The sequence below is a fragment of the Caloranaerobacter sp. TR13 genome, assembly GCF_001316435.1.
GTDB lineage: Bacteria > Bacillota > Clostridia > Tissierellales > Thermohalobacteraceae > Caloranaerobacter.
In genome coordinates, this window is record NZ_JXLL01000013.1 from 1 (window position 1) to 51,182 (window position 51,182).

Annotated in this window: 45 protein-coding genes and 2 riboswitches; of the genes, 43 read left to right on the forward strand and 2 right to left on the reverse strand. The window is 31.5% G+C overall.

Translation table 11 applies throughout. The features are described 5' to 3' along the window. The 20 genes from TR13x_RS08525 to TR13x_RS08625 all read left to right on the forward strand — a co-directional run. A partial coding sequence (locus tag TR13x_RS08525; protein ID WP_152912137.1) for a DUF362 domain-containing protein occupies positions 1–444 on the forward strand: 444 nt, incomplete at its 5' end. A 19-nt stretch (positions 445–463) separates the two neighbouring features. Beyond that, entirely contained in the window at positions 464–1,384 is a 921-nt protein-coding gene (locus TR13x_RS08530) for a 2Fe-2S iron-sulfur cluster-binding protein (protein WP_054871504.1), read from the forward strand. Positions 1,385–1,402: 18 nt separating this feature from the next. Then, positions 1,403–4,075, forward strand: coding sequence for a formate dehydrogenase subunit alpha (gene fdhF, locus TR13x_RS10970; RefSeq protein WP_082394842.1), 2,673 nt, complete (start codon positions 1,403–1,405; stop codon positions 4,073–4,075). 11 nt (positions 4,076–4,086) lie between these two features. After that, entirely contained in the window at positions 4,087–4,584 is a 498-nt protein-coding gene (locus tag TR13x_RS08545; protein WP_054871507.1) for a ferritin family protein, read from the forward strand. Position 4,585: 1 nt separating this feature from the next. Then, positions 4,586–5,074: a molybdenum cofactor biosynthesis protein B gene (locus TR13x_RS08550; RefSeq protein WP_054871508.1), complete on the forward strand. Its 489-nt coding sequence runs from the start codon at positions 4,586–4,588 to the stop codon at positions 5,072–5,074. Positions 5,075–5,084: 10 nt separating this feature from the next. After that, positions 5,085–5,705, forward strand: a complete 621-nt coding sequence (locus TR13x_RS08555) for a molybdenum cofactor guanylyltransferase (protein ID WP_054871509.1) — start codon at positions 5,085–5,087, stop codon at positions 5,703–5,705. After that, positions 5,698–6,510, forward strand: coding sequence for a formate dehydrogenase accessory sulfurtransferase FdhD (gene fdhD / locus TR13x_RS08560; RefSeq protein ID WP_242851751.1), 813 nt, complete (start codon positions 5,698–5,700; stop codon positions 6,508–6,510). The genes TR13x_RS08555 and fdhD overlap by 8 nt, the downstream gene beginning before the upstream one ends. Next, positions 6,479–6,596, forward strand: a riboswitch (molybdenum cofactor riboswitch). It overlaps the preceding gene by 32 nt. Before the next feature lie 173 nt (positions 6,597–6,769). Then, on the forward strand, positions 6,770–7,621 hold the full coding sequence (locus TR13x_RS08565; RefSeq protein ID WP_054871510.1) for an extracellular solute-binding protein: 852 nt from the start codon (positions 6,770–6,772) through the stop codon (positions 7,619–7,621). A gap of 166 nt (positions 7,622–7,787) precedes the next feature. Continuing rightward, positions 7,788–8,477 (forward strand): ABC transporter permease, encoded by a 690-nt coding sequence (locus TR13x_RS08570; protein WP_054871511.1) that lies wholly within the window; start codon positions 7,788–7,790, stop codon positions 8,475–8,477. A 1-nt stretch (position 8,478) separates the two neighbouring features. Beyond that, positions 8,479–9,111, forward strand: a complete 633-nt coding sequence (locus TR13x_RS08575) for an ABC transporter ATP-binding protein (protein WP_054871512.1) — start codon at positions 8,479–8,481, stop codon at positions 9,109–9,111. After that, positions 9,111–10,337, forward strand: coding sequence for a gephyrin-like molybdotransferase Glp (gene glp, locus TR13x_RS08580; RefSeq protein WP_054871513.1), 1,227 nt, complete (start codon positions 9,111–9,113; stop codon positions 10,335–10,337). Before TR13x_RS08575 ends, glp begins: the two co-directional genes overlap by 1 nt. A gap of 51 nt (positions 10,338–10,388) precedes the next feature. Continuing rightward, a complete protein-coding gene (locus TR13x_RS08585; protein ID WP_255351330.1) occupies positions 10,389–12,281 on the forward strand; it encodes a molybdopterin biosynthesis protein in 1,893 nt (630 codons plus the stop codon). Between the two features lie 22 nt (positions 12,282–12,303). Then, the gene (gene moaA / locus TR13x_RS08590; protein WP_054871515.1) at positions 12,304–13,260 is read left to right on the forward strand and encodes a GTP 3',8-cyclase MoaA; all 957 of its coding nucleotides are present in this window, start codon (positions 12,304–12,306) and stop codon (positions 13,258–13,260) included. A 1-nt stretch (position 13,261) separates the two neighbouring features. Beyond that, positions 13,262–13,729, forward strand: a complete 468-nt coding sequence (moaC, locus tag TR13x_RS08595; protein WP_054871516.1) for a cyclic pyranopterin monophosphate synthase MoaC — start codon at positions 13,262–13,264, stop codon at positions 13,727–13,729. A gap of 18 nt (positions 13,730–13,747) precedes the next feature. After that, positions 13,748–14,191 (forward strand): MOSC domain-containing protein, encoded by a 444-nt coding sequence (locus TR13x_RS08600; protein WP_255351331.1) that lies wholly within the window; start codon positions 13,748–13,750, stop codon positions 14,189–14,191. Between the two features lie 102 nt (positions 14,192–14,293). Beyond that, positions 14,294–14,845, forward strand: a complete 552-nt coding sequence (locus TR13x_RS08605) for a carbonic anhydrase (protein ID WP_054871517.1) — start codon at positions 14,294–14,296, stop codon at positions 14,843–14,845. A 14-nt stretch (positions 14,846–14,859) separates the two neighbouring features. Continuing rightward, complete coding sequence (locus tag TR13x_RS08610; RefSeq protein ID WP_054871518.1) at positions 14,860–15,669, forward strand: formate/nitrite transporter family protein; 810 nt, start codon at positions 14,860–14,862, stop codon at positions 15,667–15,669. 119 nt (positions 15,670–15,788) lie between these two features. Then, positions 15,789–15,875, forward strand: a riboswitch (cyclic di-GMP riboswitch). Positions 15,876–15,982: 107 nt separating this feature from the next. Beyond that, on the forward strand, positions 15,983–22,564 hold the full coding sequence (locus TR13x_RS08615) for a hypothetical protein (RefSeq protein WP_054871519.1): 6,582 nt from the start codon (positions 15,983–15,985) through the stop codon (positions 22,562–22,564). A 68-nt stretch (positions 22,565–22,632) separates the two neighbouring features. Beyond that, positions 22,633–26,412, forward strand: a complete 3,780-nt coding sequence (locus TR13x_RS08620) for an S-layer homology domain-containing protein (protein WP_054871520.1) — start codon at positions 22,633–22,635, stop codon at positions 26,410–26,412. Positions 26,413–26,533: 121 nt separating this feature from the next. Beyond that, positions 26,534–28,222, forward strand: a complete 1,689-nt coding sequence (locus TR13x_RS08625; RefSeq protein ID WP_054871521.1) for a PucR family transcriptional regulator — start codon at positions 26,534–26,536, stop codon at positions 28,220–28,222. Between the two features lie 26 nt (positions 28,223–28,248). On the opposite strand, the gene TR13x_RS08630 is transcribed toward TR13x_RS08625, so the two are convergent. After that, entirely contained in the window at positions 28,249–28,941 is a 693-nt protein-coding gene (locus TR13x_RS08630) for a cyclase family protein (protein ID WP_054871522.1), read from the reverse strand. A gap of 396 nt (positions 28,942–29,337) precedes the next feature. Between TR13x_RS08630 and ftcD the strand changes: the two genes are divergently transcribed. The 23 genes from ftcD (at position 29,338) to TR13x_RS08745 (ending at position 50,404) form a co-directional block, all read left to right on the forward strand. Further along, the gene (ftcD, locus tag TR13x_RS08635; RefSeq protein ID WP_054871523.1) at positions 29,338–30,246 is read left to right on the forward strand and encodes a glutamate formimidoyltransferase; all 909 of its coding nucleotides are present in this window, start codon (positions 29,338–29,340) and stop codon (positions 30,244–30,246) included. Between the two features lie 98 nt (positions 30,247–30,344). Beyond that, positions 30,345–31,757 (forward strand): allantoinase AllB, encoded by a 1,413-nt coding sequence (allB, locus tag TR13x_RS08640; RefSeq protein ID WP_054871524.1) that lies wholly within the window; start codon positions 30,345–30,347, stop codon positions 31,755–31,757. A 14-nt stretch (positions 31,758–31,771) separates the two neighbouring features. Continuing rightward, on the forward strand, positions 31,772–32,374 hold the full coding sequence (locus TR13x_RS08645; RefSeq protein WP_054871525.1) for a cysteine hydrolase family protein: 603 nt from the start codon (positions 31,772–31,774) through the stop codon (positions 32,372–32,374). Between the two features lie 74 nt (positions 32,375–32,448). Continuing rightward, entirely contained in the window at positions 32,449–33,003 is a 555-nt protein-coding gene (locus TR13x_RS08650; RefSeq protein WP_054871526.1) for a UbiX family flavin prenyltransferase, read from the forward strand. A 19-nt stretch (positions 33,004–33,022) separates the two neighbouring features. Beyond that, positions 33,023–34,375 (forward strand): UbiD family decarboxylase, encoded by a 1,353-nt coding sequence (locus TR13x_RS08655; protein ID WP_054871527.1) that lies wholly within the window; start codon positions 33,023–33,025, stop codon positions 34,373–34,375. A gap of 16 nt (positions 34,376–34,391) precedes the next feature. After that, positions 34,392–34,661: a BMC domain-containing protein gene (locus TR13x_RS08660; RefSeq protein WP_082394843.1), complete on the forward strand. Its 270-nt coding sequence runs from the start codon at positions 34,392–34,394 to the stop codon at positions 34,659–34,661. 13 nt (positions 34,662–34,674) lie between these two features. Next, positions 34,675–34,974 carry a hypothetical protein gene (locus TR13x_RS08665; RefSeq protein WP_054871529.1) on the forward strand — a complete coding sequence of 100 codons (300 nt, stop codon included), beginning with the start codon at positions 34,675–34,677 and terminating at the stop codon, positions 34,972–34,974. Positions 34,975–35,031: 57 nt separating this feature from the next. Further along, positions 35,032–35,397, forward strand: coding sequence for a BMC domain-containing protein (locus tag TR13x_RS08670; protein ID WP_054871530.1), 366 nt, complete (start codon positions 35,032–35,034; stop codon positions 35,395–35,397). A 13-nt stretch (positions 35,398–35,410) separates the two neighbouring features. Next, positions 35,411–35,686, forward strand: a complete 276-nt coding sequence (gene pduA, locus TR13x_RS08675; RefSeq protein WP_054871531.1) for a propanediol utilization microcompartment protein PduA — start codon at positions 35,411–35,413, stop codon at positions 35,684–35,686. 133 nt (positions 35,687–35,819) lie between these two features. Then, the gene (locus TR13x_RS08680) at positions 35,820–36,623 is read left to right on the forward strand and encodes a flavoprotein (protein ID WP_054871532.1); all 804 of its coding nucleotides are present in this window, start codon (positions 35,820–35,822) and stop codon (positions 36,621–36,623) included. A gap of 16 nt (positions 36,624–36,639) precedes the next feature. Next, on the forward strand, positions 36,640–36,924 hold the full coding sequence (locus tag TR13x_RS08685; RefSeq protein WP_054871533.1) for a EutN/CcmL family microcompartment protein: 285 nt from the start codon (positions 36,640–36,642) through the stop codon (positions 36,922–36,924). Positions 36,925–36,942: 18 nt separating this feature from the next. Continuing rightward, a complete protein-coding gene (gene ade / locus TR13x_RS08690) occupies positions 36,943–38,754 on the forward strand; it encodes an adenine deaminase (protein WP_054871534.1) in 1,812 nt (603 codons plus the stop codon). 82 nt (positions 38,755–38,836) lie between these two features. Continuing rightward, positions 38,837–40,156, forward strand: coding sequence for an NCS2 family permease (locus TR13x_RS08695; RefSeq protein ID WP_054871535.1), 1,320 nt, complete (start codon positions 38,837–38,839; stop codon positions 40,154–40,156). A 66-nt stretch (positions 40,157–40,222) separates the two neighbouring features. Next, the gene (locus TR13x_RS08700) at positions 40,223–41,560 is read left to right on the forward strand and encodes a 5'-deoxyadenosine deaminase (RefSeq protein ID WP_054871536.1); all 1,338 of its coding nucleotides are present in this window, start codon (positions 40,223–40,225) and stop codon (positions 41,558–41,560) included. 44 nt (positions 41,561–41,604) lie between these two features. After that, complete coding sequence (locus TR13x_RS08705) at positions 41,605–42,486, forward strand: xanthine dehydrogenase family protein subunit M (RefSeq protein ID WP_054871537.1); 882 nt, start codon at positions 41,605–41,607, stop codon at positions 42,484–42,486. 63 nt (positions 42,487–42,549) lie between these two features. Then, entirely contained in the window at positions 42,550–43,026 is a 477-nt protein-coding gene (locus tag TR13x_RS08710; protein WP_054871538.1) for a (2Fe-2S)-binding protein, read from the forward strand. Then, complete coding sequence (locus tag TR13x_RS11370) at positions 43,027–44,283, forward strand: xanthine dehydrogenase family protein molybdopterin-binding subunit (RefSeq protein ID WP_054871539.1); 1,257 nt, start codon at positions 43,027–43,029, stop codon at positions 44,281–44,283. Between the two features lie 13 nt (positions 44,284–44,296). Then, a complete protein-coding gene (locus tag TR13x_RS11375; protein WP_054871540.1) occupies positions 44,297–45,298 on the forward strand; it encodes a xanthine dehydrogenase family protein molybdopterin-binding subunit in 1,002 nt (333 codons plus the stop codon). After that, positions 45,291–47,015 (forward strand): adenine deaminase, encoded by a 1,725-nt coding sequence (gene ade / locus TR13x_RS08725; RefSeq protein ID WP_054871541.1) that lies wholly within the window; start codon positions 45,291–45,293, stop codon positions 47,013–47,015. The genes TR13x_RS11375 and ade (TR13x_RS08725) overlap by 8 nt, the downstream gene beginning before the upstream one ends. Before the next feature lie 413 nt (positions 47,016–47,428). Then, the gene (locus tag TR13x_RS08730) at positions 47,429–48,571 is read left to right on the forward strand and encodes an aminotransferase class V-fold PLP-dependent enzyme (protein ID WP_054871542.1); all 1,143 of its coding nucleotides are present in this window, start codon (positions 47,429–47,431) and stop codon (positions 48,569–48,571) included. A gap of 69 nt (positions 48,572–48,640) precedes the next feature. Continuing rightward, the gene (locus TR13x_RS08735) at positions 48,641–49,156 is read left to right on the forward strand and encodes a DUF4446 family protein (protein WP_054871543.1); all 516 of its coding nucleotides are present in this window, start codon (positions 48,641–48,643) and stop codon (positions 49,154–49,156) included. A 24-nt stretch (positions 49,157–49,180) separates the two neighbouring features. Further along, positions 49,181–50,056, forward strand: coding sequence for a diacylglycerol kinase family protein (locus TR13x_RS08740; protein ID WP_242851753.1), 876 nt, complete (start codon positions 49,181–49,183; stop codon positions 50,054–50,056). A 63-nt stretch (positions 50,057–50,119) separates the two neighbouring features. Next, positions 50,120–50,404, forward strand: coding sequence for a YkuS family protein (locus TR13x_RS08745; RefSeq protein WP_054871545.1), 285 nt, complete (start codon positions 50,120–50,122; stop codon positions 50,402–50,404). A gap of 7 nt (positions 50,405–50,411) precedes the next feature. On the opposite strand, the gene yyaC is transcribed toward TR13x_RS08745, so the two are convergent. Then, positions 50,412–51,008, reverse strand: a complete 597-nt coding sequence (gene yyaC / locus TR13x_RS08750; protein ID WP_054871546.1) for a spore protease YyaC — start codon at positions 51,006–51,008, stop codon at positions 50,412–50,414. Positions 51,009–51,182: the final 174 nt, after the last annotated feature.

The following is a 51,182-nucleotide window of genomic DNA, read 5'->3' on the forward strand; positions in this document are numbered from 1 at the left end:
ACTGTAGAAGAGTCATGTGGTAAATGTACTCCATGTCGTGAAGGTACAAAGAGGATGTTAGAGATATTAGAGAGAATAACTAATGGTAAAGGTAAGCCTGGAGATATAGAGAAGTTAGAGAGCTTAGCTGAAACTATAAAATCAGCGTCATTATGTGGATTAGGGCAGACAGCGCCTAACCCAGTATTATCAACATTAAAGTATTTCAGACATGAATATGAAGCACACGTAAATGAAAAGAGATGTCCATCTGGTTCATGTAAGGCATTATTACAATACTATATAACAGAAAAATGTGTTGGATGCACTAAATGTGCTAAACAATGTCCAGTATCATGCATAAGTGGTAAAGTTAAAGAAAGACATATTATAGATCAAGATAAATGTATTAAGTGCGGTGCTTGTCAAGCTGCATGTCCATTTGATGCAATAATTATGAAGTAACCTTTAGGGGGAATAGATTATGAAGAATATAACTTTAACAATAGATGGACGTAAAGTAACTGTACCAGAAAATTATACTATAATTCAAGCTGCTGAGAAATTAGGAATTGAAATACCTGCATTGTGCTATGATCCAGATTTAGAGATAGTATCTTCTTGTAGGTTATGTGTAGTTGAGATAGAAGGGAATCCAAAACTAATGACAGCTTGTTCAACACAAGTAGTTGAGGGAATGGTAGTTTATACTGAAAGTGATAAAGCAGTAAAGACAAGAAAAGAAATATTACAATTACTACTGGATAATCATCCAAATGACTGTTTAACTTGTGAAAAGGCTGGAGAGTGTTTGCTTCAGAAATATGCTTATAGATATGATGTTAAATTTAGAGAACATGATGGAGATAGAAGAAAAGCTCTAGTAGACACATCAAGTCCTTATATATTGAGAGATGAAAGCAAATGTGTTCTTTGTGGCAAATGTGTGAGGACATGTGCACAAATTAATGAAAGAGCAGTACTATCTTTTGCTAATAGAGGGTTTGAAACAAGAATAGTTGCAGATGCAAATAACTCACTAGAAGAATCAAGATGCGTATCTTGTAATAGATGTGTTGTAGTATGTCCAACGGGTGCATTAATAGATAAAAGAAACATGAATAAGATAAGGTCTTGGGAGGCTGAAAAAGAAGTAGTAAAATGTAAGGTCTGTGAATACGGTTGTGATTTTGAAGTTCTCAAGAGAAATGGTAAAGCTGTTGCAGTGAAGGCAAAAACTCCAGGCGAGGGAAGACCACTTTGTTTAAAAGGAAGACTATGGACAGAATTAGTAAATGTTGAAGAAGTTGACAAGCCATATATAAAGGAAAATGGTAAGTTTATCGAGACAAATTGGCAGAAAGCACTAGGGCTAGAAGAAATAACAGAAAAAATAAAAGACTAAGTAAGGAGGGTAGATTTTATGGTTAATATTACTATAAACGATAAGAAAGTTGAAGTATCCGAAAATTTAACGATACTTCAAGCGTGTAGAGAAATAGGAATTGAAATTCCTACCCTCTGTTATGATGAAAGGCTAAAGCCACATGCTGCTTGTAGACTTTGTGTTGTAGAAGTAGTTGGAAGGAGAAATCTTCCTACAGCTTGTTCAACTAAAGTAGAAGAGGGTATGGAGATTTATACTCATAGTGATAAAGTTATTAAAGCAAGAAAAGATATACTAGAACTTCTTATTGCAAACCATCCACTAGACTGTCTAACTTGTGAAAAATCAGGAGATTGTAGACTTCAGGATTATTGCTATGAGTATGATATCAAAGAATCTAGTTTTGAAGGGGACAGAAAGAAGTTCCCTACTGATAAAACAAATCCATTTTATTATAATGACCAAGATAAATGTATTATGTGTGGTAAATGTGTTAGAGTTTGTTCAGAATTGCAATGTACTAATGCAATAGGATTTAGTGAACGTGGATTTAAGGTACATGTAACTACTCCGTTTGAACAAGGTATTGAAAATTCTATATGTGTATCTTGTGGTAATTGTGTATCAGTATGTCCAGTAGGTGCTTTGATGCCTAAATCTAAGGAGAAATTTAGATTATGGGAGACTAAAAAAGTAAGAACTACTTGTTCATATTGTGGTGTTGGCTGCCAAATGGATTTACTTGTAAAAGATAACAAGGTAGTTGGTGTACAACCTGCAGATGGTCCATCTAACAATGGGTTATTATGTGTTAAGGGTAAATTTGGATATAATTTTATTAATCATCCTGACCGATTAACAAAGCCATTAATTAAAAAGGATGGTAAATTTGTTGAATCAACATGGGATGAAGCATACAGACTTATTACTAATAAAATAAAAGAAATTAAAGATAAATATGGTTCAGAAGTTTTTGCTGGGCTTACTTCTGCTAGGTGTACGAACGAAGAAAATTATCTTTTCCAAAAATTATTCAGAGCACTAATTAGAACAAATAATGTTGATCACTGCGCACGACTCTGACACTCCTCTACAGTTGCAGGTCTTGCAACTACACTAGGTAGCGGTGCTATGACAAATAGTATTGAGGAAATATTAAATGCTGATGTAATTTTTGTTACAGGTTCTAATACAACAGAAAATCATCCAGTAATTGGAGCAAAAATGAGGCAAGCTAAATTAAGAGGAGCTAAGATTATTGTAGCAGATCCAAGAAGAATAGATTTAGCTAAGGATGCAGATGTATTTTTACAAATCAGACCAGGTACAAATATAGCTCTATTTAATGGTATGATGAATGTAATTATAGAAGAGAAATTGCAAGATAAAGAATATATTAAACAAAGAACAGAAAACTATGAAGAATTAGAAAAACTAGTTAAAGATTATACACCTGAAAAAGTAGGAGAGATTTGTGGTATAGATCCTGAAGATATTAGAAAGGCTGCAAGGTTATATGCTAAGGCTGACAAGGCTGGAATTTATTATGCTATGGGTATAACTCAACATAGAACTGGCACACATGGTGTTATGGCTGTTTCTAACTTAGCATTATTATGTGGTAATGTAGGTAAGGAATCAGCAGGAGTAAATCCATTACGTGGACAAAATAATGTTCAAGGAGCTTGTGATATGGGTGGACTACCAGCTGACTTACCAGGATATCAAAAAGTATTTAAACCAGAGGTAATAGAAAAATTTGAGAAGGCATGGGGAGTTAAATTATCATCAAAAGTAGGCTTAACAATACCAGAAATGATACATGAAGCAGAAGAAGGTAATATTAAATTCATGTATATTATGGGTGAAAACCCAATGTTATCTGACCCAGATTTAAATCATGTTAAGAAGGCATTAGAAAATTTAGATTTTCTAGTTGTTCAAGATATTTTCTTAACAGAAACAGCAGAGCTTGCTGATGTAGTTTTACCAGCAGCATCTTTTGCTGAAAAAGATGGTACTTTTACTAATACAGAAAGAAGGGTGCAGAGAGTTAGAAAGGCTATTGAACCAGTTGGAGAATCAAAACCTGATTGGGAAATATTGATGGATATAATGAATATGCTAGGATATGATAAAAAGTATTCACATCCATCTGAAATAATGGATGAAATAGCATCTGTAACACCTCAATATGGTGGTATAAGTTACGATAGAATTGAAGAGGTAGGATTACAATGGCCATGTCCAACAAAAGACCACCCAGGAACTAAATATTTACACAAAGATTCCTGTGCTAGGGGTAAAGGTTTATTTATGCCAACTGATTATATAGAAAGTGCAGAAATACCTGATTCAGAGTATCCGTTTATCTTAACTACAGGTAGGATATTGTATCATTATCACACAAGAACAATGACAGGCAGAGTGGAAGGATTGAACAAATTATCACCAGAGTCATACATTGAAATAAATCCAGCTACTGCTAATAAACTTGGCCTTAATGATGGTGTTAAGGTAAAGGTTACATCAAGACGTGGTGAAATAACAACTAAAGTTAAAATTACCGATATTATAGATGAAGATGTGGTATTTATGCCTTTCCACTTTGCAGACGGTGCAGCTAACTTCCTAACTAATACAGAACTAGACTCAATTGCTAAAATACCAGAGCTTAAGGTGTGTGCAGTTAAAATAGAAAGGTTATAGGAGGTAGCGCAATGGACTATAGTTCGATATTGAAATATGCTATGCAAATGGAGTTAGAAGGATATAATTTTTTTAAGGAAAAGGCAGAGAAATTCTCAAATCCAACAAGCAAAGCTTTATTTGAACAATTAGCAGAAGTTGAAATGGAGCATTATGAATTTCTTAAAGAACAATTAGATAGCTATGAGAAGACTAAGGGATTTAAAGATATTTCAAAGGAACTTGATATTAATAGTAGAGAAATATTTAAAAAACGTGAAAAAACAGAACATTTAAATACAACTTTACAGGAATCAGATATTCCAGATTTAACAATATTGAGAATGGCATATCTGATTGAAAAAGATTATGCAGAATTCTATAGGAAAGCAGCTGAAAGAGCTGATGATGAAGGAGCCAAAAAGATTTTTGAAATATTGGCTCAATGGGAAGATAGTCACGAAAAACTATTTAAAGAAGAATATGAAAGAAGAATGCAAGAATATATGAATTTACCTTGGGGTGGATAGAATGTTTAAAGTAGGTATTATTACTGCTAGTGATAAAGGGTATAAGAAAGAAAGAGAAGATTTAAGTGGTAAAGTTATAAACGATATGATCACACAAAAAGGTTATAAAGTAGAAAAATATGTCGTACTTCCAGATGAAGAGGATATAATATACAAAGAAATAGTTTATATGGCAGATGAATTAGGTGTTGATTTAATTTTAACAACAGGAGGTACTGGATTCAGCCCTAGAGATGTTACACCAGAAGCTACGAGGAAAGCTATTGACAGATTTGCACCAGGGGTATCTGAGGCTATAAGGTATTATAGCCTTCAGATAACTCCTAGAGCTATGTTATCTCGTGGAATTTCAGGTATAAGGAATAAGACATTGATAATAAACTTACCAGGAAGTCCTAAGGCAGTAAGAGAATCTTTAGAATATATTATTGATTCTGTACATCATGGGCTAGAGATTATGACCGGCAAAACACGTGAATGTGCTAGATAGAGGGATTAATATGAAAAAGTTCGGAAGTGCTGTAGTACTGGCTGGCGGTAAAAGTACTAGAATGGGATTTGATAAACAGTTATTAAATATAAATGGGAAAAGGCTTATTTCATGGATTATAGAAAAACTTAAAGATGAGTTTAATGACATAATTATTGTATCTAATAAGCCTCAGTATTATAGTGAAGTTGATTGTAGAATTGTGTCTGATATTATAAAAGGTATGGGCCCTTTAAGTGGAATACATTCAGGTCTTATGAATGCAAAAAGTCAATATGTGTATTTTATAGCATGTGACATGCCTGTTATTAACATAAACTATATCAAGCATATGAAAAAATGTTTAGATAACGGTAATTATCATGGTTGTATCACACAAGTTAACGACTGGATAGAGCCATTAAATGCTTTTTATTCTAAAAGTATAATTAGTGCTATTGAATGCCAGCTTAATAGGGGGAGAAGGTCGGTTTTTTCATTAGTTAAAAGTCTAGATTTTTATATAGTAAATGAGGTAATTGCTCGCAAATTTAGTCCTGATTGGGATATGTTTATAAATTTAAATACAATAGAAGAGTTTAATGAATTTAAGGTGTTGCAAGAGAAAAAGGGAATAGGGGTAAATGTTTAGTATAATTAGAAGGATTGATAGAATGGATGATATAAAAGAATATAAAATACTTAGATTGAACGGTCAAAAAAATAGAGGTGATACAGACATAATAGTTGTTGAGTATCCTTTTACTATTTTTATAAATGATGAAGAATTTGTTACGCTTTTATGCAGTCCAAAATCTCTTAAATATCTAGCTATAGGTTTTTTACATTCAGAAGGGGTTATAAATAAAAAGGAAGATATAGCTAGTATTTCAATAGATAAATATAATGGACATGCATATGTTTATACAAAAGACAAAGGTATTTTAGCCAGAAAGCTATATGGTAAGAGAACTATAACTACCGGGTGTGGGAAAGGAACTATATTCTATAATGTTATGGATTCATTTAAAAGTAAAAGTATAGAGGGGAATATATCAGTAAAGAAAGAAAATATTATAAAGTTAGTTAGCATATTTAACAAAAAGTCGGAGCTTTTCGCAAATACTGGTGGAGTTCATAGCTGTGCATTATGTCAAGAAGATAAAATAATATTATTTGAAGAGGATATTGGAAGACATAATGCTTTAGATAAAATTTTAGGTAGAGCTTTATTAGATGATATAGATTTGAAAGATAAAATGATTTTGACTAGCGGTAGAATTTCTTCGGAAATATTGATTAAGGTTGCTAAAAGGCAGATACCGGTACTAATTTCAAGATCAGCTCCAACTAGTTTAGCTATAGATATAGCAAGAGAGCTTAATATTACATTGATCGGTTTTGCGCGAGGTAAAAAAATGAATATCTATTCAAATTTTCCGAGCTTAATATCCTAAGGCTATGCTATGGATATTAAGCCGATGGGTATAGAGAGAAATCTTTATGCCTCCCGTGTTTGGAAAGGAAAATTTGGGTCAGTTGACAAAACAAATCATATATGAAAATAGTGCTTATGTGAAAGAAAAAACTAAATTCTTTCAAACAAAGGCTTTTGTTTTCATGTATTAAAAAATTAAGCTTGTCAACAGCCTAACAGTCCTTTCTAGGACTGCTTTTTTTAATCTATAGAAATATAAAATTCGGAGGAGATTACAGATGATTAAGAATAGAAAAATCACTATATTGTTAAGTATAGTATTGATTTTAGTTTTATTGGCAGGGTGTAATACACAAGAAAATCAAAAGAATACAGCATATTCAGATACAATTATATTAGCTACTACAACTAGTACTAGAGATAGTGGGTTATTAGATTACTTATTACCTAAATTTGAAGATGAAACAGGTATTAAAGTAAAAGTAATTGCAGTAGGTACAGGAAAGGCGTTACAAATGGGAAGAGATGGTGAAGCGGATGTATTATTAGTACACGCTAAACCAGATGAGGAACAATTTGTGAAAGAAGGACATGGGCTTGAAAGACATGACGTTATGTATAATGATTTTATTTTAGTAGGACCCAAAGGTCTAAAAGTAGAGTTTATGGATAAATCTAATGATATAGTTGCAGCTTTTAAAGCTATAGCAGAAAACAAGTATAAATTTATTTCAAGAGGAGATAATTCTGGAACACATAAAAAAGAATTAAAAATATGGAAGGAGACAGGTATCCAACCAGGTGGTGCTTGGTATATATCAGCCGGTAGTGGGATGGGTTATGTACTAAAGATGGCTGATGAAATGCGAGGTATTACATTGACAGATAGAGCTACTTATTTAAATCTAAGAGATAAAATAGATCTAAGTATATTAGTAGAGAAAGATAGTAAGCTTTTTAATCAGTATGGTATAATTTTAGTTAATCCAAATAAGAAAGATAATATTAATTTAGAAGGAGCACAAAAGTTTATGAATTGGCTGCTTTCAGATAAAGCACAGAAGTTAATTGGAGAGTACGGTAAAGACAAATTTGGAATGCCTCTATTTGTACCAAATGGCAGAAAATAGGTACTTGGTGCTAGGTACTAGAAACAGAGAATAGAGAACAGAGAACAGGGGACAGGGAACAGGGATAGGGAATGTAAAATTAGATTATTGACTATTGGCTTTTCGACATATCGAATATCAAATAGCGAGTGACGAATAGCGAACTACTAACAAGGAGGTAGAAGTTATGGATTATATTTTGGATGGAGTAAAGGAAGCTATAAAACTTTTATTAAGCTTTGACAGAGAAGTATATCAAATAATATTTCTAACAATATTTGTTTCTTCTACCTCTACTATTCTATCTTCATTAATTACTGTTCCAATAGGGGTCTTTTTAGGAATAAAAAATTTTAAGGGTAAAAAATTATTTACAAGAATTCTTTTCACATTAATGAGTATTCCATCAGTTATAGTTGGTCTAGTTGTAGCAATCATTTTATCTAGGAAAGGTCCATTGGGTTTTTTAAAGTTATTATATACTCCTACAGCTATGATAATAGCTCAAACACTATTGGTTACACCACTAATTTTAGGATTAACATATAATTTATCAAAATTAAGAGGTAAGGAAATTGAGAAATTAGGAATTACATTAGGTGCAAATAGAATAGATATATTAGTTCTGATAATAAGGGAGCTAAAAGTAGATATATTACTAAATGTAATTACTGGGTTTTCAAGAGCTATTTCTGAGATTGGTACAGTTATGATAGTTGGAGGTAATATAAAGGGACATACCAGGGTTATTACAACATCTATAGCTATGTTTAATTCCATGGGAGATTACTCGAAAGCTATAGCTTTAGGAATTGTATTATTAATAATTTCATTTTTAGCTAATAATATAATCTACACTTATACTCAGGAGGAGTGATATGGAAGTTTCCTTATATAATATTAAAAAAAGCTATGGTGACAAAAATATTTTAAATATAAGTGAATTAAAAATAAAAAAGGGTAAAGTTACAGGTTTGATTGGACAGAATGGTGTAGGTAAGACTACTTTGCTAAATATAGTAGCTGGTTTAGATAGTGATTTTAATGGTGTAGTGAAATATGATGGTAAACAACTAAGTAAAAGTATTTTGAAAGAAATGACAATAGTTTTTCAAAGACCTAAACTATTAGCTAGAAGTGTATACGAAAACATAGAGTACCCTTTAAAACTTAGAAAAATACCTAAACATAAAAGAAAAAAAATGGTTAATGAAATTATGAATCGGTTTGAAATTAATTATTTAAAAGATGCAATGGCAACTAATTTGTCTGGTGGTGAATCACAAAAAGTATCAATTGCAAGAGGGATGGTATTTAATCCAAAGCTGTTAATACTAGATGAACCAACATCAAATTTAGATAGTAAATCTGTTTCTATTATTGAAAAAGAGATTGTAAACATGAAAAGAGAAAAAGGTACGACAGTGATAATAGTAACTCATGATCCAAAACAAATTGAAAAAATTTGTGATGAAGTAATTTGCTTGCAGGATGGGAAGGTGTTCTTCTAATGGAGTTTTTTAAAGTAGTTTCTGTAGAAAATGCAAAAAAAATGATTGTAGAAAAATTTAAAGATTTTAAGCTAGATATTCAGGAAATTGAAATAACAAAAGTTTTAGGAAGAGTTCTAGCTGAAGATGTTATGTCTTATGTAAATGTTCCAGAATTTAACCGTTCTACAGTAGATGGCTATGCAATCATAAGTAGCGATAGCCATGGAGCAACTGATACTATACCGAGTTTTTTGAACCTAATAGGCGAAGTCGAAATGGGAAGTAAAACTGAATTAAAAATAACATATGGAGAAGCAGTTTACGTACCAACTGGTGGTATGGTTCCTGAAGGAGCAGACGGAGTGATAATGATAGAAAATGTAGAGATAATTGATGACAATACAATAGCAGTCTTAAAACCAATTACTGCAGGTGAGAATATAATTAGAGTTGGTGATGATATAAAGAAAGGTAGTGTTATTTTAAAACGTGGAAAGAGATTAAAACCACAAGATATAGGTGTTCTTGCAGCTGTAGGGTTAAATAATGTTAAAGTATATAAAAAGCCTAGATTTTACATTATTTCAACTGGAGATGAATTGATAGACTTAGATGAAAGATTAGACTTTGGAAAAATAAGAGATATCAACGGATATAGCCTTAGTGCTTTAGTTCAACAAATAGGAGGAGAAGTTGTAAAAAGAGTAATTGTAAAAGATGATTTTAACTTATTAAGAAAAGAATTGGAAAAAGCTATAGAATTATCAGATATTGTGCTTATCTCTGGAGGTAGTTCTGTTGGTAATAGGGATTATACTTATCAATTAATTAATTCTTTTCAAGGTGAAGGTGTTTTTATACATGGCATATCAATAAAACCAGGAAAACCTACTATGGTAGGTGAAGTTTGTGGGAAAATAGTGTTTGGATTACCAGGGCATCCTGTGTCTTCTATTATAATTTTTAAAGTTTTAGTTGAATATTTTATAAGAAAAATTATGGACATGCCGTATGAAATTAATAAAACAAATGCAGTTATAGATTCCAATATACATTCATTTCCTGGTAGGGAAACATATCAAATGGTAACTTTAGAGGAAAGGCAAGGTAAAATATTTGCTAAACCTAATTATGGGAAATCAGGGATGATTACATTATTATCTAATTCAAATGGATATGTGATAATTAAATCTAATGAAGAAGGTTTATATAGAGGAGAAGAAAGGGAAGTATATTTTCTTTAGGGGACAGGGAACAGGGGACAGATATAAATATTTATGGAAAGGGGATTTCCATTGAGTATTGATAGAAAAATTTATATAGGAAATTTGGATGTAGACGAAGCTAGAAAATTATATTTTGAGAAGATTATTAAAAAGCCAGATTATGAAGAAGTGAATGTGCTAGATTCTCTAGGAAGATTAACATTTGAAGCGATATATGCTAAAACTTCAGCTCCTCATTATAATGCAGCAGCAATGGATGGTATATTAGTTAAAGCAGAAAAAACATATACTGCAAGCGAAGTAAACCCTGTTATTTTGATTGAAGGAAAAGATTTTGAATATATTAATACAGGAAATTTAGTTAAAGAACCTTATGATGCAGTAATTATGATAGAGGATGTAATTGAAATAGATAAAGGCAAGGTAAAAATTATAAAGCCAGCATATCCTTGGCAGCATATTAGACCTGTTGGAGAAGATATTATTGTTACAGAAATGATTATTCCATCAAAGCACAAAATTCGACCTGTGGATTTAGGGGCATTAATTTCAGGAGGAATTAAAACTGTTAAGGTTTACAAAAAGCCTATGGTAGGTATTATACCAACAGGTTCAGAATTAGTTGAAGAATTATCAGAATTAAAAGAAGGTAAAATTTTAGAATCAAATTCAAGAGTTTTTGAAGGATTAATCGTAGAGTATGGAGGTATTCCTAATAGATATAAACCAGTAAAAGATGATTATGATTTACTTAAGGAAGCTATAGTGAAAGGTATAAAAGATAATGATATTTTATTAGTTAATGCTGGGTCATCAGCAGGTTCTAAAGACTATACAGTTAAAGTTATTAAAGAGCTTGGAGAAGTTGTTGTTCATGGAGTTGCTTTAAAGCCAGGAAAACCAACAATATTAGGTTTAATAAATAATAAACCAGTTATTGGAATACCAGGGTATCCTGTGTCAGCATATCTTGCATTTGAAACATTTGTAAAACCTTTGATTTTTGAATTCCAGGGAACAGATGTTGATGAACCTAACAATGTTAACGCAATTTTATCAAAAAGAATAGTTTCATCTCTAAAACATAAAGAATTAGTCAGAGTAACTTTAGGATATATAAATGGTAAATATATAGCTACACCTTTAGTTAGAGGTGCAGGAGTTACTATGAGTTTAGTTAGAGCAGATGGTATATTGGAAATACCTAAAAACATAGAAGGGATAGAGTCAGGTAAAGAAGTACCAATAAAGCTATTAAAATCAGAAAAAGAGATAAAGAATAGATTGGTTTCAATAGGAAGCCATGATTTAATTATGGATGTTATATCTGATATGATGAAAATTTCATCGGGACATGTAGGAAGCATGGGTGGTATTATGGCTATGAGAAGAGGGGAATGTCATATATCACCAATACATTTATTAGATCCAAATACAGGGGAGTATAATATTTCATACGTTAAAAAATATTTCCCGGGAAATAAAATGGCTATAATTAAAGGAGTTAAAAGACTTCAAGGATTTATTGTTGCTAAAGGCAATCCGTATAATATTAAATCATTTAACGATTTAACTAGAGACGGTGTAACTTTTATAAATAGACAGAAAGGTTCTGGTACTAGATTGTTATTAGATTATAATCTTAGAAAGCTCGAAATAGATCCTAATAATATTAGAGGTTACCATAAAGAAACGAGTACGCATATGTCAGTTGCTATGACAGTAAAGACAGGAATAGCAACTACTGGAATGGGAGTTTTATCAGCAGCTAGGGCCGTCGATTTAGATTTTATACCTGTAGGCTATGAGGATTATGATTTTTTAATACCATTTGAGTATTTAGAAAATATAGAAATTCAAAGATTTATTTCTATATTAAAATCACATAAATTTAAAAAAAGAGTAGAAAAACTAGGTGGATATAAATTTGAAAATACTGGAGAAATTATTATAATTAATTGACTTAATTAAAGTAGGTGGATTTATGAAAGACTCTTTTGATAGAGAAATAAACTATTTAAGGTTATCTGTTACAGATTTATGCAATTTAAGGTGTAGATACTGTATGCCTAAAAATGGTATATGTAAATTATCACATGAAGATGTATTAAGAATCGAAGAATTGCTAGAAATAGTTAAAGTTTTTGAATCTTTAGGTATACAAAAAGTTAGGTTAACTGGAGGAGAGCCATTAATAAGAAGAGGGATAATAGAGCTAGTTGAAAGTATAGCAAAATTAGAAGGCATTAAAGATTTAGCTATTACTACTAATGGTATTTTACTCAAAAAATACGCAAAGTCTTTAAAAGATGCAGGATTAAATAGAGTAAATATAAGCATAGATACTTTAAGAGAAAATAAATTTTCGTATATAACTCGTGGAGGCAAACTAAAAGATGTACTAGAGGGGATTGAAGCAGCAAAAAAAGTAGGATTATCACCTATTAAATTAAATATTGTCTTAATAGACGGATTTAATGAAGATGAAATAGAAGATTTTGCAAAAATAACTTTAACTGAACGTATAGATGTAAGATTTATTGAATTAATGCCGATAGGACAAGTGAGAGATTTTGCTATTGAAAAGTTTATAAATAACAAAATAGTACTTGAAAAAATCCCTGATTTAATAAGGATTCCTAATTCAGAGCTGCATTCACCAGCAGTTTATTATAAAATACCAAATTCTAAAGGTAGAATTGGTTTTATTAATCCGATTTCTTGTAAATTTTGTGATTCATGCAATAAAGTAAGAGTTACATCTCAGGGCAAATTAAAGCTTTGTTTACATTCAAATGAAGAAATTGATCTAAAAACTCCTTTAAGGCAAGGTAAGAACTTAAGAGACATAATATGTGAAAAAGTAAAAAATAAACCCCTATCACATAATTTAGAAGATGGTACTTGTATAAATAAGAATATGGTTCAAATAGGAGGTTAATATGGAATTTACACATTTTAATGATAAAGGTTTAGCACATATGGTAGAAATAAGCAGTAAGGATGATACTAAACGAACAGCAATTGCTAAAGGTAAGATTAGTATGAAAAAAGAAACTATCAATTTAATAAAAGAAGGTCTTATAAAAAAAGGTAATGTACTTTCAGTTGCACAGATTGGCGGTATAATGGGAGCGAAAAGAACGAGTGATATGATACCCATGTGTCATAATATATTCATTACTGGAGCTGATATAAGATTTAATATTCTAGATAATGCAATTGAAATTGAGTCAGAAGTCAAGACTATTGGAAAAACAGGTGTCGAAATGGAAGCTCTTATGGCAGTTTCTATAGCAGCACTTACTATATATGATATGTGCAAAGCAGTAGATAAGGATATGGTGATTAGTGATATTATGCTTGTAAAGAAAACTGGCGGTAAGTCTGGGGATTATAGTAGGTATTAAAATTGAGGAGTGATTGTTATGAAAAGTATAGGAAAAGTAGTAGCTATAAATATAAGCGAGAAGAAAGGTGTAATAAAAACGCCTATACCTGAAGGTATTTTTAAAGAAAACTTTGGGTTAGTTGGAGATGCTCATGCAGGAAAATGGCACAGACAAGTTAGCTTGCTTGGGGTGGAGAGCATTGAAAAGATGAAAAAAATAGGAATAAAAGGGCTGTGTAGTGGAAAGTTTGCTGAAAATATTACTACTGAAGGAATAAAACTTTATGAATTACCTGTAGGGACTAAGTTGAAAATTGGAGAAACGATACAAGAAGTAACCCAGATTGGCAAGGAGTGTCATTCGGGTTGTGCTATAACAAAAGAAGTTGGACAATGTGTAATGCCTAAAGAAGGTATATTTACAAAAGTTCTAAAAGGCGGCAAGATAAAGGTAGGAGATGCAATTGAAGTTCTATATTAAAGTTTCATTATTAATAAACTAAAAAAATAATTGATTATTAGAAAGATATTTAGTATAATTAGATTCGTGAGATTGTTAAAAAATAAACAAACGGAGGGTATCATGCAAATTTTAGAAAAGATACTTGAGGATAATAAAAAATATGTTAGAGCAAAAAGAGAAAGAGGACAAGATAAACCAATAAGTTCACATGCGCAGAAAGAAGTACTTATTTTTACATGTATGGACACAAGATTAGTTGGATTAGTTGAAGAAGCAATGGGCTTTAAAAGAGGAGAAGTAAAGGTTCTTAAAAATGCTGGTAACAGTATTAGGGATAATTGTGATGATGTCATAAGAAGTATTTCTTTAGGAACGATTATGATGGGGTTAAAGGAAGTTTTTGTAGTAGGCCATAAGGATTGTGGTATGGTGAAGCAGAGTTTAGAGGATATAAAAAGAAAGATGTTAGAAAGAGGAATTCCTAGAGAAGCTATAGATTCGGTTGATTTTGCAAATTGGACAGGTATAATAGAAGATGAAAAGGAAAACGTAATCAAGGTAGTTAAAAAAATAAAAAGTTCGCCGTTTATACCTAAGGATGTTAAGGTTCATGGTTTTCTAATTGACCCAAATAGTGGTGAATTAGAAGTTATAATAAATGATAATGAATAGAAAGGAGTAATAAAATGCAAAAGAGAATATTGACACCACCAGAAATAGCACAAGCTACTATTAATGCTGGTATAAAAAAGGCTAATTTACCAACTTTACAAATGATTTTATTAGGTATTTTTGCAGGTATTTTTATAGGTTTTGGTGCACAGGCTGATATTACAGTTATGCAAACATTAAAAAATATTGATGTTGGACTTATGAAATTTATGGGGGCTGCAGTATTCCCTGTAGGACTTATGTTAGTTGTAATAGCAGGGGCTGAATTGTTCACAGGCAACAATCTTATGACATTAGCTTTAATGGATAAAAGAATTAAATTAAATCAAATGTTGAAAAACTGGTTTTTTGTTTATTTAGGAAACTTTATTGGATCAATATTATTAGCTGTAGTTGTAGTTAAATCTGGTTTTTATAAAGTAGATGCTCCAGCAACTCAACTAGCTGTGAAGATTGCTACTGGAAAAGTTGGTTTGACATTTAGCCAAGCTTTCTTTAGAGCAATTTTATGTAATATGTTAGTTGTATTAGCTGTTTGGTTAGCAACAGGAGCTACTGATGTAATATCTAAAATATTTGCTTGTTGGTTCCCAATAATGCTATTTGTTTTATCAGGATATGAGCATAGTGTAGCTAACATGTATTTTATTTCTTTAGGTAAATTTTTAGGAGCTCAAGTTACTTGGGGACAAATTTGGATCAAGAACTTAATTCCTGTTACTTTAGGTAATATTGTTGGCGGAGCTATTATTGTTCCTGTTGTATATTATCTAGCTTACGTAGTGCCAGCTAAAGGAAAAGAAAAAGAAAAAGCTAAGGCTTAAAGGATGCAGTTTTGCATCCTTTTTTGTTTAGATTTTGATAAAATTTTTACTTTTAGGTTAAAAAAATGTTAAATTATGTCGATAAATATTTTGCAAGAGTTAAAGGAGATATCCTAAAATGAATATTTTGGCAAACTAACCGAAAGGTTAGGACGCAAAGCTATGGGCCTAAAGGATTAATATCCTATGGTTGCCAGGCTGCCCATGAAATTGTTTTCATGGTTAAGTAAGTTTATGATATTCTTATGGTTAGTTTGCCTAGTACGTTTGTACTAGGTTTTTTTAATTTTTTTTAGATTAGGAGGTGGAAAATTTGAGAAAGATGCTTAAGTATGCATCTAAAAAAACAACTTCAGTATTAATGGTTTTAGCACTTTTATTTAATCTGTTTACTTTTAATTTAGGTGTAGCATACAGCATAGAAGTAAATGAACCAGAATTTATTATTAACAATGCAGATGCACAGTATATGGGTTTTGGAGACGATTTACATATTCAACTGCTAAATACTGAATATAATGGCGAAGGTTCTAATGAGACAGTAACTACAGTTGTTTATGGCAAATCTATTCCTTTAGATGAATTTGAACAACCTATTGAAGAACTAGCCACTGAATTTAAAGTTGAGTTTAAAAGTGTAATAGAAAATGTATATGGGCAAGATGTTTATACACCAGATTTTGAACTTTTTGGGCACTTTGTTGATTCTAGAAATGGCGAAGAATATTCTAGACTTGATGAAGATTTTATCAATAAGTCAGAAAATGCAAGGACTGCAATACCTGTATATGCAGCAAAGAAAAATGAGATAGAACTTAACTATCTAAATAAAAGTATAAAATTCTATTGGATACCAGAACCACCGGAATTTAATATAGCAAAAGATGAGTATTATGATAATGATACTATAGAAGTTGAATTGTTTAATGTTGTTGATTCAGAACAAATAGCGATTGAAGGCAGTTCGGTAATAGTAGATGAAAATAATAATGAGATTGGACAACCTGTAGATTTTAAAGTGGTTTTCCATGAAGAATATGATCCAAAGTATAGATTCTATAAACTATATGGTCATTTTTCTGATAAGAATAATACTGATGAATATATTGAATTAGGTGAAACATTAGAAGGGAAAACTGATGATGAATTAACAGCTATTCCTGTAGATAAGAGAGAAAGAAATAAAATAACTTTAAAATATAATGAAAATACTGAAGTTGTATTTTACTGGCAATCAACTGACTATTGGATAAACGCACATAAATTAACTTATGATATTCAAGAAAATCCAATTGTTGATGTTGCATTAGAAAATTTTACAGGTTATAAAGACAAATTATATATTGAATTATTGACTAAAGATACAGAAACACCTACTACCATTGCAAAACTAGGGTATAGAGAAACTATTACAAATGAAGACCCGAATAGTAATGAAGAAATAGTTAGATTTTCTTATGAGGCTGAAAATAGTGAATTATTTATAGATTTTAGTGATAAAGAAATAAACAATCAAGAAATCTTAGTTAAACTTGTATATGATAAGAATGATGATGGAATACCAGAAAAATCTGAACAGCTTTGGGAAGCAAGAGTAGATAATAGTCCTCCAAATCCTAATACATGGTTTAATGGAGAAGAAATAATAGATGGTACTAAGTATTATACAGTAAAAGTAAATTTTGATGATATGGTTAGGGGAAGTTCTATATCAGAGTACAACTTTGAGCTTAAAAAAGATGATATATCAACTGGAGTATATCCAGATATGATTAAATTATTTGGTGATGAGAATACTGATTCTTATTATGAAGTTAAGTTGTATTTTATAGAAAGTAATTTTAATGGCAACTTACTTGTAGTAAAAAATATTGAAGATAAAGTAGGTCATATTTTAGATGAAAAGGTTACTGAACTTAAGATGGATATTCATATTAAAGGGAATGTAATTGATCAACAAGGAAATATATTATCCAATATAGAAGGTGCTGAGATTATTTTAGTACCAGAAGATTTAGATTTATCAATGATCGATTTCGAAAATGAAAGTATTTATGATTATGTAGATTTTATCTATGTTGATGAAAATGGAATGTTTGATAGATGGATAGAGCCTGGAAGATATAAGGTAGTAAGTTTAAAAATTTGGGATGGAAATGGTGAAAAATCAATTAGTATTGATAAAAATATAGAAGTTCCATATATGGCTGATGGAGAAATTTTTAATTTTGATATTCAAATTCCAAATGATAATGTATTCGGTAATGTTCATAGAGAAGAGGGAGAGCTTTATACAGATAAATTATTAATAATTGATACTAGTTATTTATCTTATATAGAAGATAAAGATGTACAAAATGATGAAATATTTAGGATATTTGGAAAGACTGTTGGAACAAATGAAGATGGAAGCTTTTCAATACATCTTGCTCCTGGCGAGTATTTAGTTATTGGCAAACAGCTAGGATTTACTCATATAAAACCTGAAGAAGAATATATATTTACAGTCAATAATGAAGGATCTATATACTTAGATAAAGAAATAACATTTCCTTTAACCAATATATTCGGAAATATTATAGACCAAAAGGGTAATCCTCTACAAAACGGTCATGTAGTTATTGTAGATGATAATAATGGTTTTTATGACACGATGACAGATCCATCTGGTAATTTTGGTATAGCTTTAGATGATGGCAATTACTATCTTGCAACTGTGTCCAAAATTTTTAATGAAAATGAAAATGGAGGACTTTACTTTGTAAACAAACAATTCCAAGTTCTAAACGGGGAAATAGTGTTAGTTGATGATAAAAATCCACTAGAAAATATACAAATACCACTACCAAATCTTGAGATAAAACTAACTCAAGACGGACAAATTTATAAAGGTGAAGCTGGTATAGAATTTAATTTTGAATATAACGGTGAAACTGTTGAGCCAGGTTCATATACTAGGACAGGTACATTTGAATTTTATCTGTTACCTGGAGCTTATAATTTTTATGATCTGTGGGCATTTAACGAAAAAACTAATGAAAAAATAAAAGTAGAGAATATGGATTTAAAAATAATTTTAGATGAAAATTCAAATTATACAGGAGAAAATGCTTATGTAATAGACCTAGATAATATAAAGCAAGAGAGTAGCAATATAGTAATTTCTTTAGTATATGAAGATGGAACGCCTTTATCAGGGTATGGGCTTCCAATACGTGGAATAGAGAACTCTATAGAAGAGTGGAGAAAAACAGATAAAGACGGCAAGATTTACCTAAGTTTAGAGCCTGGATTATATAAGATTGATGGTTATGAAAAGGATGGTGATTGGAAAGATTTGGATTATAAGTTTGAAGTAACTGAAGCACATACTATAGATAATAAACTACAAGTAGTTATTACTATAAAACAGCCTAATGTATTAGGACAAGTTTTAAATGAAGATAATAATCCTATACCTAATGCTTGGGTAGATTTAGAAAAACTTCCTGATGCAGCAAAGGGTGAATTTTTCAGTGAATATATGGGATTCGGTACAAATGAAAATGGTGAATTTGCAATAAATCTTGAAGAGGGAGAGTACCTTGTAAAAGGTATATGGAATCCAAATGAACAGATATGGCAGGAGGTTAATATAAAATTTTATATAGTTAATGAGAATGGAAACCTTGAAGTAAGACTTACACCAGATGGAGAAGGTATTACTAATCTAATAATTCAAAAACCACAAGATAATGTTAAAGGGTATGTATTTAAGAAAATAGATGTTCAAACTAATAAAGGAATACCTTTTGATGGCAGAGCTCAATATGCAGGTGAAGATGATGATTTTAATCAAGTTTGGTTGATCCTAAGAGAATATGGTATTTCAGATGAAGAATTTAAAGAAGCACCTTGGCAATACGAAAAATGGGTACATGTAAAAGAAGATGGAAGTTTTAGTGTATTCTTAGATGAAGCTAAAATATATGAGGCCTTTGCAATTTCTACACCAAGAAAATATATAGAACTTAATCCTGATAGAAATAATCCTATATTAATTGAGCCACCTGCATTGGATTTAATAATAATACCGCCTAAGCCAAACTTTAATGGACAAGTATTAGATTTTGATGGTAATCCAATACCAAATGCATTTATTAGTATTGAAAAAGCCGATTATACGCAGTGGTATGGAACAGAAACAGATGAAGAAGGATATTTTGGATTCAGTTTAAAAGATGGAGAATATATTATTAGAGATATTTCTTACAAAATTGATGATGATTTAGACAAAGGAGAATATTACTCTGATTATACAAAAGAACGTAGGATAACTTTTAATAAGAAAATTATTATCAATGATTTAACAGATAACATTGTGTTAAGACCGAATGTTAAAGGTAATCTGAATATCGGAGACATAAGCATTACTAATAATGATTATGTAGGAATTGGTATTAGAAAGATACTAGATGAACAAGATCCTAATTATGAAGATTATAAAGAGAATCCTTGGAAATATGAGATATGGATGGATGTTAAGTACACAAGTGCGACAAACACTGGTCAATTTATAGGATATCTTGAGGATGGCAAATATGAGATCATCGGTGTTAGTACACCAGATGGCTGGAAACAGTTAGGTATTGAATTCACATTAAGTAAATCTAATTATGCAGATATTGTAACTTATAACGCAGATAATGATACTTATGAACTGAATGTAAATTATGTACCAAATGTAGTAGGTAGAATTTTGGATAAAGATGGTAACCCAGAAGTGGATGCATGGGTTAATATTGAACGAATAGTAGATGAAGAATTTAGTGATGACGGTACTATAGCTTACAACAGTGATTATTATTACAACAGATGGTTTAGCACAAATACAAATGACAATGGAGAGTTTTCAATTAAATTAAATGATGGAGATTATAGGATAACAGGCTATTCTACAAGAGGATATTGGAATGAAAATAATACTTGGATAAATGGTAAATGGGTTAGCGTTAATTATGAATTCAAGATTGTTAATGGTCAATTAGCAGATATATCTTCTTTAGAGATTAGACCAAATGTTATAGGTTATGTAATGAAGTATAATAAAGAAACTGAACAATTTGAAATAGTTCAAAATTCATGGATGAGAATTAAGCCAGCAAATGATAATTGGGAAGTAGATTACGACAACTGGATGGATGATAAATGGGCTAATTCTGATCAAAATGGACAATTTACTTTAGTATTACAGCCTGGTAAGTATAAGGTTGTAGAAGCTGGTGGAAAAGATACTTGGATGCAGCTAAACATAAACTTTGAAGTAGATAACCAGGGTAATCTTGTTCAAAATGAATATGTAGTTAATGGAGAACTTATTGTAAAACAACAAAAACCGAATGTTAGAGGATATGTAAAAGATGAAAATGGAAATATTCTTGCTAATACTCATATAGCTATAAAACCAGCAGGTGCGAAGGAACATGACTGGAGTAATGTAAAATGGATTCAATCTGATGAAGATGGGTATTTTGAGTTGAGATTAGATGATGGTAGTTGGAAAGTAACAAATATATCTGCACCTGGTTTATGGCAAAGAATATATATACCATTTACAGTAGATGGAGAGAATATAAGCTCACCAGTTGATGGAGTAATACAAAATGGATTATTGCAAATTAAGCCTCCAGTTCCTAATCTTGTAGGTATAGTTAAAGATTCATATGGAAATCAAGTGACTGATAAAGCATGGTTAACAATTAAACCAGCAGATGCGGGTATAAATGATTGGGACAATGCATACTGGATCGAATACAAAAATTATGATGGTGAATATAAATTTAAAATATACTTAGAACCAGGTGAATATAAAGTAGTTAACGTATATGGACATAATTTTAACTATGAAACAGATATTAGATTTACTATAGGTCATGATGGAACTTTAATTGACTCAGAAAATGTAGTTAATGGCGAATTGGTTGTAACGCCACCCGAACCTAATGTTATTGGTACAGTTACAGCTAATATAGATGGGCAAGAACAGGTGTTAAGTTACGGATGGATAGGAATTGCAAGATACGATAATGAAGGAAATCAACTTACTTTAGATGGATTAAGGATAAATGAAGAAAAGTATTATAATACTGATGATATTTATTGGCACTATACTAAATGGGTAAATGTTGATGAAAATGGACAGTTTAGTATTAGATTGGAGCCAGGTTTATATAAAGTAATAGCTGTATCTGGTAATGGAATATGGTATAAACCTTATACTGAGTTTACTGTAAATGAAGGTCAACAGACTCATGTTGAAGTCAAAGAGCCGGGACCAAACGTTACAATAATTATCAAGAATACAGGACTAAATGATCAAGAAGCTTGGATAGACATTGAATTAGATAAGAAAGGAACTAAGCATTATGTGCCTGTTCAATTGAAGAGTGCTAACAATGGTGAGTATGTATTTGAAACTAGATTAAGAACAGGAGATTATGTAATTAAGAACTTTGGCACACCTTCATATTGGACAGAAATCGAACAAGAATTTACTGTTAATGATGAGCAAACTCAACTTAACATAGTAATAGATTTCAATAACGAAACTAAGAAGAAGGTAATGGGACAAGTTAAACAAAATGGAGCAAGTTTAAGTGGAAAAGTATGGGTTGCAATTCAACCAGTTGTTAATGGAGTAATAGATACTTCAGTTGAAAAGAGATGGATACAGACATCAGAAGATGGCACATTTACTTTCAAGCTTGATTCAGGAGAAACATGGGCAGTGACTGATATAACAACGTCAGAGGGATATTATGCTATTAATTCACCTCTAAACTACAGTGTTACTGTAACACAAGACGCTATACAGTCACCATCAGAATGGATTATAGACTTAAGTTTACTTCAATAATATTAACTGTGGGCTACTTAGCCCACAGTATCATCTTTATACTCTAAAAGGATGGGAGTGAAAAATAGATGAGAATAAATATGAAAAAGTATTTTATAAATAAATTACTGGCTTTTGCTATAATTTTTACTATAATCTTTACACAATTTGCAGTATTTAATACCGTTAAAGCTGTATCTACTTTTACTATTAGTCCAAAAGCTGTAAGCAGTTCATCTCTTCCTAAAAGGATTACAATAACATCACCAAATTCATTTACAGCAGGCAATAGCACTCCTTATATAATGCAGAATGGATCAGTAGTTAAAACTGCACAAGTTAGTAGTGTTACTTCAACTGCAGATGAAGTTAGTTTTACATTAGGAACAGGTTTAACAAATGGTGTATACGATATAAGGATAGTAGATCCAAAGGGTACTTATGATGTTGGGACTATAATAATAGGGGATCCTTCAATTAGCAGTATTTCACCAACGAGTCTAGCAAAAGATTATAGTAATCAAGAAATAACTGTTACAGGAGTTAATACTAATTTTACTTTAGGAAAAACTTCAGTTGAAATATTAGACAGTCAGAATCAAGTAATGAATTACGTAGATTCTATTACATCAGTAGGTTCTAATACAAACTTAACATTTAAATTAAAAGACGGCTTACCTTCTGGAACATATTCGATAAGAGTTACTACAGATGATGAGATTGTTACTGCTGTTAATGCTTTAGAAGTAAGAGAAACACCATCTATTTCAATTTCACCTAATAGTATAAGTGAGGGTTATTCTACAACTACTATTAATGTTACTGGAGTTAATACAGGTTTTAGTCAAACCCAAACAACAGTTAGTATTATAGGAAAAAGCAATATTGTGGGTGCTATAGTTGTTAATAATGGAAATAGTTTATCATTTTCATTAAACAGTGGTTTAGAACCAGGAGTATATACTGTAGAAGTTAGTACGGGAAATGAAGTAGTGCAAACGACTTTATCAGTAAACTCTGTATCAGCTTCACTTCAGTACCAAGGATTAGATTTAGATAAAATTCCTGTAGGTTATATATCTCCTTATAATTTTGTTTTAGTAGGGACTAATACAAGCTTTTCAAGTGGAATAACACAATTAAATCTATATAATGGAAATCCTGATAGTGGTGGTACTGATATAACAGCAACTTATATTTCGAATATAAATGTATCTAATGGTAATAATATAAGCTTTCAGTTGGAAACAGGATTGCCAGTGGGAACATATTATGTTAGAGCTGTGACAGGTAGTCAGATAGTAGAAGATACTTTTACAGTTGTTGCACCACAAATAACAAACGTGGAATTTGTTTCAGATGTTGTAAGTGGGAATAATATACCTGAAGGATACAAAAAAATGACTGTAGAAATAACAGGAACAAATACATTATTTAGACAAGGAACAACAACGGTTGAAATTCAAGAGCTAACAGGTAAAACTGAAACAGTAGTTGTTGAAGATTCTACACATTTAAGCTTTTCATTAAAAGAAGGATTAAGTGCGGGAAATTATACAATTGTAATAGATATTGATGGAGATAGTAATACTAGTTCAGATAAAGCTACTTATCAATTTACTGTAACTTCACCTACAATAGTATCGGTTTCCCCAAACACTATTGTTAATGCAAGCAGTACACCGATCACAATAACTGTAATAGGCGATAAGACTCATTTTTCAAAATCAGTACCTATAATAGAAATATTAGATGATCAACAAACAGCTATATCAGAAGCTACAATTTCTAATGTAGAAGTTGTTAGTGATACCAAACTCACTTTTAATTTAATCCCTAATACTATAACAGCACAAGGCAATTATGGAATTAAGATAACTACATCCAGTAGTTCAATAAATGAAGTTGTTCAAGGCAGTGCGTTAATAAAAGTAAATACTGCTGGAATTAGCAGTATATCTCCTTCATCAGTATACAAGGATGAATTGGGAAGCAAAGAAATAACTATAACTGGTATTAATACAAACTTTATTCAGGGTAATACAACTTTAACTATTGATAATAATCCAATCAGCAATGTGAACATTATTTCAACTTCACAATTAAATTTTACAATACCAAATGAAAGCTATTTAACAGAAGGTACACATACAATAAAAGTAGTTGATGGAAATGGTGATGAGCTTGAAACAAGTATATTAGTAGCTGTTCGTTCGATAGCAATATCTCCTAAGGAAAAAGATTTTGGATATAGCTCTTTTACAATGTTAGTAACAGGGGAAGGGTTGACTTTTAACACAACAGATAAAAAACCTTCTTTAACAATTTCTGGATATGGTGGAGTTACTATAAGTAATAGCGAGATAAATTCAACTCAATTTACGTTTAATTTCCCAGAGGGTCTTGAGGCTGGAGATTACACAATAACTGTTATTTGGAACGGTTTAAGTTTTACAGATACTTTTACTGTAAATGAAGCAATAAATCAAGAACAAACACAAGAAGATCAGCAAGGACAATCGCAAGAGCAGCCACAAGAACAACAGCAAGAACAACCACATGTTCAACCTCAGATACCAATAATACCGCTACCTATTATTCAAGAAGAACCACAAAATCTTGAAGAGAATTTAGAATTATTAAAAGAAGAAAGTGAAAAATCTATAGAAGAGAAAGTATTAGAAGATGGAATAATAATAAATCAGATAATTTATGATGAACAAAAAACTTTAGAAACTATTAATAATTTAGCAAGTGATAGTTTTGATATTATAGAAGAAGAAATGTCAAATATTGAAGTTAAATTACCTTACAGTATAGTAAATGTTCTTAAAGAAAAAGATGATGATATGTCAGTAATGGTTAAATCTAATTTGGCAGAATATATTTTACCAGTAGATGTAATTGATATGAATGAGATCAAAAATGTGTTAAAAGATGAAAATATAAGTATAGATATAATAATAAAAGAGCCTTCAAAGCAAATAATAAATGAAATAGAAAATGCTGCTAAGAAGCAAAACATGAAGTTGCTAACTACACCTGTAGAGTTTAAAATAGAAGCTTCTGATAGTGAACAGAATAAAATAGAGATAAATAATTTTAAATCAAAATATGTAACTAGAAAAATTACATTAAATGCAACAGTAGATGTTAATAAAGTTGTAGGTGTAGTGTTTGACAAAGAAAATAATACGTTTATTCATGTACCAACTAAAATTGTTAATGAAAATGGGAACTATGTAGCTTATTTGAAAAGAAAGAGTAACAGTATTTATACATTAATTGAAAGTCAGAAGACTTTTGAAGATATTGTAAATCATTGGGCTAAGGATAATATAGAGATACTAGCTTCGAAGCTAATCATAAATGGAAAAAATGAAAATGAATTTGTACCTGATGAAAACATAACAAGAGCAGAGTTTGCAGCACTTTTAGTAAGAGCATTAGGCTTGAAAACTAATGAGATAAGCAGTAGTAAATTTTCAGATATAGAAGGCAAAGAATGGTTTGCAAAAGCTGTTAGCACAGCAGCTGATGAGGGATTAATTACTGGCTATGATGATGGTACATTTAAACCATATAATCCTATAAGTAGAGAAGAAATGGCAGCTATGGTTACTAGGGCATTAAAAGTAGCTGGTAAAAATATAACTGTAGATGATAATGAATTAAATACATTGTTAAATAAATTTGATGATAAATCTAATATAGCAAATTGGGCTAAGGAATCTGTAGCGATAGCTTCAAAAGAAGGTATAATCACAGGTAAAACTTATAATACGTTTGTACCTAAAGATAATGCAACAAGAGCAGAAGCTGCTACAATGTTAATTAGAATGATGAAAGTTGTAGATTTTATAAATTAAAAATGAGGATGCAGTTTTGCATCCTTTTTTGTTTTAGAGAATTATATTTTAATCTGTAAGAAGGAAATCAATCAAAAATGTCAAAATATTAACATAATTAGTTATAGAGAGGTGTAGTATATTGGTTAGGCAAAATGGTATTTTGTTAGAAGATATTTTAAAAATGGACTGTATGAAAAATTGCAAGCTTATTGCTGGCTATAAAGGTATAAAGAACACTGTTTCAAGAGTTAATATTATGGCAGACCCTGACATTTTAGATTGGGTTCATGAAGGGGAGTTGTTATTAACAACAGCTTATTCCTTTAGAAAGGAAAATGTAATAGAGCAGAAAAAATTTATTAGACAGTGTTCAGAGAAAAAATTAGCAGGCATAGGGATTAAGATTTATCCTTATATAGAGTCTTTGTCTAAAGAAGTAATTGAATTAGCTGATAAATTAAATTTCCCAATTATTGATCTTTATTATGCTACACCTTTTTCAGATATTATGACACCGATTTTTAAAGAAATATTTAATAAACAGGCATCTTTACTTCAGAGGTTAGAAAAAATACATGAAAAATTGATGAATGCAATGATGAACAATTTTAGTATTGAAAAAATAACTGAGGTTGTATATGAAAGTGTTAGGAATCCAGTACTAGTTGATTTAGAATTTCCTAAAAAAACAATAATAAAATTTGACTGCGAAGATGACAAAACTAAGAATTTATTATTAAAAAATCTAAAAAAATTTTATAAAGAATCTTCAAGTAAATATAGAGATAATAAATTATATGAAAGCACAGAGTTAATAAAAGGGAAGTACATAAAAAGAATGGTTATGCCAATTCTTGTTAAGAATCATCTTTATGGCTATATCTTTACATGGTCTACAAATACCCCACTAGGTGGGTTTGATTTTTCTGTTTTAGAATCAGCTTCAACAACAATAGCATTAGAAATACTGAAAATATTATCAGTAATGGAGGTAGAAAATCGACATAAATATGAATTTATTGAAGACTTAATATCGTTGGATAATATAAGAAGAGCAGAAGCTGTAGAAAGAGCGGTATTATTTAAGCTAAATCGAGATAATAAATATGTAATAGCAGTAATTAATATTAATAGAAGTACAAATGCAGAAGATGCAGCATTATCTGATGATTCATTTCAAAAGAAAATTACTAGATTGGCAAATTCAATAGAAAAACTTATAGGAGATATTAATATTAATGGTCTTGTTACAAATAAGACCGATAGTATATATGTATTATTATCTTTTAATGATAATGAAAAAATGGATCTAAAGTTAGAGATATTTAGTAATAAAGTAGAAAAGTTATTAAGAAAGAGCTTAGGTAAATTTAAGTTTAGAATGGGGATAGGCAGACAATACACAGGTTTAATGAATGCATATAAAAGTTATATGGATACAATTAAGGCTATCAGAGCAGGTGATATTTTAGATGAAAATTGTGTAGTTAATTTTGAAGATTTAGGTATATATAAAATTTTATGTCATGACTCTTTAAAAGAAGAACTTATGAAATTTTACAATACTACTATTAAATGTTTAGTTGAATATGATATAAGAAAATCTACAGATTTAGTAAAAACGTTAGAAGCATATTTTGAATATAATGGTAATCTTAAAAAAATGTCTCAGGCACTATTCACACATTATAATACTATTCTTTATAGAATTCAAAGAATTAATGATATAACTGGTATGGATTTAGAAAATGCAAAAGACCGACTAAACTTAGAGGTAGCTTTAAAAATTAAAAAAATATTGCAAAATGAAGAAAAGAGTGGCATATGAATATTTTAATTGCCACTCTTTTTCCTTTACTCTTCAACTAATGCAACTGCTCTAATTGGTGATCCTGAACCATCTCTTATTTTTAATGGTAGTCCAAAATATAAAAATCGTTTATTTACTATTTTATCCAGATTACACAAATTTTCTGTGTTTGTTATATCATACTCACCACAAACTAGATGTCCTGAAAAATTTAAGTCTTTAGGATGATCAATTGCAGGTGCATCTACGCCTATGTTGACTACTCCTTTTTCAGCAAGCCACTTTGCTCCTTCATAGCTTAATCCTGTATATGTAGTTTGCCATTTATCTGTACCGAAGTTTCTGTCATAATGACCTGTATATAATAATACAATATCTCCAGGTTTTATTTCTTGTTTAGAATTTTTAACGGCTTTTTCTAAGTCCTTTGGCTCTATCATTCTGCTTTCAGGTACAAATGATACATCTATACAGATTGCACTTCCCCAAAAATATTCTAATGGCATTTTATCGATAGTATCTCCAGTTGGTTTATATTCCCATACTGCATCACTATGTGTTCCTCCATGTTCACTGATTAAAAGATTTCTGGCAGAGAAACCTAAAGTTTTGCTTCCAGTAGTTTTCATATTCTCTTCGTGTGTCATATTTGTCATTATAAAAGTCTTTTGATGCATTGGAAAAACAGACATACCTTGATAAATTTCTTGTGATAAATCAATTAAACGAAGCCCCATGTAGAAATCCCCCTTTTTGAAGATTGTAAATAGAAATTTGTTTCAATTGGGAATGGATAGATTATATTCATTATATCATTTATGGGAAGAAATCCCTTTATTATATTTTTTGAATTAGTTAATGTGTAAATGATGAAAAAATTAGAAATTCTTTGTAACTGTTTAAAATACACAATTACACAAGTTGTATATTTTGGCTCGTTGTAAAGTACATATATACTTATTCAAAAATTTATAAAAAAATAACAAATTATAAGGATAAAAAATGTAAATGGAAAGGCAAGTTTTGTAAAAGAACTACAAAGGTTATAGCACTAATATGTGGAATGGTTAACAGTGAAAAGAAATAGTATTTTAATAAAGCATAAATCAACTGAAAAGTGAGGAGGATGTGGGATGTCAGAAGAAAAGAAGTACATATTAGCTGTTCCTAACTTTAGTGAAGGCAGAAGAAAGGAAGTTATAGAGGCGATAGTTGATCAAGTAAGAAACATAGAGGGCGTAAACTTAGTTAGCTATGAGCCAGAGCATGATTTTAACAGAACAGTTGTAACATTAATTGGTGAACCTGAGCCTTTAAAAGAAGCGCTGCTTAATATGGCAGGTAAATCATATGAATTAATAAATATGGAAGAGCAAACAGGAACTCATCCTAGAATTGGTGCTCAAGATACAATACCTATATTTCCATTTAAAAATATTACATTAGAGGAATGTGTGCAATTAGCAGAAGAGATTGGAAAAGAAATTTATGAAAGATACAAAGTACCTGTTTATTTTTCAGGACACAATGCTAGATGTGAAAAAAGGAAGGCTTTATCTTTCATAAGAAAAGGGCAATATGAAGGGCTTAAAAAAGTAGCTCATACAGATGAAAGAAAGCCAGATATTGGTCCTGCAGCTTTACATCCAACGGCAGGTGCTACAATTGTTAGTGCAGATACAGAAGGATTGACAGCATATAATGTATTTTTGGCTACTGAAGATTTAAGCATTGCTAAGAAGATAGCAAAATCAGTAAGAGGTCCTAGTGGTGGTTTTTCAACAGTTAGAGCAGTTGGCATTAAATTTCCAGAAAGATCTGGGGTAGTTGTTTCAATGAATATGTTTGATTGCACTCAAACACCACTTTATAGAGCATATAACTTTGTTAAACAGGAAGCGGCAAGATATGGAGTAGCTGTTACTGGTTCTGAAATAGTAGGTCCAGTTAAATTAGAACATTTATTAAACTCATTGGAGTATTATTTAGGACTAGAAAATTTTAGAAAAGAGCAGATATTAGAGACACATTTAATGAAGTAGATGAATAGTTAATGCATGATGGCTTTTGGTTGTCAGTTGATGATTAGGTATTACGTTGGCTGACAATTAATTAAATAATATTACAAGGGGGATTTAAAATGTATGATGTAATTATTAAAAATGCTCGTATCCCACAAGGTGACGATACGATATTAACTAATATTTTAGTTAAAGACGAGAAAATTGCAGGTTTTACACAGGATTTAGATGGTATTGATGCTAAGGAAATAATTGATGCAGAAGGTCACTTAACATTACCTGGATGTATTGATTCACATACACATATAAATGACCCTGGCTTTACACATAGAGAGAATTTTCTTACAGGTACATCGGCAGCAGCAAGTGGTGGTATAACAACAATAATAGATATGCCATGTTGTTCAGTTCCATCTGTAAGAAGTGTAGAAAACTTAGAGCATAAATTAGAGGCTATAAAAGATAAAGCAATTGTAGACTATGCTATGTGGGGCGGAGTTACTGGAGAAGATGTGAGAAATGGATGGTTGCATAATGTTGAGGAGCAGGCAGATTATGGGGTGTGCGCTTTTAAAGTATATATGACACCTTCAGTTCCAACTTATCCTAGAGTAACAGATCCGGAGATGTTAGAAGCTTTTAAAGCTGTAGCTAAAACAGGTCTTCCAATAGGTATTCATGCAGAAAACTTTGCTATGTGTGATTTTTATGTTAAGAAGTTCCAAGCTGAAGGTCGTATGGATGGACCTGCATGGGCTGAAGCCAGAATGACTTTAGCTGAAAAAGTAGCTATTCAACTAGGAATAAGCTTTGCTGAGGAGACAGGTGCAAGGCTTCATATAGTTCATATGAGTACAGGTATAGGAGCTATTTTAGTTGGAGAAGCAAAGAAGCGAGGATTAGATGTAACTGCTGAAACGTGTCCTCACTATTTGACACTAAATTATAAAGATGCAATGAGTGAGTTTAAGCAATTCGCAAAGATAGCTCCTCCATTAAGAACTAAAGAGGATAATGAAATATTATGGAAGGCATTACAGGACGGAAGAGTTGATTTTATAGCGACAGATCATGCACCATATGAAATACCTACAGAAAAGGAAGCAGAGGGAATGAATATATGGACAGCTTTTCCAGGAATACCAGGTGTAGAAACAATGGTACCTGTAATTATAAGTGAAGGATATAACAAGGGAAGACTTTCATTAAGCAGATTAGTAGAAGTATTAAGTACAAATCCAGCTAAACATTATGGATTATATCCTAAGAAAGGTGCTATGTTTATAGGTTCTGATGCTGACTTTACAATTATAGATTTAGAAAAGGAATGGACAATAGATAAAGATAAGATGTATACAATGGCTAAATACACACCATTCCATGGATTTAAGCTAAAGGGTAAGCCAGTTAAAACTGTAGTTCGCGGCAAGCTTGTTTATGATGATACTGAGGGCATTGTAGGTCGCGAAGGTTATGGTAAGTTTATAAAAAGACAAAACAAAGGTAAATTAGAAAGATTAATAAAATTCTAAGGAGGTAAATAGAAATGCCTAGACACGCTATATTAGTTATAGATATGTTAAATGATTTTATTGGAGAGAAAGCTCCATTAAGGTGCCCAGGAGGGGAAAAAATAGTTCCTAATTTGCAGAGATTGTTTGAATGGGTAAGAAATAGAGAAGATGACGATGTTGTATTGGTGCATATACAAGAAGCGCATAGAAAAAATGATGCAGATTTTAGAGTAAGACCTGTTCATGCTGTTAAGGGAACTTGGGGGTCAGATTTTATAAAAGAGCTTTATCCTCAAGAAGATGAATATATAGTTCCGAAAAGAAGACATAGTGGTTTTGCATATACAGACTTAGACTTATATTTAAGGGAAGAGAATATTGATACAGTTGTAGTTACTGGTGTTTGGACTAATGTATGTGTAAGAAGTACAGCATCCGATGCATTGTATCATGCTTATAAAGTAATAGCGTTAAGTGATGGATGTGCATCAAAAACAGAAGAAATGCATGAATATGGATTGAAGGATATGAGCTTGTTTGCAAAGGTTATGACTATTGATGAATATATAGATGCGTGGGAAAAGGGAATCGATCCATGGCTAGGTGGAGGAGATACAGAGAATAAAGTTGAGTAATTTGAATTTGTCTGCCTCAATTGAGGCAGACAAATGACTAATTTTTCATAAGACTTAGGAAGAGGGGTAGCTGAATGAGATTGATAGTTGGAATAACAGGGGGAAGTGGTGCTATATACGGAGTAGGACTTCTTAAGGTATTGAAAGAACTTGGTGTAGAAACCCATTTAGTAGTTTCAAGTATGGGAGAATATGTAATGCAGCATGAATGTGGTATTAGTTTAGATGAACTTAAAGAGTTAGCTACTCATTTTCATGATAATAGAAATCTAGCTGCACCAATTGCCAGTGGTTCTTTTAAAACGGATGGAATGGTAATTGTACCATGTTCTATGAAAAGTTTAGCTTCAATTGCGAATGGTATTTCTGATAGCCTTTTAACAAGAGCAGCTGATGTAATATTAAAGGAGAGAAGAAGATTAGTGTTAGTGACTAGAGAAACTCCTTTAAGCGCTATACATTTAGAGAACATGTTAAAACTTTCGAGAATGGGTGTAACCATTTTGCCTGCATCTCCAGGCTTTTATAATCATCCCCAATCTATAAGTGATATTGTTAGTTCAATTATAGGTAGGACTTTGGATCAGTTTGGAATTAATCACAATTTAATAAAGCGATGGGGAGAATAAATTAGAAAAGAGGGATAATATGGAAAGGCAAATGCTAAGAGCAAGCTTGGAGAAGCTTAAACAAAACGGAAACTTGTTAATCTGTGATGTAGAAGTAGATCCAGAATATGAATTAGGTGCGGTGCTAAAATATTATTCCAATACTAGACCAATGTTATTTAGTAAAGTTAAGGGATATAGGATTCCTGTTGTAGGAGCAATGTTTGGAGATAGAAATATATATTACAATATGCTCAACCTAACTCATAGCGATAGAATTTATAGAATAATAGATGCTATTGCCAATCCTAAACCAACTAGACTTTTAAATACAGGCCCTGTAAAAGAAAATATTATAACTAGAAATATTGATCTTCCAAGGATGTTTCCTATTCCTACATTTCACGAGAAAGATTCATCATCATTTATAACTGCAGGGATTGTTGTTATTAAAGACCCAGAAACTAATAAAAGGTATACTGCAGTTAGAAGATTACAAGTTAATGGTGGTAATAGGTTGAGTATACTTGTAGCATCTCCTAAACTTAAAGATCAACTATTGAATTTAGAAAATCAAAATAAACCTTTAGAGGTTGCTGTAATTCTAGGATATGATTATGAATTTCTATTGGCATCTCAGGTAAGTAGTCAATTTTTCGGAGTTGACAAATACGAAATAGATAGTGCTTTAAGAGGAGAACCATTAGAGTTAGTAAAATGTCATTCAGTAGATTTAGAAGTTCCTGCATATGCTGAAATAGTATTAGAGGGAATAATACCTCCGAAAAAAAGAGAAATAGAAGGACCGTTTGGTGAATTGATGGGATACTATGGAGGAGCAAATTCTCATCCTATTATTGAGATAACTGCTGTAATGCACAGAAATAATCCAATATTTCAAGTATCATTCCCTTGTAGAGAAGAACACTTATCTAATGGGTTAATTAGAGAGGTTGAACTTTATACTAGTTTAAGCAAACTTGTAGATGTTAAGGATGTTAACGTAACAATTGGAGGAGGATATAGATTTCATGCAGTAGTTTCAATAAACAAAAAGAAAGAAGGGGATGGGAAAAGTGCTATTTTAGCAGCCTTAGGATGCAATAATGATTTTAAGCATGTAATTGTTGTAGATGATGATGTTGATATATTTAACACGAGTGAAGTTGAAGGAATTTTAGCGACTAGAGTACAAGCATCAAAAGATTTAGTTATTATTTCAGGAGCTAATGGCTCTGTATTAGACCCATCGCATAATTATAAAGGGACTACCGATAAAATAGGTATAGATGCAACAAAACCATTAGAAAAAAAGGGAGTAGATTTTGAAAAGGCTAAGATTCCTAGATATGAAAATATAGAAATTACAAAATATTTTCCCAATATTAAATAAAAAGGTGGTATAAATTATGAAACAAGCATTGGGAATGGTAGAAACAAGGAGTTTAGTAGCTGCAATCCAAGCGGCAGATACGATGGTTAAATCAGCTGATGTTAGAATAGTAGATTTTGAATTCGTTGGTTCTGGTATAGTTTCTGTAATGGTCGAAGGGGAAGTTGCTGCTGTTAAGGCAGCTGTAGAAAACGCTAAAGAAACGGCTAGCCAAATTGCAGAAATTATATCGGTAAATGTGATACCAAGGCCACATACAGAAGTTGATAAGATTTTAGAGTATTAGTGGTGGTGAGAACATGGTAAATTCGTTGACAAATGTAATTCTTAACAATATTTTAGAAAAATCAGGTAATAAAAATAAAGCTAATTTAAAGGCATACAGTAGTACTTCTCATAATCTTAACAAGAGAGAGGAGCAGATACTTTTAGAAATATTTCATAAGAAGAACAATACTCAAAATAGATCTGGAGTAGTGAATAAAATAACATTAGAAGATTTAACGAGAAAAACTCATAAAAAAGAAAGCAGTATTATAAATAGAAAAAGTACCATTACAACTTTAGAGGAATTATCATTAAAACTAAAACAAAAGTAGAGAGAAAAAAGAAAATGGTAATTCTAGTAAAGAGCCAAAAGAAAGTGAGGTGTAGTTTTGAAAAAAGCATTAGGTTTAATAGAAACGGTTGGTTTAACAACAGCGATAACTGCATTAGATGCGGCAAGTAAGGCGGCTGATGTTACATTGGTAGGATATGAGAAAGTAATTGGTGCTGGTAAGGCCGTTAGTGTGACTATACAAATAGCAGGTGAGGTTGCAGCTGTGAAGGCTAGTGTTGAAGCAGGAGTATCAGCAGCTAATAGAGTTGGTACTGTGTTATCATATCATGTAATACCAAGACCTCATGAAGAGGTAGATAAACTAATAGAAAAATTCAAGAAAAACTTTGAGAAAGATAAAAAATCTAACAAAATCAAGGATAAATCAAAAAATAAGAAAAAAGAAAAAGAAAATAAATAAAGGAGGAGTTTATATGAGTCAAGCTTTAGGTATGGTTGAAACTAAAGGTTTAGTGGGAGCTATTGAAGCTGCTGATGCTATGGTTAAAGCAGCAAATGTTACATTAGTAGGTTATGAAAAAATTGGTTATGGATTAGTTACTGTAATGGTAAGAGGAGACGTAGGTGCTGTTAAGGCTGCAACAGATGCTGGTGCTGAGGCAGCAAGAGCAGTTGGAGAGTTGCATTCAGTTCATGTAATACCAAGACCTCATTCTGAAGTTGAGAGAGTATTATTAAAAAATGAATAGTTTTCATCCCATTTTAGCTACCATACTCTCCTAATGAGTCATAATTATTTTTTTAGTTAGAAACAATAAGCTAATCAATAGCCTGATAATAATTATGTTATGGTAGCAGTGATAGATAATAAGGGGTGCTGAAATGGATAAATATGAATTTACAAAAAGTGTAATAAATGAGCTTTTTAAAAAAACAAGTAACATATATGAAGATAGAAAGGATGAAACTGAAAAAAATTTTATAGAGACTAATTCTGTTCATTTGGCTCTAGTATTTACTGGGACTAACATAGGTCTTAATGATTATGTTGATAAGTTAATCAAATTAAAAAGATATGGATTTACTTACGATGTAGTTTTATCAGAAGTAGCTGAAGAGATTATTGGAATGGATGTTTTAAAGTCACGATTGGGTCCGAAAAAAATATTTAATAATGTTACGATAGCAAACTTAGATGTTTTTTACAAATTTGACGGTGTAATAGTACCTATGATGACTCAAAATACTTTAACGAAGCTTGTAATGGGTTTGCAGGATGATTTTATTACAAGCCTTATATGGCATATGCTTTGGTTTGGCAAACCCGTTTTTATTGATTTTACAAATTGTAGAACTAAAATGGGATCAAAAGCAAAAAATCCTTTCTTAAACGAAATGATAGAAAATTATTTATCTAAGCTAATTAAAATGGGCGTTACTGAAGTATACAAAAATGATTTTATAGTAAGGCTTCTTGACAAATTTAAGTCATATAAAGCCTTCGAAATTCAGACTAATGAAGATATAACTGATGATATGAATTTTTTTGAAGGTGTTATAACTGAAAAGGATGTTATTAATATTGCTAAAAAAGAAAAGGAAATTGTCGTATCTGCTAGAACTATTATTACCCCGCTTGCTAAAGACACAGCAAAAGAATTGGGATTAAAGATTAGAAAGAAATAACCAAAGGAGAGGTACAATGCAAATTGGAAGAGTAATTGGTACTGTAGTTGCTACGAGGAAAGATGAAAGGCTAACAGGTTGCAAGTTAATGGTAACTCAGCCATTAAATCTTGATTTTAAGCCTTCTGGAAATCCATTAATCACTGTCGATACTGTAGGTGCTGGCATTGGTGAGATAGTAATCTATTCAAGAGGTGCTGCTGCAAGATTAGCTGCTGATAGGTTACAAGCGCCCATAGATGCTGCTATAGTTGGGATTGTCGATAACGTTGATGTATATAGGGAATATATGAACGACTAGGAGAGGGGGAGGGCTAGGTTGGATGCATTAACAATTAAACAGGCAATGGAGTATAGGCAATTAATAGATGCTTTGATGTCTGATAAGGAATTTGCTGATATTATTTTATACAGGGGAAACGTTATCAATGTATTAACAAGAGAAATTTATACTGCTGATATAGCTATTAAAGGTAAATATATTCTAATGGTAGGCGATGCTGATAAATTAATCGGACCTGACACTTTAGTTATTGATGTTCAGGGGAAATATTTATCCCCTGGTTTTATAGATTCCCATATGCATTTTGAAAGCAGTATGCTTACAATAACAGAGTTTTCTAGATTATCTATACCTTCTGGTACTACTACTTTAGTTGCCGATCCTCATGAGATAGGTAATGCATTAGGGCCTATAGGCATAAGGGCTATGGCTGAAGAAGCTAGTTTAGTGCCTAATCATGTACATCTAGTTGTACCAGCATTGACTCCGGACTGCCCAGGATTAGAGACTGCCGGATATGATATTACATCAAAAGATATGGAAGAGATTTTGGGGTATCCGAATGTAATAGGCATAGGAGAATTGCAAGGTTTTAGTAATGCTAGACATGTATATAGGAATACCCCTGAAGTTATAACGGATTTGCTAGCATCAACTATATATGCTAAAAATATTGGGAAAATAGTAGATGGTAATGCTCCTGAGTTATTTGGCAGAGAATTAGCTGCCCACATTATTTCTACAGGGAGCAAGTGTTCATGCCATGAGACGACTACTAAAGAAGAATGTGTAGAGAAGTTAAGACAAGGTGTATATGTGTTTATGAGAGAAGGGTCTACTCAGAAAAATATGGCTGAGTGTATACGTGCAGTTACTGAAGATAGACTTGATTCAAGAAGATGTATTCTAGCTACAGATGATATGGTTGCTGAAGATTTAGAAAAGCTGGGTCATATGAATGAAATTGTTAGGAGAACAATAAAGGAAGGTGTTGACCCGGTTGAAGCTATACAAATGGTAACTATTAATCCAGCAACTTATTTTGGATTAGAAGATAGAGGAGTTTTAGCACCGGGAAAACTTGCTGACATTGCTATAATCGGAGATTTGGAAGAAATGAAGGTAGATGGAGTATTTATTAAAGGTAAATTGGTAGCATCATATGGTCAGTTATTAATAGATATACCTAAATATACATATCCAGATAGCGTTAAAAGATCTGTAAAATGCAATTTAATAAATGATGCAGATTTAGAAATTGAGGCATCTGGAAACAAAGTTAAAGTAAGATGCATAGAGCTAATACCTGACCAAAACTTAACAGGAAGCTTAGAAGAAGAGTTAAAAGTACAAAATGGAAAAGTTATGCCTGATATTAATAAAGATATTTTAATAATGGCATGTATAGAGAGATATGGAAGAAATGGAAACATAGGAAAGACTTTTGTTAAAGGCTTTGGATTAAAACAGGGTGCTTTTGCTGAGAGTATAGCACATGATACCCATAATATTTTAGTTGTAGGTACTAATATAAAAGATATGGTTTTAGCAGTTAATAGAGTTGTAGAAATGGGTGGTGGAATTGCTGTAGCAAATAGGGGAAGAATTTTAGAAGAGTTAAGACTACCTGTTGGTGGGTTGATAACTGACGAATTAACAGGACATGAAGTAAGTCAAAAAATATCTCAACTAGAAAGAGTAGTAAAAGATCAGTTAGGATGTGAAGTACATGCACCATTTATGCATTTATCGTTTTTATCATTATCAACTAGCCCTAAATGGAAAATAACAGATAGAGGACTTTTAGATGTTAACAACTTCAAAATCCTACCAACGGTATTAGAATAGATGTTAATGGTAAGGGGGTGAGATTGAGATATAACGAAATAATTTGTAATCAAAAGTGTTAATACAAAAAGGGGGAGTAGTATTGAGTACTAATTTACAAGCTGAAAAAGGCTTCTTAGAGAGAACTTTTAAACTTAAGGAACACAACACTAATGTAAAAACTGAAATTATTGCAGGTATCACTACATTTATGACTATGGCTTATATACTTGTAGTTAATCCACTTATTTTAAGTGATGCAGGGATGGACAAAGGTGCTGTATTTACGGCGACAGTTTTATCATCATTTATAGCAATTATGGTAATGGCATTATATGCTAATTATCCATTTGCTTTAGCTCCAGGTATGGGACTTAATGCCTTCTTCGCTTATACCGTTGTTTTAACAATGGGATATTCATGGCAATTTGCATTAACAGCTGTATTATTAGAAGGTATTATTTTCATAATACTTACTCTATTTGAAATAAGAGAAGCGATACTTAACTGTATACCACTAAATATAAAGCATGCTGTTAGTGTTGGTATTGGTTTATTTATTGCTTTTATAGGATTGGTTAACTCAGGAATCGTTGTAAATAGCGATGCAACTTTAGTAACTTTAGGCAGTATTAAAAACCCAACTGTTATTCTAGCCTTAATAGGTTTAGTTATATCAGGTGTATTGCTAGCTAAAGGCATAAAAGGAGCGCTATTAATAGGAATTTTGGTTACTACAATAATAGGAATTCCATTAGGAGTAACTCCTATGCCTCAGTCTATAATTAGTGCACCTCCTTCATTAAAACCAATAGCATTTAAGTTTGCCTTTGATAAGGTGTTTACTTTAGACATGTTAATTGTTTTATTTACTTTCTTATTTGTAGATATGTTTGATACAATAGGAACTTTAGTTGGGGTAGCATCTAAAGCGGATATGTTAGAGAAAGATGGTACATTACCTAAAGCGAAGCAAGCTTTATTTGCAGATGCTGTTGGAACTACAGTAGGAGCATGTTTAGGTACAAGTACTGTAACTACTTATGTAGAAAGTGCTTCAGGTGTAGCAGAAGGAGGTAGAACAGGTCTAACTGCACTAACTACTGGTGTATTATTCTTATTATCATTGTTATTTGCTCCATTATTTACTATTGTTCCTGCTGCAGCTACAGCTCCAGCTTTAATAATAGTTGGTCTATTTATGATGTCCCCTATAATGAAGGTTGACTTAAACGACTTTACAGAAGCTATACCAGCATTTTTAACAATTATAATGATGCCATTAACTTATAGTATTGCTGAAGGTCTAGTATTTGGTATTTTATCATATGCTGTATTGAAGTTACTAACTGGTAGGGGCAAGGAAGTATCACCTCTTATGTATATATTAGCAGTATTATTTGTGTTAAAATTGTTAGTATAACGTTTTGCTCCCACTTTTGTGGGAGCAAAACTAAAATTATTTTTTAAATGTATGAGGGGGAAAAACATGAAAAGATTGCTAATCAAAAATGGAATCATTGTAACTATGAATAAAGAAAGAGAAATATTAAAAGGGGATATTTTAGTAGAAGGTAATAAAATCATTAAAATATCTCATAAAATAGATGCAGAAGCAGCTCAAATAATAGATGCAGAAGGTAAAGTTGTAATTCCAGGGCTTATACAGACTCACATACACTTAACACAAGCTTTATTTAGAGGGCAAGCTGATGATTTGGAGCTATTAGATTGGTTAAAAAAGAAAGTTTGGCCATTAGAAGCTTCTCATACTGAAGAATCTAATTATATATCTGCTAAATTAGGTATAGCAGAATTAATAAAAGGTGGTACTACTGCTATTATTGATATGGAAACAGTAAATCATACTGATGCAGCTATTACTGCTATTTATGAGAGTGGTTTTAGAGCTACTACAGGTAAATGCATGATGGATTATGGTGAAGGTGTTCCTGATGCTTTAATGGAAAATACAGATGAATCTATTAAAGAAAGTGTTAGTCTATTAAAAAAATGGCATGGAAAAGGGAATGGAAGAATCCAATATGCATTTGCTCCAAGATTTGTAGTATCTTGTAGTGAAGAATTACTTGTTAAAGTAAGGGACTTAGCAAAAGAATTTGATGTTATGGTACATACACATGCATCTGAGAATAGGGGAGAAATTGAATTAGTAGAAAAAGATAGGGGAATGAGAAATATAATTTATTTAGACAAGATAGGGTTGACTGGAGAAAAGTTAATACTAGCTCATTGCATTTGGTTAAATGATGAGGAAATGAGAATTTTAGCCGAGACTGGTACAAAAATTTCTCATTGTCCAAACTCAAATTTAAAATTAGCTTCAGGAATTGCAAAAATACCTGAATTATTGGAAAAGGGAGCAAATGTTTCATTAGGTGCCGATGGTGCACCTTGCAATAATAATTTAGACATGTTTGAAGAAATGAGAACAACAGCTTTGATACATAAGGCAAGATTATTAAATCCAACTGTAATGCCTGCGCAAAAGGTATTTGAACTTGCTACGATAGGTGGAGCTAAGGCTATGTGTATGGAAGATAAGCTAGGCAGCTTAGAGGAAGGTAAGATAGCTGATATTGTTATTGTAGATTTAGATAATATACACAACTATCCGACTGAGAATGTAGATATTATCTCTCAATTAGTATATTCTGCTAAAGCTACAGATGTAGACACTACAATTATTGATGGAAATATAGTAATGTTAAACAGAAAACTATTAACAATTAACGAAAAATCTTTAAAAAATGATGTTAATAGAATGATTAAAAAGCAAATAGATTTAGCTGGAATAGAAAATTAAGAGGGAAGTTAAGCTTCCCCTTTTACATATAAAGGAGGATTGTTATGGGGGTAAATGAGGTTTATAAATGCAGAACTGTTGATGAAGTATTAAAACTTTTAGATAAATACGGAGATAAATGTAAACTAATAGCTGGAGGAACGGATTTGATAATACAATTAAGGCACAGAGATCCAGATTACAATGTATTAATAGATATATCTACTATAGAAGAATTATCTTTTATAAGAGAAAATGGTGAGTATATTGAAATCGGTTCGGTTGCAACTTTTGATGAATTAGTTAAATATATTAAGAGTCCAAAGTTAGAGGGTTTAAGAAAAGCGGCTAATTTTGTTGGTTCACCACAAATAAGAAATAGAGGAACTGTTGGTGGTAATATTTGTAATGGTTCTCCAGCTGCAGATACTGTACCACCACTTTTAGCATTGGATTCAATATTGGTTATAAAAAGTATTGAAGGTACAAGGGAAATATCTTTGGAAAAAGTTTTAAAAGATAAGGGACGGGTCGCGATAAATAATAATGAGCTTCTTTATAGTATAAAATTCAAGAATCTTTTGAAAAATCAAGGATTGGGCTTTAGCAAATTAGGGTTAAGAAAAGCATTAGCGATATCTAGGATGTGTATTAGTGTATTTTTAGAAGTAGAAGATGGGATTAAGTGTAAAGATATACGAATAGCATCTGGAGCTTTAGGTAAACACGGTTTAAGAGAAAGAGAATTAGAACAGTTTATGGTAGGAAAAAGATTAGATAAAGAAATGATAATAGCTTCGACAGTGAAATTCGAACAAATTGTTAAAGAAAGATTGGCTGGTCGTTTAACTGTTGAGTTTAAAAGTGACGCAGTTAAAGGGGTTTTCAAGGAAGCTCTAAAAGAAGCAATAAATAATAGTAATCAGGGGATAGAGGACAGGGAATAGGGATTACTGAAATTATTCTTTGAAACTAAATTTTAACAACTATCAAATAAAGAGGGGATGCTTATGTTGAAATTAAATCTAAATATTAATGATAAGGATTATAGTGTTGAAATTGATGAAGATATGAGACTTATAGATGTTTTAAGAGATGTTTTAGGCCTTACTGGAACAAAGGAAGGTTGTGGTGAGGGAGAATGTGGAGCATGTACGGTAATAATGGATGGAAAAGCTGTTAACTCATGCTTGGTAATGGCATTTCAAGCTGATGGCAGTTGTATAGTTACAATCGAAGGTTTAGGTAATGAACAAGATATTCATCCTATACAGAAGGCTTTCTTAGATGAAGGAGCAGTGCAATGTGGATTTTGTACACCAGGTATGATTTTGTCTGCAAAGGCACTACTTGATGAAAATCCTAATCCATCAAGGCAAGAGATTAGGGAGGCTATATCAGGTAATTTATGTAGATGTACTGGCTATAACAAGATTGTAGATGCAATTGAAAAAGCATCTGCATACTTGTTGAAGGAGGGAAAATAAGTGAAATATAGAGTGATAGGAGAGGATGTAATTAGAGTAGATGGACTTTCTAAAGTTACAGGTAAAGCTATTTATCCTCAAGATATATATATAGATGGTATGCTTTATGGTAAAACTTTAAGATCAACAAAACCACATGCATTTATAAGAGTGGATACAACTAAAGCTGAAAAAATAGAAGGCGTAATAAAAATACTTACATATAAAGATGTTCCAGGGAAAAATTATCACGGTGTTGTATTTAAAGACCATCAAGTATTCTGTGAAAAGAAAGTAAGAAGAATCGGAGATCCTATAGCTTTTGTTGTAGCAACTACAGAAAAAATAGCACAGAGAGCTTTAGAGGCTATTGATGTACAGTATGAAGAGATTGAGGCAGTTTTTGATCCAATAAAAGCTATGAAAGAAGAATCGCCAAAAGTTCATGGTGAGAGCAATATTATATATCACTATAAGTTAAGAAAGGGAGATGTAGATAAAGCTTTTAAACAATGTGAAGTTGTAGTGGAGAATGAATATATTAGTTCAATGGTTGAACACGCTTTTTTGCAGCCAGAAGCAGGTATAGCTTATACAGAAGATGATGGAACTATTGTGGTTTGTGTTTCAACACAGTATCCTCATTGGGATCGATTAGAGGTAGCAGAAGCTTTGGGTATGCCTGAAGACAAAGTAAAAATAATCAATCCTGCAGTTGGTGGAGCTTTTGGAGGGAGAGAGGATATAACTTTACAAATTCATTTGGCAATAGCCACTAAGTTAACTGGTAGGCCTATAAAATCTGTGTATAGTAGAAATGAGTCTTTTATTGCTCATTCAAAACGACATCCTATGATTATGAGATATAAGACTGGTGCTGATAAAAATGGTAAGCTATTAGCAATGGAAGCAACTATTATAGGAGATACTGGAGCCTATGCATCATGGGCAATAAATGTTTTGAGAAAGGCTGGAGTTCATGCTTGTGGGCCGTATGAGATTCCAAATGTAAAAGTAGACAGTTATGCAGTATATACTAATAATCCTTTTTGTGGAGCGATGAGAGGGTTTGGTGCAACTCAAGTACCTATAGCATATGAGCAGCAGATAGATATATTAGCTGAGAAGCTAAATATAGATCCTGTAGAATTTAGAATGAAGAATATATTGAAAATTGGGTCAAAGACAGCTACAGGGCAGTTAATTACAGAAAGTTTTCCTCTAAATAAATGTATTGAAGAAGTAGCTAGGCGTATAGATTTAATAGATGAAAAATAGGGGGCGATTTTATATGAAAAAGAGGGGGAAGGGAATAGCTTGTATTTTTTACGGGACAGGTTATGGTAATGGATTTCCTGATGTTTCTAGAGCTATTGCGCAGTTACAAAAAGATGGAAATATTGCGATATATGTAGGAGCTACTGAAGTTGGTCAAGGGGCAAAAACTATTATGCTTCAAATGGCTGCTGAAGTACTTGGTATACAGGTAAAAGATATTATACTTAGTTGTGAAGATACGAGTATTACTCCAGATTCTGGAACTGCAGCTGCAAGCAGACAGACTTATAATACGGGTAATGCAGTTAAAATAGCAGTAGAGAAATTAAAGAAAGAGTTATTTGAAATAGCTGCTAAGAAGCTAGGATTAAATAGTACGGTAGGATTAGAAACAAGAGATAAAAGAATATATGTAAAGAGTTATCCTGAGAGATTTATAACATTTAAGGAACTAGCAAGTAGTATTAAACAAAATATTAAGAAAGAGGGGATATTTATAGCGCAAACTACAAAAATGGATGATGAAACGGGTCAAGGAGCTCCGTATTGGCCATATACTGTTGCTGCTTGTTCGGTAGAAGTTGAGGTTGACACTGAAACAGGTAAAGTAGAAGTATTAAGATCAGTATTTGCTCAGGATGTTGGTAAAGCTGTCAATCCTAAATTAATTGAAGGACAGATAGATGGTGGGTTTTCTATGGGTTTAGGTTATGCTCTCATGGAAGATTTAAAATTGAAGAACGGAGAAATTAAGAATAATAGTTTTACCAATTATTTAATACCAACTTCAATGGATATGCCAGAAATAGAAAAGGTAATAATTGAGGAACCAGAATCTACTGCTCCTTTTGGAGCAAAAGGTATAGGTGAACCAGTAACAATCCCAGTAGCGCCAGCGATACTCAATGCTATATATAATGCAGTTGGAGTTAGAATGACAGAAATACCAGTTACACCAGATAGACTCCTCAAAGCATTGAAAGAGAAAAATTTGGGGGCGATTAGTAATGAGTAATAATATTAAGAAGATGATTGATTTAGCTTATGGTAGAGAACTGCCAGAGTTGGTTTTAAAAAATTGTAAAATAGTTAATGTATTTTCTCATGAAATAATTGAAGGTGATATTGCGATAGATTCGGGGAAAATAGTTGGAGTAGGACAATATAAAGGTAAAAGGGAAATAGATTTGAACTGGAAATATGTAGCTCCTGGATTGATTGATGGTCATGTACATATTGAATCGTCGATGGTAACTCCAAATGAATTTGCAAGAGTTGTAGTTCCTAGAGGTACAACAACAATAATTGCCGACCCACATGAAATAGCAAATGTATGTGGATTAGAAGGCATAAAGTTTATGATGGATTCAGGTATGGAACTTCCTCTTAGTATATTTTTTATGCTCCCGTCATGTGTACCTGCTACTTCTTTTGAAAATTCAGGAGCAATATTAGATGCAGATAAATTAAGAGAATTAATTAATGATGAAAGAATATTAGGTCTAGGAGAATTAATGGATTATCCATCAGTAATTTTGGGAGATGAAGATACTTTAGATAAGGTTGGAATAGTAGAAGATAAATTGATAGATGGACACGGACCAAATATAAGTGGTAAGGACTTAAATGCATATGTAATAGCTGGAGTTAGAACAGAACATGAATGTTCAACTATAGAAGAGATGATAAACAGATTAAGATTAGGAATGTATATATTAATAAGAGAGGGTTCAGCTGCTAGGAATTTAGAAACCCTTATCAGAGGAGTAACAAAAGAGAATTTAAGAAGATGTTTATTTTGTACAGATGATAAACATCCAGAGGATATTTTAACATTAGGACATATAGACAATAATGTAAGATTGTCTATAAAGATGGGTTTAGATCCGATTTCTGCTATTAAGATGGCTACAATAAATGCTGCAGAGTGTTATAAATTAAAAGAAGTTGGAGCTATAGCACCAGGTTATGTAGCAGATATTATTGTAATAGATGATTTAGAAAAATTTAATGTGGTTCAGGTCTTTAAAAAAGGTGTTTTAGTAGCAAAAAATAATGTACCTTTGTTTAAAGTAAAAGCTGTAGAAGTGTCAAAAGTTACTGATACTGTTAGAACAAAAGAAGTTAGAAAAGAAGATTTAAAAATAGGGCTTAAGAAAGATATAGCTAATGTTATTAGACTATTACCACATAGTCTTGTTACAGAAAAGGTTATAAGGAAAGTAGAAACGGAAAATGGATATTTTAAACATCATAAAAACTTAGATATATTGAAAATTGCTGTCATAGAAAGACATAAAGCAACAGGAAATATTGGATTAGGGTTGGTTGAAAATTTTAAATTGACAAATGGTGCTATCGCATCAACAATAGCACACGATTCACATAATTTAATTGTTATTGGAGATAATGATGAAGATATGTTATTAGCTGTAAAAGAAGTTGTTAGAGTAGGTGGTGGAATTACTATATGTTCTAAAGGAGAAGTTCTTAAGACATTACCGTTACCTATAGCTGGTATTATGTCAAATAAATCGATGGAAGAAGTAAATGTTACATTAAAAGAAATGTTAGATTTAGCTTATAACAAACTTGGTGTAAATAAGGATATAGATCCGTTTATGACATTATCTTTTTTAGCTTTGCCTGTTATTCCTGAGATTAAGGTTACTGATATGGGGTTATTTGATGTATCAAAATTTCAATTTATTGAAATTTACAATGTAGAATAGATATTTTTAGGATAATCCTCTTGTTTAAGGAATATAATTCTTTAAACAAGAGGATTTATAAATAATAAAGCATTTTTAATGTACTTAGAGTTTGTTGACAAAGTTAATTTTTTAAAAATGTATGAAAATATAAGCGAATGCTTGAAAGAATTTAGTTAAAAAACTAGGTGAAAATTTTGAAGAAAATCCGTAGGCTTAGCAGGACGCTAAGCCAGCATCCTACAAGACAGGACGTCTTGATTAGGTGCGTTAGGATTTTCTAAAAATTTAAGCCTTAAGTTTTTTCTAAATTCTTTCGCATGAGTGTTATTTTCATAAATATTTTATTTTGTCTACAGCTTGAAAGTATATTTTTAATATACTTATATTTAATATGTTATAATTAAATTGTCATTTATTTGGAGGTGAGTGATTTGATTTATTTAGATAATGCTGCAACTACTTTTCCAAAACCAGAAGAAGTTTATCAAGCTATGCTAGAATCTATGAAAGAATTTGGAGCTAATCCTGGTAGGTCTGGACATAAGTTAGCTCTAAAAGCTGGTAGAGCTATATATGAAACAAGAGAACTTTTAAGCAAATTATTTAATATTGAGAATCCGATGAATATAATATTTACATCAAATGCTACAGAAGGTCTTAATCTTGGAATTAAAGGTATTTTAAAATCAGGTGATCATGTCATAACAACTTCTATGGAACATAATTCAGTACTAAGACCACTTAAAGCTTTAGAAAGCGTAGGAGTAGAAACTACTATTATCCAATGTGATAAGACTGGAATGATAGACATAAACGATATTGAAAAAAATATTAAACAAAATACTAAAATGATAATTACCACTCATGCTTCTAATGTTACCGGGACTTTATTTCCTATAGACGAAATAAGTAAAATAGCACATAAAAAAGGATTGCTTTACATGGTAGATGCTGCACAGACTGCTGGAGTATATGATATTGATGTGAAAAATATGAATATAGATATACTTGTGTTTCCTGGGCATAAAAGTTTATTGGGACCACAAGGAACTGGTGGAATTTATATAAGAGAAGGAATAGATGTAATGCAAATGAAAGAGGGAGGAACAGGTAGTAGATCTGAGTCTTTAATACAGCCCGAGATGTTACCAGACAAATTCGAAAGTGGTACACCAAATACACCTGGGATAGTAGGATTAGGAGCGGGAATTAAATTTATCCTAAAAACTGGTATTGATAATATAAGAAAACATGAAGAAGAGTTAACAAAGTATTTTATAGAAGAGCTTAAAAAGATAGATAAAGTAAAAATTTATGGACCTTGTGATGTAAAGAAACAGGCCCCAGTTGTATCTATTAATCTTGGTGAAGAGGATTCATCTGAGGTAAGTTATATTTTAGATAGAGTCTTTAATATAGCTGTTAGGCCAGGGCTTCATTGTGCTCCTTTGGCTCATAAAACAATAGGCACATTTGAACAAGGGGTTGTAAGATTTAGTATTGGGTACTTTAATACACATCAGGACATTGAAGAAGCAATAAAAGCAATAAGAGAAATAGCCAAGGAAATATAATTTTTGAAGGAATTTAAAGATGATTAACGAATATTAACCATATCGCAACATAAAGGGGGTCTGTAATTTATGGAAGAAATAATTGCGCAGTATAGTAATCAAATAATTATTTTTCTAACAGTTGCAGTAATATTTTTGTTATTGCTAAATATTATTAGCCAGATAAGAATTTCCTCTATTACAAAAAAGTATAATAGACTTGTTGAAGGTGTTGATGAGGCTTCTTTAGAGGACTTGATTTTTGAGTATATTGATGAAGTTAAAGATATGAAAAAAGAAGCAGAAAATATCAAAAGTATATGTGATGATTTAGATAGCAAGTTGAAATTTGCAGTACAAAAAGTAGGTTTTGTAAGGTATAATGCATTCAATGACGTAGGGAGTGATTTAAGTTTTTCAGTAGCTCTGTTAGATGCTAACCTTAATGGTTTTGTAATATCAAGTTTATTTGGTAGAAATGAATGTAATACTTATGCAAAGCCCATATTTAATGGGAAATCTAATTATACACTTTCAGATGAAGAAATACAGGCTATAGAAATAGCCAAAAAACAGGGCGTTTCAAAGAGCCTGGGAAGCATATAAAAAGTTGGGTGGTATGTTTTGAGTGTGTGTTTTGTTGTAAATCCAGTTGCTGGCAAAAATAGAGCTAGAAACTTAATACCTTACATTAAAGAAAAAATGAAAAAAACTGACATCAAATATAAAATTATTGAGACTACAAAGCCTAAGGAAGCAATAGAAATTACTAAAAATGCACTTGGAAAAGGATTTGATATTATAGTAGCAGTAGGTGGAGACGGGACTATTAATGAAGTAATGATTGGAATAGTTGAAATGGGTAAAGGTATATTAGGTATTATACCTGGAGGTACCGGGAATGATTTAGCAAGAACATTAAATATACCTGAAAATGTAAAATATGCTCTAGATTTGATAATAGATCGCAAAGTTAAAAGTATTGATTTAGGGTACGCTGATGGTAAACCATTTCTGAATGTTGCAAGTATTGGATTCGATGCTGAAATAGTTAAGAATACAGAAAAAATAAAAAGATATGTTAAAAGTAAATTTGCTTATACAGTAGGTTTATTAGTAACACTTATATCATATAAGTGTAAGAAGATTAAGGTTAAACTTGATGATAGGGAACTTAATGAAGAGATTCTCCTTATAGCTATTGGAAACGGTAAATATTATGGCGGAGGCATGGCAATATGCCCTAATGCTGTAGAAGATGATGGTCTCTCTGAAATTTGTTTTATAAAAAAGATTCCTAAACTAAAGCTTTTATTGCTATTTCCATCTATATTTAAAGGGAAGCATGGCGAATTTAAAAAATATGTTCAATTTTACAAGTCTAAAGAAGTAAAGGTGAATATGTGCAATCCAATAAGTTTAAATATAGATGGAGAAATATTTGATGTTGATGATGAGATAATATTTACAATGAAAAGAAAAAGCATAGAAGTTATAGCTCAGTAAGAGAATAAAAACACCCTTACAGAAGATACTAATCTTAAATGAATATTCTGGGGGTGTTTTATTATGATGAAAAAAATAGCTATTCAAAAAGGGCTTGATGATTTAAAGAATAACTTAAAAAGTAGAGGTTATGAAGTGTATGATATTAATGAAAATAAAGAAGTAGAAGCAATAATATATATGGCTGATGGTTATAGTATACCTTATATAGATAGTTTTATCAGTATGGATACAGGATTTGAGATAAATAGAAATAAAGATGTACTTTTAATTAATGCAACTGGTAAAACGTTAGAAGAAATAGAGTATATTATAAACAATAAATTATACAGCCCATTATTTGAGTGATGGGCTTTTAATTATGTATTATTTCACTATTATTTTTATAAAACTGAATATAGCTTAGATAAATAGACTTTGATATAACATCTGCCATTTTCATTACAATGCTTAGCCTAGTGTTTTGTAGCACGATATACTCCATAAATCCACTAATGTTTACTATTCCTGTTATATGTATATCACCTATTTCAGGCAAAATTTTATTTACTCCGGCTCCTGGTTTTAGTGGACCTTTTTCAACTTTTACATAACCTATCCTATCAATATTGCCTAAACAAGCATCTATAGCAATTATAAAAGGATTATCGAATGTGTTCTTTATGAAATTAATATTTTCTTTAAGATTTTTTGCATGTACGGGATTATCTAAATTACCCAGTAGATGTACTTTGTTATATTTTTTAAGGAGTGGTGAGAGCTTGTATCCTACTAGAGGGCCAAGACTGTCGCCAGTTGATCTATCTGTTCCTATACATACAATAACTAGTTCTTTATGATTTTTATTGTAGTATTTGTTTAGGTATTCTAAAATCATTTTACTAAATTCACTTACTGCATAAGGTGAAAAAGAATTTATACTATTCTTATTACAATTGATTTGGAAGAACATACGCTATCCTCCTGATAAATAATCTTTACGTACAAGTTTTCCCAAAAGAGAGGTAATAAATACAGAAAGAATATTTAATATATTTTATTCATTATTATTTTGTGATAGTATAAAAGTTTTAAAAATGTTCTTGACTAATAAAAAGTTTTGTGGTAAATTATTTTTTGCCGTTGA

Coding starts and splice junctions, on each gene's coding strand:
- glp (WP_054871513.1), top strand. CDS start 9,111: ATGGAGTTTTTTAAAGTAGTTTCTGTAGAAAATGCAAAAAAAATGATT.
- TR13x_RS08665 (WP_054871529.1), top strand. CDS start 34,675: ATGGTAAATTCGTTGACAAATGTAATTCTTAACAATATTTTAGAAAAA.
- TR13x_RS08710 (WP_054871538.1), top strand. CDS start 42,550: ATGTTGAAATTAAATCTAAATATTAATGATAAGGATTATAGTGTTGAA.
- TR13x_RS08680 (WP_054871532.1), top strand. CDS start 35,820: ATGGATAAATATGAATTTACAAAAAGTGTAATAAATGAGCTTTTTAAA.
- TR13x_RS08610 (WP_054871518.1), top strand. CDS start 14,860: ATGCAAAAGAGAATATTGACACCACCAGAAATAGCACAAGCTACTATT.
- TR13x_RS08575 (WP_054871512.1), top strand. CDS start 8,479: ATGGAAGTTTCCTTATATAATATTAAAAAAAGCTATGGTGACAAAAAT.
- TR13x_RS08620 (WP_054871520.1), top strand. CDS start 22,633: ATGAGAATAAATATGAAAAAGTATTTTATAAATAAATTACTGGCTTTT.
- TR13x_RS08530 (WP_054871504.1), top strand. CDS start 464: ATGAAGAATATAACTTTAACAATAGATGGACGTAAAGTAACTGTACCA.
- TR13x_RS11375 (WP_054871540.1), top strand. CDS start 44,297: ATGAAAAAGAGGGGGAAGGGAATAGCTTGTATTTTTTACGGGACAGGT.
- moaC (WP_054871516.1), top strand. CDS start 13,262: ATGGAATTTACACATTTTAATGATAAAGGTTTAGCACATATGGTAGAA.
- ade (WP_054871541.1), top strand. CDS start 45,291: ATGAGTAATAATATTAAGAAGATGATTGATTTAGCTTATGGTAGAGAA.
- fdhD (WP_242851751.1), top strand. CDS start 5,698: ATGTTTAGTATAATTAGAAGGATTGATAGAATGGATGATATAAAAGAA.
- yyaC (WP_054871546.1), bottom strand. CDS start 51,008: ATGTTCTTCCAAATCAATTGTAATAAGAATAGTATAAATTCTTTTTCA.
- TR13x_RS08655 (WP_054871527.1), top strand. CDS start 33,023: ATGGAAAGGCAAATGCTAAGAGCAAGCTTGGAGAAGCTTAAACAAAAC.
- TR13x_RS08570 (WP_054871511.1), top strand. CDS start 7,788: ATGGATTATATTTTGGATGGAGTAAAGGAAGCTATAAAACTTTTATTA.
- TR13x_RS08650 (WP_054871526.1), top strand. CDS start 32,449: ATGAGATTGATAGTTGGAATAACAGGGGGAAGTGGTGCTATATACGGA.
- TR13x_RS08545 (WP_054871507.1), top strand. CDS start 4,087: ATGGACTATAGTTCGATATTGAAATATGCTATGCAAATGGAGTTAGAA.
- TR13x_RS08660 (WP_082394843.1), top strand. CDS start 34,392: ATGAAACAAGCATTGGGAATGGTAGAAACAAGGAGTTTAGTAGCTGCA.
- TR13x_RS08630 (WP_054871522.1), bottom strand. CDS start 28,941: ATGGGGCTTCGTTTAATTGATTTATCACAAGAAATTTATCAAGGTATG.
- TR13x_RS08700 (WP_054871536.1), top strand. CDS start 40,223: ATGAAAAGATTGCTAATCAAAAATGGAATCATTGTAACTATGAATAAA.
- TR13x_RS08555 (WP_054871509.1), top strand. CDS start 5,085: ATGAAAAAGTTCGGAAGTGCTGTAGTACTGGCTGGCGGTAAAAGTACT.
- TR13x_RS08605 (WP_054871517.1), top strand. CDS start 14,294: ATGCAAATTTTAGAAAAGATACTTGAGGATAATAAAAAATATGTTAGA.
- TR13x_RS08745 (WP_054871545.1), top strand. CDS start 50,120: ATGATGAAAAAAATAGCTATTCAAAAAGGGCTTGATGATTTAAAGAAT.
- TR13x_RS08735 (WP_054871543.1), top strand. CDS start 48,641: ATGGAAGAAATAATTGCGCAGTATAGTAATCAAATAATTATTTTTCTA.
- pduA (WP_054871531.1), top strand. CDS start 35,411: ATGAGTCAAGCTTTAGGTATGGTTGAAACTAAAGGTTTAGTGGGAGCT.
- TR13x_RS08705 (WP_054871537.1), top strand. CDS start 41,605: ATGGGGGTAAATGAGGTTTATAAATGCAGAACTGTTGATGAAGTATTA.
- TR13x_RS08600 (WP_255351331.1), top strand. CDS start 13,748: ATGAAAAGTATAGGAAAAGTAGTAGCTATAAATATAAGCGAGAAGAAA.
- TR13x_RS08550 (WP_054871508.1), top strand. CDS start 4,586: ATGTTTAAAGTAGGTATTATTACTGCTAGTGATAAAGGGTATAAGAAA.
- ftcD (WP_054871523.1), top strand. CDS start 29,338: ATGTCAGAAGAAAAGAAGTACATATTAGCTGTTCCTAACTTTAGTGAA.
- TR13x_RS08645 (WP_054871525.1), top strand. CDS start 31,772: ATGCCTAGACACGCTATATTAGTTATAGATATGTTAAATGATTTTATT.
- TR13x_RS08685 (WP_054871533.1), top strand. CDS start 36,640: ATGCAAATTGGAAGAGTAATTGGTACTGTAGTTGCTACGAGGAAAGAT.
- moaA (WP_054871515.1), top strand. CDS start 12,304: ATGAAAGACTCTTTTGATAGAGAAATAAACTATTTAAGGTTATCTGTT.
- TR13x_RS08565 (WP_054871510.1), top strand. CDS start 6,770: ATGATTAAGAATAGAAAAATCACTATATTGTTAAGTATAGTATTGATT.
- allB (WP_054871524.1), top strand. CDS start 30,345: ATGTATGATGTAATTATTAAAAATGCTCGTATCCCACAAGGTGACGAT.